We start from the raw sequence: 57,671 nt of genomic DNA, 5'->3' as shown, positions 1-57,671 counted from the left end.
AGGCGGCGGTGCGCACCCCTTCGAGCGCCCGCGCATAGTCGGCCGGTCGCGAGATCACGAAGGGCACCCAGCCGTCGGCATAGCGTCCGGTGGCCCGCAGCATCCTGGGCCCGTGGGCGGCGACCCAGATCTCGGGCCACTTGCCCTTGTACGGCGGAAGATCGAACACCGCGTGCCGCATCGGGAAGTACGCCGACTCGCGTGTCACCGGTTCGCCACCGGACTCCCACAGCGCCCGGATGGTCGCGAGCGCTTCGACGAACCTCGCCACCGGTTTGGACCATTCCACCCCGTAAGGCTCGTTGCCCTCCCTCTCCCCGACGCCGATGCCGAGGATCGCCCGGCCACGGGTGAGCAGGTGCAGCGTCGCTGCGGCCTGCGCGGTCACCACGGGATGGCGGCGGCTGGCGTCGGTCACACAGACCCCGAAGCGCAACCGGCGCAGGCGGTTGCGTGCGGCGAGATGGCCCAACATGGTCCACGGTTCCAGGATGGCGTCGACCTTGGGGACCAACCGGGAGGCGGGGCCGAGGTGCTCAGGGGTGGCGATGGAGCGTGGCACCAGTGAGTTGATGTGGTCGCCCACCCAGAACGAATCGGCGCCGGTGGCTCTGGCGGTCAGCATCGCCGCGGACGGCAACAGCGTCGGTGAGACCCGGGTGTTCACGATCCCGTCGAGCAGTCCGAAACGGAATCTGGGCGCAGCAGACCGCGCACGGAAAGTCATGGTACGGACGGTACTACCGCCGGGCATCGGCAACTCGGATGGTAGGTTTGACCGGCTCGTTCCCCGCTCGGGGACCCTCCATCGAAAAGGCGCCGAACCTGTCATGTCACCTGCTGCGCTCGAGGTGATCGACAAGGGCTCGACCAGCCCGGCACATCCGGTCCCGCTGCTGTTCGTCCACGGGGCGTGGCACGCCGCGTGGTGCTGGGACGAACATTTCCTGGACTTCTTCGCCGACAGAGGCTACCGCGCGGTGGCGCCCAGCCTGCAGGGCCACGGCAACAGCGCCGCCACCAAGCCGTTGCGCGCGCTGTCGATCGCCGATTACGTCAGCGACGTCTGCGCGGTGGCTGAGAGTCTGCCCACGCCTCCGGTGGTGATCGGTCACTCGATGGGCGGGTTCGTCGTCCAGAAGTTCCTGGAATCCCGCGACATCCCCGCCGGGGTGCTGATGGCGTCGGCACCCCCGAAGGGCTACCTCGGTTCCGGTCTGCGTTGGTTGCGCCGCCACCCCTGGCACTTTCTGAAGCTCTCCGCATCCGGACGGTCGTTGGCCTACGTCAGCACGTCCTCGCTGGCGCGGGAGCGGTTCTTCTCCCCGCACACCCCCGACGATTTGGTGACGTCCTACGCTGCGCGATTGCAGGAGGAGAGCGCACGGTCCGGCGTCGACGGTCTCATTGCGCTGCCACGTCCCAAACGGGTGCGTGCCCCGCTTCTCGTCCTGGGGGCTGGTCACGACGGTGCGGTGACCGCCGCGGAGGTGCGTGCGACCGCCCGCGCCTACGGCACGGAACCGGAATTCTTCCCTGACCTGGGCCACAACATGATGCTCGAACCCGGCTGGCAGGTTGTGGCCGAACGCATCCATGCGTGGCTCGGCGACCGCGGCTTCTGATTCCACCGTGATTCCACCGTCGACCGGTGTGGTGCCGCTGCGACGGGTGTTAACACTGGTGACCGCTCCGCCGATAGGTAATTGACGCCGCCAGCAAAAGCATCTGCGGAGCGGAAGGGGTTGCGGAGCATGTTGCTGGCGCCGGCTGGGGCGCGGTGCTGCCCACGGCCCCGTCGCGGGCTCGAGCGCGTTCGTCACCGGTGCGTCACCTGCCGTTGGCCTTGATTAGCTGTGACGCACCCAGGTGCAAGATTGTCCTGCAAAACACTCGTGAAATCGCATGTCACGTGAATTGCCTGCGATGCGGCAGACCCCCCGCGGCAACGCCGGGGCCACTGATGTCTCGGCGCGCGACGGCACGGGAATTCTGGCAGGCTGGACAGTAATTGTGGTTTTCTCTGAGAGTTAGCGGCAGTCGTGGAGTTTTCCCACAGCAATTCCTTGCGTTCGTCAGGAATGTGATAATCTCCGCACACTCATTGCCGTGACCGGATCGTCATCACATTGCAACCAGCTGGAAGGCTTGCACATGCACTCAGCGCTTCGTCCGTACGTGACTACGGGCATCGCACTTGTCGGGACGGGTGCCATCGCCCTCGCCCCCCTCGCGCCGCCGACGCAGGTCCAGGGCACGCCCACAATGAGCAAGCAGGTCACCCAGCCGGTCACGCTGTCGGCCAAGGTGATCACCATCAACCCGTCGCCAGACGCGGTGAACATGGAAGATCAACTGGGCGGCAGCTACTGCCCCGACGCGACCACCTGCGTCGAGCTCGAATACCTGCCGATCTGGAGCTCACCCGGACAGTTCCAGTTCGGCGTTGACGCGCTCAAGGAGGCGCTGGCCAGCTACCCCGGTGAGGACATCACCATCTTCGGTTTCAGCGAGGGTGCGGTTGTCGCCTCACAGTGGCTCGCAGCCCACTTGGAGGACCCAGTTGCCTATCCGGCACCGGAGAACCTGACCTTCGTCGTCATCGGCAATCCGACCCGGAAATACGGGGGCTCCGGCGTGCCGTGGGGCCAGCAGTGGCCGGAGGACAGCGGCTTCAACGTCATCGACGTGATGAACCAGTACGACCCGACGGGCGACATGCCGACCAACCCCTTCAATGTGCTGGCCGTGCTCAACGCCACCATGGGGTTCTTCACCAACCACCTCGGCAACGGCTACACCGACGTCGACATCAACGATCCCGCCAACAGCACCTGGGAAGAGGGCGGCATCGAGTATGTCTTCGCCCCGAGCCCGAAGCTGCCGCTGCTCGACCCGCTGTACCGGCTCGGTCTGGATGATCTCGCCGACGAGCTCGACGCGCCGTTGCGCTATATCATCGAGCAGGGCTACAACCGTGACCCCCGGATCACGCTTCCGGACTACGACCCCGGACCGTCGCCCTTCAATATCCCGATCAACCTCGTCGAGATGTTCGCCAACGTTCCCGCGAACATGGTCGCTGGGACCAACCGCTTCGCCAACGCGATGCGGGTCAGCGAAAGTTGGTGGGTCTACTCACCGGTCAACGTGCTGGGCTGGGATCCGCCCAACAGGGAGATGACCCGGGCGTTCGTCGATTTCCTGCTGCCCATCCCGTCGCTGTCCACCCCGATCGGCATCGCCGCCGACTACTGGGCGCGGGCGAACCTGCCGATGAACGAGGGGTGCACGGGCACCGGCCGCGGCCAGTGTGACGACCCCAGCGCACTCACCAATCAGATGTTCAAGGTGATGCTCTGGGACCTGTACAGCCCGGACGGCTTCACCTTCGAAGGCCCCATCACCCCGGAGTTCAACCCGGTCAGCGAGAACGAATGGTATTGGGGCCAGGAACTGGGCGAGGACGGCGAACCTGTGCCGTGGTACGGGGAGACCGTCTACCTCGAGCCGTTCGCGGAGCTCACCTCGTTCTGGGAGTACCTGAACGCGCCACCGGAGGGCATCGAGACCCCGTCGCTGAGCGATCACCTGAACGCGGCCGTGAACCTGTTCGAGGCATTGATGGTCACCTGGTACCCGTTCGTGCCGAAGAGTCAGATCTGGAACCCGAACGAGACGTTCTTCGCCTACCTGGTCCGGCCGTTCGCCAAGGTCCTGTGCCCGGACTGCAACGAGGTCGATCCGTTCATGCCGGCCGACTGGAAGGTCGGCGACGACATCCCGAAGGGTGCCTACATCCCGCCGTCGGTCAAGGATCAGTACGACGCGGACGGCAACTACATCGGCGAGCCCATCGAGGGCGCCGAGGATGCGCCCGAGTCGCAGTCGATCCTGGCGTCGCTGTTCACCTCTGACGAGGCCGAGGCCACGGAGGAGACCACCGAGGAAACCACCGAAACCGAGACCGACGAGGCAACCGATGTCGTCTCGACCGCGGTGCAGAACCTGCGCGAGAAGTTCGAGCAGGCTCCGGCCGCAGAAGAGGAGACGCCGGCTTCCGAGGACGTGACCGAGGACGTGACCGAGGATGTCACTGACGAGGCTCCGGCCGACGAGGACGTCACCGACGAGGCCCCGGCCGACGAGGACGTGACCGACGAGGACGTCACCGACGAGGACGCCGACGCCGACGCCGACGCCGAGGAGCAGAGCGACGGCAAGACCGACAGCGGTGCGTCCGCCGAGGACAAGGACGCCAACGACGAAGCGTCCGAGGCCAAGGACGATGCGAAGGACTCCGGTGAGACCGGCGGCAAGCATCGCAAGAGCGACGACAGCGACTCCAAGAAGTCCGAGAGCAAATCGGAGAGCAAGTCCGAGAGCAAATCCGACAGCGGGTCCGGCAGCGACAAGAAGAGCTCGGCGAGCAGCAATTCGGGCGGCGGATCCGATGACTGAGAAGGCCCGTAGTATCGCCCCGTGACTACGGAGCAGTATGACGCCGTCATCGTCGGCGCAGGATTCGGTGGGATGGGTGCGGCCATCCAGCTCAACCGGCTGGGCTACCAGAACATCGCCATCCTCGACCGCGAGGACGACCTCGGTGGAACGTGGCACGTCAACCGTTACCCAGGCCTGACGGTTGACGTCCCGTCCACGACGTACTCCTACCGGTTCGAACCCAACCCGTACTGGTCTCGGCTGTACGCACCGGGCGCCGAACTGAAGACCTACGCCGAGCACGTCGCCGACAAGTACGACCTGCGGCGTTACATGCGTTTCAACACCGTCGTCGATGGCGCGCGGTGGGATGAGGAAGCCCAGGTGTGGGTGGTGACGCTCTCCGGCGGCCATACGCTGCGCACCCAGTTCCTGATTCTGGCCACCGGCTACCTGTGCCAGCCCAAAAAGCCCGACATCGACGGGATCGACAGCTTCGCCGGCACCGTGCTGCACGCCCAGGAGTGGGACGATTCGTATTCGTTGAAGGGCAAGAGGGCGGCGATCATCGGCACCGGTTCGACCGGTGTGCAGCTCATTCCGAAGCTGGCCGACGAGGTGGCGGAGCTGACCGTCTACCAGCGCACGCCGATCTGGGTGATGCCCAAACTCGACTTCGGGTTCGGCCCCACAGCGCAGCGTCTGTTCGCGAAATTCCCTGCGACGCAACGGGTTCTGCGAGTGTCCAGCGACCTGTTCATGGACATCATGGTGACGCTGGCGATGTGGCGATTCCGTCAGTTCCGCCCGGTGAACCGGATCGCAGCCACCATCGGCCGGCTGCACCGCTTCCTGGCGATCCGCGACAAGGGATTGCGCCGCAAGCTGACGCCGGGATACGACTTCGGGTGCAAGCGCCCGACCCTGTCGAACGTGTACTACCGCACGTTCAACAAGTCGCACGTGCATCTGGAGACCGCAGGCATCGAACGCATCGAGCCGGACGGCATCGTGGGCAAGGACGGCTCCAAACGTCCCATCGACACCTTGGTGTTGGCGACGGGATTCGACGTCTGGGAATCCAATCTGCCTGCCATCGAGGTGGTCGGCAGAGAGGGCCGCAATCTCGGAAAGTGGTGGCGGGAGAACAAGTTCCAGGCCTATGAAGGTCTGACGGTGCCACTGTTCCCGAACCTGCTCACCCAGGCCAGCCCATACGCATGGGTGGGCATGTCCTGGTTCGACACCGTCGAGTACCAGATGCGCCACATGGACCGGTTGTTCAGTGAACTGCAGCGCACCGGCGCCCGCACCTTCGAGGTCACCGATGAAGCGAACGCACGATTCCTGGAGCGGATGCTGACCCTGCTCGACGACTCGGTGTTCGTCCTGGGCAACTGCGCGAACTCACGGTCGTACTGGTTCAACGGCACCGGGGAAGCGCCGCTGTTCCGGCCGACCACGGTGCGCCAGGCGGTCAAGGAGCAGGAGCGCTTCCCGCTGAGCGACTACGCGATAGCCTGATCTGACGCGAGATCGCGGGCACGCGCATCCACATTTCACTCGAGCACCAGCATGAAGGGGTGACGACATGGCAACGGCCACCACGGAGCCAGTGCGGCTGCCGCCGGGCCCGCGGGTCCCGAAGCTGATCCAGGGCGCCGCGGTGCTGGCGCTGCGCTACGGTTCGATCGCCGCGCTCGGCCGCCGCTACGGTTCCACGTTCACCCTGCAACTGCCCGTCTTCGGGGAGACCGTGGTGATCAGCGATCCGGTGCTGGTGAAGGATCTTTTCAGCACCAGCCGGGAGTTGGTCGGCCGGCCGCAGAACAACCTGGGCGGTGATGTCCTCGGCCCGGGCTCGATCTTCAACCTCGAAGGGGACGAGCTGCTCGCTCGGCGCAAGCTGCTGCTGCCACCGTTCAATGGCAAAAGCATGCGTGGCTACGAGACGATCACCGAGCAGGAAGTGCTCGGGGAGATGCAGTCGTGGCCCGAAGGGGTCGAGTTCGAGACGCTCGAACCGATGATGCGGATCACGCTGAACACCATCTTGCGTGCCGTGTTCGGCGCCAAGGGTGACGAACTCGACGAGCTGCGGGTGCTCATCCCGGCCGCCGTCGAGTTCGGCTCCAAGATCGCGCTGTTGCCCTCCCTCGTGCGGCGCGACTTCGGGCCGTGGAGCCCCGGCGGGAAGTTCGCGCAGTACCGCAGCCGGATGGACGAGGTGTGCAGATCGTTGATCGCCGATGCCCGGTCGGATCCGAATTTCACCGAGCGCGGCGACGTGTTGTCGCTGCTGTTGCAGGCCCGGTACGACGACGGCTCCTCGATCCCGGATCCCTACGTCGTCGACGAGTTGCTCACGATGCTGGTGGCCGGGCACGAGACGACCTCGACCCAGCTGGCCTGGACCATCGAGCGCATTCGCAGGCACCCCGATCTGCTCCGCAGGCTGACCGAGGAGGTCGACGGGGGCGGATCCGAACTGATGCAGGCGACGATTGCCGAATCACAACGGACCCGGCCCGTGCTGACCGCTGCCCTTCGTCGGGCGAGAACACGAATCCGCCTGGGGGAGTGGGTGATTCCCGAAGGGGATACCATCATGGCCAGCACCCAGCTGGCGATGGCCGCCGCGGAGAGCTTCCCCGACCCGGAAGTGTTCGATCCCGACCGATTTGTCGGCAAACCGCCGAACCCGTTCGCCTGGATACCGTTCGGCGGCGGCATGATGCGGTGCATCGGCGCCTCGTTCGCCACGATGGAGATGGACATCACGCTGCGCACGATGCTGCGTGAGTTCCGGCTCGAACCCACTGACGAGCCCGACGAGAAGCCGCACAGCCGGGGCGTCACGGTGACCCCGGGGCGCGGCGGACGCGCGGTGGTGCACCGGCGCAAGCATGGCGGCCCGCAGCAGAACGACTCGGTGTCAGTGGCCGAGAGCAACGGCTAGAACCGGTACTGCAGGATCCTGGCCTTGCGGGCGATCGCCGGGATCCGGTGCGCCAGTCGGCTGGCCAACCGTAGGCCCGAGGGGAACAGTGCGGCCTCCGGCCGCTGCATGGCGCTCGCCTCCTCGGCGAGCGTGAGGTCCCGGTTCCACAGTTCGGGTCGGCGGGCGTCCTTGAACCCCGGGAAGTTCCACTGCCGGTGCGGCGAATTCGCCTTGCTCGAGGTGGTGAGCCTGCCCATCAGCTGGTTGATCCTGCCTACCGGCCCGTAGTCGTTGAACGCGATCACCCCCGTCCCGAAGTGTTCGGTGGCCCGCCGCAACAGGCTGATCACCTGCGGTTCCTCCAGGAACGCGAACAGTCCGTCGGCGAACAGCATCGTCGGTCGATCCGCCGGGATACCGTCGACCCAGCCGGGTTCGAGCAACGACACCGCGACGGACCGAGCACGGTCACGGGACGGCAGGAGTGACTCGCGCAAGGTGACCATGCGGGGAAGATCAACACTGAACCAATCGACGCCCGGCGGTGGGTCGACGCGGTAAACCGCACTGCTCAACCCGGCACCGAGATCGACCACCACCGCTCCGGGGTTCTCGGCGACAAATGCGCGGATGCGCTCGTCGAGCATCTTCGCCCGCAGCGCCACCAGGGCTACCACACTGGCTGTGGCGCCCAGGCCGGCGAAGTCGAACTCGATCTTGTCGACTGTGGCAGCGGCAAGCGCGTCACCGAGGATGGGGTGTGCCGCGCGGCTGTCGAGCGCACGCGCGTACTCGGTGAGCAGCGCGGTCTGTTCGATGGGTTCGAGGCCACTGACATCCATTCCGCCAGCAAAGCACATGGCTCACGGCACCGCTCACCGGGGTTTGATTCGCCGTCGACGGAGGCAAACTCGCTGTCGCCGAGTGCTATTCGTCAGAGTTTCCCGAGTCCTTGGAGGCTGAGTCGGTCGACTCGCTGCCGCTGGAGGACTGCGAGTCCTGACTCGACGACTTGGACGGTGAATCATCCGACGAGGCCTTCGACCTCGACACCTTCCTCGACGGCTCGTCGTCTTCGCTGGATTCGGGCTCCGAATCGGCTTCGGTCGACGGCTCCACGTCCACGTCAGCGTTCTCGTCCACGGCCTCGTCGACGCTTTGCTCGGAGTCGGTATCCGCGGCCGGCTCCTCCACGACGTCGTCGATCTCAACAGCTGCGTCCACGTCGATCACATCCGAGGACTCTTCCTCGTCGGTGGGCAGGGACTCGTCAGCGACGCCGGCCTCCGCGGTGAGCGCACTGCGCTGCGTGCTGGTAGCCATCAGCGCTGCCTCCGGCTCCGGCTCCGGTTCGGGTTCCGGGGCGGGGAGCCCGGGCGCGTCGGGCAGGTAATACCGGTCGTATGCGCGGTCGACGATCTCCTTGAGTGGACCGTTGAGTGCGTCGGCCAACGCGGTGAGCCCGAGCAGGCGCAGCGGCCTCAGCAGCGGGAGATGCTCGGTCGGCACGAAGACGTAGGTGGTGTTTCCCTCTGTCCACACGTAGTTCGCCGGACTGTAGATGTCGACTTCCTCGTAGTCCTGGTGGGTGAACATGAAGCCCGCGCTGGTGTTCAGCATCGCCAACAGATTGAAAGGATTGTCAGGAAAATCCGAAGCTGCGTCGTACTCCCTGGAGACGTCGAGCACCTTGTAGTCCGTCTCGGGCATGGTGTCGTAGTTCCGATCGGCCCCACCGTATTTGCGCGTCGGATTGCCCATCAGCACGAAGCTCAACTGCTCGGGCGACGGAGCGCCCTCCTGTCCCGCGTTCTCCTCGAGCCAGAGCGAGGCCGCCCGCGCGCCCTCACTGTATGCGAAGACAATCTGCCGGCCGGTCGTGCCGTCGCCGAGGGCGTTGTTGATATTGGTGACACCGACTGACCTGCGCAGGTACGAGTAGACCACCTGCTGGCAGGTCCGCGGTGCCTCACACATCACTCCCTGGAGGTCGTCGTCATTTCCGCGCGGGATCAGGCTCAGCGTCAGCACGCGCGCCGGCCCCGGCGGCAACAGCTCGAACTCCGCCGCGTAGGCGGAGGGCACCGTGGCGCCCACCGCCACCCCCGCGAGTGGCACGCTCGCCACGGCTGCAGCGGCCAACCACTTCGCCAGGCTCTTCTTACCCTTGGCGCCCTCAGCTGCTGTGTTCATGCACACCCCCATGATTCTGCTCCCCGCTAGTTTGCTGCTGTTGTGAATCCTACGCCCGCATGAGGGTGTTGCAGTGCAAATGTATGGCCGGTGTTCCGCGTTTCTCGGAACCGAAGTCCACATCGAGGGCCGGTTGGGCATGCGGCATCGATACGGGAACCAAACGGACCGGCCGGTTTGCTAGCGGGGTATTGCGGCCTGGGCTACCGAATCCGGTCTGCCACGAACGACGTTGCCTGGTCGACCATTCCGTTCTTGATGTAGGAGAAATGTGCTGCGAAGTTCAACCCAGTGGAGCAGAACGGGTCATCGAGCCCACACAGGTCGATCGTTTTCGGACCGTAGGCGCTGCTCATTTCCGGCAGCGGGCCACCGCCGCGGATGTCGCGCAATGGGTTTCCGAAGACCGCGACCGCAGCCACGTGGTCGGCCAGATGTGGGGGCATCGGGGTCGGGGTGAACCGCCCGAGCGGGCGCGGGTCCACGGTGATCAGGTCGATGACCCCCGCCCCCTGGGAATTGCCCCCGAGAACGAGCTTCGTGTCCGGGCAGTTGTCCGCCATGTACTGCACCCGACCAGCTGCGTCCGCGGCGCCGGCAGGCGCCGAGGTGTCGAAATCGAAGCTTGCGGGATAGTTCACGCCGTAGGCGCCCACCGACGTGTTGGGGGCCTTGCCCCGCAGGGATTCGACGAACGCGTCCCCGAGCCACCCCAAGCCCGCCGGCGCGCCCGTACCGCGAGCCCAGATCACCTCGACCTCGGGGCAGGGGTCGGCCGACGCCGAGGGCAGCACGCTCACTGTGGGCAGTATCGCTGTCGCGGCCAGTAGGGCGCCGGCGATCACACCGGGAGTTCGTCGCACACGCATGTGTCCATGCTGACACACCTATCGATATTCGCCGGTCAGGATATGCGGCAGTGGAGTTCAGGCGATCGTGTAGTCGCTGAGCGGAAAGGTGTCGTTTTCCCGGTTCGTCTGGTTGGTCGATGCCGGACGCACCAGCGTCTCACCGGTCGGACTGAAGTAGTAGGACCGAGACCCCGCGCAATCACCGCGCCGGAACACCGTCTTCTCCAACAGGTGAGACATGCGGTCGCGGAAGCGCGCGTTGGCTTCCTCGGTCACCTCGAACGTCGTCGCGTTGCGGCGTTGCACTTCGCCGAACAATCGATCCATGTGGCGCATCTGATATTCCACCGTGTTGAAGAACGACAGCCCACTGGATGCGTATGGACCCGCGAGGCTCAGGAAGTTCGGGAATGAGGGGATCGACAGGCCCTGGTAGGCCTGGAACCCGTTGTCGCGCCACCACTTCCCGAGGTTTCGGGCATCACGACCGATGATCTCGATCGCCGGGATGTTGGCTTCCCACAGGTCGAAACCGGTGCACAGCACCAAGGTGTCGATCTGGGTCTTGGTCCCGTCGCACGCGACGATGCCGTCGGCCTCGACCCGTTCGATGCCCGAAGCCTGAAGGTGCACGTTCGGTTTGGTGAACGTCCGATAGTAGGAATTCGAGTACGTCGGCCGCTTGCACCCGAATTCGTACTCCGGAGTCAGCTTGGCGCGCAGCTCCTTGTCCCGGATCGACACGAAGCGAAGTGCCTGCGACACATAGGAGGCACCGGTGTTCAGCGACCGAAAGTACTTGAAGTTCAACACCGACAGGATCATCATCACTTCGAGGTTGATGTCGGAGGTGAACCGGAACGCGCGCTGGAGCAGAGGTAACCGGGCAAACAGCTTGCGCAACAGTGCCGGGATCGGGAAGTCGATCTTGGGCACGACGTGGATCGGCGTCCGCTGGTACACCGTCAGCTCCGCGGCGTCCTTGGTCAGCTGGGGGATCAGCTGCACCGCCGTGGCGCCCGTGCCGATCAGCCCGACCCGCTCTCCGGCGGCCGAGTAGCTATCGTCCCAGTCCATGCTGTGGACGATCCGGCCGGCGAACTCCTCGATACCCGGGATGTCGGGCTTGCGGGGCTGCGAGAGATATCCCGTGGCGGTGATCAGGAACCGAGAGGTCAGCGTTTCACCGTCGGACAACGCCACCAGCCACTGCTGAGCGTCGTCGTCCCAGCGTGCCCCGTCAACCGGGCTGTTGAAGCGCATGTGCCGTCGGAGGTCGTATTTGTCGGCGACGTGCTCGGCGTACGCCTTGAGCTCAGACCCGGGCGCGTAGAGCCGCGACCAGTACGGGTTCGCTTCGAACCAGTACGAGTAGGTGGGCGACGGGATGTCCACGGCAAGGCCGGGGTAGTGGTTCACGTGCCACGTTCCCCCCAGGTCGTCCTCGCGATCCAGGATCAGGATGTTCTGGTAGCCCATCTTCTTGAGCTGGATCGACGCACCCATTCCGCCGAAACCGGCGCCCACGACGATCACGTCGAACTGCGGTACACCCATGGGATAAACGCTACCTCACAGCAAATCGAGCAACATTGCCTGGATCTTAGGACGACGCGGCCGCCACCGCTCGGCGACGCCCGGTGACCTGACGCCGCGAAGCCCCGGCGCGGGGAGCCGGGGCTTCGTGGGTCTGTCGTGCAGAAATGCTACTCCGTGCTGTCCGAATCAGTCGATCCCGAGTCATCGGAGTCCGAATCATCGGAGTCCGAATCATCAGAGGACCCGGAACGCTTGACGTCCGTGTCGTCTTTGGCGTCGGTGGCCTCGGCCTCAGCAGCCTCAGCAGCCTCAGCGGCCTCAGCGGCATCCGCCTCAGCAGCGTCAGCCTCAGCCGCATCAGCTTCAGCAGCCTCAGCGTCGGCAGCCTCAGCGGCCTCCGCCTCAGCAGCGTCGGAATCGGCGGCGTCGGAATCGTCGACCTCGTCCACCTCGACCGCGGCTTCCTCCTTCACCGAAACCGCCTCGACGGTTGCCTCGACCGGCTCGCTGACTGCCGTCTCGGTCGACCCCTCAGCGACCGGGACAGAGGCTTCTTCGGATTCTTGGGCCTCCTCGACCTCTTCGACGGCCTCCGGAGCTGCGAGGGTCCGCAGCGCGGTGGTCTGAACGTCGTTACGGATGTAGGCCTTGTCGATCTTGGCCTTCAATTCGGCTTCCCGGGACGCGAGGAAGGGCAGCAGCTGCACCAGCGGCAGCTTGGCGGTGGGCACCAGGTAATGCGTGGTGACACCACCGAGCGAGTTCGTCGTCACCGTGATGTTCTCCTCCGGAACGGTGTCCAGATCGGTGAACATCATCGGCACGTGGACGAAGATCCCACCGGCGATCGCATTGAGCACGGCGGTGAAATTCCACCAGCGGTCCGGGAAGTCGGCCATTCCGTCGTACTCGCCGGTCACCACCGAGATGGCGTATGCCGTCTCCGGCGCCGGCTGGTAGGTGTAGTCGTAACGCGGGTTGTAGTTCGCGTCCTTGATCAGTTCCTGGCGGCTGGAGTCAGCGACCAGAATGAACCTGATCTCGTCCGCGCCCGGCGCCTCGGGATCAGCGGCCATCAGTCGCAGTACCTCGTTGACGACGAGCGAGCCGGCGGACAACCCGACGACGGTGACCTGCTCGCCTGGTGCCGCCAGTCTGTCGAGTGCGGCATCGATCTCGGTATTGAGGTTGGTGATGCCCACGTTGATCGACTGCCCCAGGGTCAGATCGCCACGCCCCGTGTAAGGCCCCGCCTCGGCAGGCCAATTGACGCTGACCCGCTCCTGGCCGTGCAGCTCGTCGCCGAGCAGTTGAGCCATGATCAGATCGTGCAAGGACGGTGTCGACAACCCGCCGACGACGAGCGCGGAGCTACTTGCCCACCCTCCGGTCGCGGTTGAAACAGCCAAGGCAGCAGAGGCGACGAGGGTGCCGCAGGCAACGCCCGCCCGGCGAATAGTAGTACGCATAGGAACTCCCCGATAGATACAAACGAAGTGGTTAGCCGTCATCGGCTGAACTGAGCATATTGCGTCCGAGAAGCCGGCGAGCAGCAAAACATCGACAATTCCAATTGACGCGAATTTGGCAAACTACCTTTATATTGCTGTAATTCATTCTTTATAACAACTCTACAATGGTAGAGTCGGGATAGCGCCTGGCTACGATTGAGTAACCTACGTCAGCGTAGGAATTCGAAACATTCGATGTCAGAGTGAATATAATCCTGAACTGACTTTTTGGTAAGAAACGCAGAGGCCTGGAATTACAATTATGTTATTCAGGTTTGGCAAGGGATTGCGCCGAAGATAACCGTTCGTTGCTGGCCGCCACCACGCAAAAAATAATTTATGGTACGTACCACGGGTAGCAGCACACCTTTACCAGCAGGCAACCACGGCCTGAACAAAGCGATCACAATGTGGACACTTGTCCGGAAAGAGATTCGCCCGATACCCGTGCGTAACTGACTCCGCGGTAAGAATCGGCGACGGCCCGGCAAACAACCTGCTGGGATGGTTCCGGTGCAGGTCACCGCCCGCGGTGTTTTCGCCCCGCCGGACTCGCCGACGCTTCGGCCCGATGGAACGGATTGTCGCGTCTCGCTGGATGGAACTTATTGGCGCCCAAAGTAATTCGACGCCGCTGCGGCAGAGGCCAGCACGGAAACAGGTAGGTAATCGACACTGCCTGCGAACGTGCAGTGAATCGATCTTGATAGCCACGGCGAGCCATCAGGCTCAAGCGGCGAGGATTTCGGTCATTAGGTGTTTGCTGTTCCGACACGCCGCTCGAGCAAACCTGAGGTAATGTGCCTCGGGTCGGGGAACCTGCAGTACTCGGACCACTCCGAGCAACGCTGCGTACGAGCGCGCGCCACACTTGGCAGCCGAGCGGCCGGCCTGTCCGCAGGGCCGGTCCGCCGAAGAAGGCGCGACAGCTCGCGACGAGGCGTGTCTCGAAGTGGTGACGGAACCGCCTCGCCGACAGTACGTATCGATCCGCGGATTCCCGCGTGACATGAGGAGAGCGCACGTGAAGCAGGTACTGAAGGGGGCTCTGGCCGCGGCGGCGTTGCCATTCGCCGCGTTGCCGCTCGCGCTCGGCGGCGGTGCACCGGCCGGGGCCGCCGTCCTGACACCCGAAGGTCCTGCGACCGTCCTGACACATGGACCGGCCCCGTGGGACATGCCTCAGTACCTCCAGGGGGCCGGCTGCGAGGCCCCGAGGAACTGTCAGGAAGTGCTGTACTGGTGGATCATCAGCACCACGACCTACGAGATCGGCGTCAACGAGAACCTCACGAATCTCGACTACGCCATCAATCGAGCCGACGGCCCGAAGATCGTGTACGCCTTCAGCGGTGGCGCCCGAATCGCGACGGCCTGGCTGACCGAACGGGCAGAAGACAGCGATGTCGCCGCAGACGACCTGTCATTCCTGCTCATCGGCAACGGGACTCGCAAATACGGCGGGGCCAGTACCTGGACCCTCGGGGACGCGATCACCGCGCCGCCGACCCGCTACGCCGTCATCGACGTAGCACGTGAATACGACCCGGTCGCCGATTTCCCGACCAACCCGTTCAACCTGCTGGCGACGGCCAACGCATTGGCCGCGTTCAACATCGTCCACATGAACTACCGTGACGTGGACCTCGACGACCCCGACAACTATGTCTGGACCGAGGGCAACACCACGTATGTATTTGTGCCCACCGACTACCTGCCGCTGCTGCAGCCGCTGCGCAACCTCGGTCTCCACGAACTGGCCGACCAGTGGGAGGCACCGTTGCGCGCGATCATCGACAGCGCCTACTCCCGGCCCTACCTGCCCGCGGAGCCACAGGGTGAAGAGGGCACGGATGCGGTGAAGTCGCTCTCCGACGAATCGTCGAGCACTGCCGTCACCACGTTGGAAATCGGCTCCGACGCCGCGGCTTCCAAGGTTTCCGACGAGTCCGATCAGGCGGGCGGCACGGTCGAGACGGGTGAGGCACCCGTCTCCGAGGAGCCGACACCCGAACCCACGGGGGGCGTTCCCGACGCCGAGTCCACTGACTCCGAGACCAGCGACGACGCCGAGTCCACTGACGCCGAGACCAGCGACGCCGAGTCCACTGACACCGAGACCAGCGACGCCGAGTCCACTGACACCGAGACCAGCGACGCCGACTCCGAGGCCAGCGACGCCGACTCCGCCGACACCGAGCAGGCAGGCGACACCGACGAGGCCTCGGACGACGCCCTCGAAGGGGGCGGCGAGGATTCCGCCGAATCCGACAAGCCCGCGGGTCCCAAGCACCGCGCGCCACTCAACGGCACCAAGAAGACGGCCGCAGGCAGCCGCACCGATTCCACCGGCGCCGACTCGAGCAGCGATGCCGGTGACAGCGATGCCGGCGCCTCGGATGACAAGTCCGACAAGGCCTCAGACAACGACACTTCCTCCTGAGGCAAACCCGCGCCCGGTGGCCCGACCGCTATCCTTCCCGGGTGGCAACCAACGACAAGTCCGCCCTGTCCGGGAAGGTCGCGTTCATCACCGGTGGCGCGTCGGGGATCGGCGCTGCTCTGACAGCCAAACTGGTCGAGGCGGGGGTAGAGGTGTGGATCGCCGACCGTCAGTTCGAGGTCGCCTCCCAACTCGCCCAGCGACTCGGCGGCAGCGCGGCGAGGGTGCACGCCGTCGAGCTGGATGTGCGGGACCCTGCCGCGTTCGAGGAGGCCGTCAAAGCGACCGTGCAGACCTCCGGGCGCATCGACTACCTGTTCAACAACGCCGGTATCGGCATCGGCGGTGAGGTCGACACCCTGACGCTCGATGACTGGAACGACATCATCGACGTGAATCTGCGGGGGGTCGTCCACGGCGTCTCGGCCGCGTACCCGATCATGATCGCGCAGGGCAGCGGTCACATCGTCAACACCGCGTCGATGGCGGGCCTGATCACTACGTCGGCGCAAGGCGGTTACTCCGCGACCAAGCACGCCGTCGTCGCCCTGTCCAAAACCATGCGTGTGGAGGCGGCCACCCACGGCGTGAAGGTCTCGGTGTTATGCCCCGGGGTGGTCCGCACTCCGATCCTGTCCGGCGGCGCATACGGCCGCAACAAGTCGGTCAGCCGCGAGGACCAGCTCAAACTGGGAGAGGCACTGCGGCCCATGGACCCGGGCGACTTCGCCGACCGGGCGCTGCGCGCGATTCGGCGCAATCAGGCGATCATCGTCGTGCCCCGGTGGTGGAAGGCACTGTGGTATCTGGAGCGGCTGTCGCCGGCGCTGTCGATGCGCACCGCAGGGGCCGCGCTGCGCCGCACCCGTCAGGTGCAGTCAGGCGTACCGCTTCGCTAACCGCCGCGCCTTCCGCGGGCTCAACGCCGTCCGTCGGAGGTCGCCGTCGTAATGGGCGAGCACCCGCCGGTCCATCACCCGCCGCCACAACGGCGGGATCAGCGCCACCACCACCATCGTCGCGTAGCCTGCGGGAAGTTGCGGGGCCTCCTCGGCGTGGCACAGCGCCTGGTACCGGCGCCGTGGGTTGGCATGGTGGTCGGAGTGCCGCTGCAGGTGGAACAGAAACACGTTGGAGATGATCGAGTTGCTGTTCCAGCTGTGCGAGGGACGCACGTGCTCGTAGCTGCCGTCCGACCGCTGCTCCCGCCGCAGCCCGTAGTGCTCGAGATAGTTGATCGTCTCCAGCAGGAAGATGCCGATCGCCGCCTGTCCGAGCAGCCAGGGCAGCACCTCGATGCCGAACCCCAGCACCAGCGCGGCGAACAGCGCGATCGTCATCAGCCAGGCATTGAGCGCGTCGTTGCGCAGCGTCCATGCGGATTTTCCGCCGCGCGCCAACCTGCGGTGTTCGAGCGCCAGCGCGGAGCGCAGGCTCCCCAGGATCGACCGATAGTGGAAGAAGTAGATGTTCTCACCCATCCGCGCGCTTGCCGGATCCTCGGGCGTGGCGACCCGGGCGTGGTGGCCCCGGTTGTGTTCGACGAAGAAGTGCCCGTAACCGGTCTGCGCGAGCGCCACCTTGCTGAGCCATCGCTCCGACTCCGCCCGTTGGTGGCCCATCTCGTGGGCGGCGTTGATCGCCACACCGCCGATGCCCCCGACGGTCAGCATCAGTCCGACCTTGTCGAGGCCGCTCAGGGCGACTCCGCCGCCACCGCTCCAGAACCAGCACGCGAGCAGCAGCGACAGGTACTGGGCAGGCAGGTAGAGGTAGATCGCCCACCGATAAAAACGGTCGTGTTCCAGCCAGGTCAACGCGCTGTCAGGCGGGTTCTCCGCATCGGGGCCGACGAGATAGTCCAGCGCCGGGATCACCAACAGCATCAGCGTGGGCCCGGACCACCAGAAGACTCCCCATCCGGTCACCGTGACCGCCAGCCACGACATCGGGACGAGGGTGGGGATGATCAGACCGAGCAGCCATACGTAGCGTTTCCGGTCACGCCAGCCGCGAGAAGCCACCACCGGCTGCCGCCCGGTACGGGTCTTGAACTGGTGTCGAGTCGGCATCGTTTTCTGCGCTACCCCTCTTAGCTGCCGCCACCTGGTCATCCCGGCCCCCACGCGACGAAATCGTATCGCTGTCATACCATCGGTGCACGTGACGGACAATACGGGCAGCGAAATCTGATCATATCGTGACGTTACACGTGGACTTGGAGCGGCCTGCAGCGGCTTGCTGGACGGCTGCTCAGCCCTCGGGCGGCCGGACCTTTTCGGGCAGCGGCCGCCATCGCCACCCGCCGAAACGGCGGGCTGCGCCACCGTCACGGGTCGAGGGCCAGCGTGCCCTGAGTGTAGATCGCCCGGCCGATCGCCGAGGGATGCGACACGTCAGGACACCATGCTCGCGATCGCCGACGCCAGTTCGGGCCCCGCCGAGGTCTCCAGGTTCTGATAGCTGCCCCCGGTGATCTGTGCGACCGACTCCCAGGTGGCCCGGTCCGCGTCGTCGCCGAAATCGATGACGTTGACCGCCACCGGACGCTCGGGGTCGAACGCACCCCTGATGTACTGCTGAAGGCCCTCGGCGCCCAGCGATTGATCCGTGTGTGGTCCGGCGGTGATCACGAGGACCGAATTCTGCTGGCCTTCTCGGTATGCCGCCGATGCGTCGGTGTAAACCAGTCGCAGCGTGGTGAACGAGACCGCACCACCGCTCGAGGCGCTCTGCCCGTTCAGCGCCGCGGTCAGAGCCTCTGATCGGGGCTGCCCGTCGAGCGGTTCGGACAGCGCCCCGAGGCCGACCACAGACCGCCCTGCGACGCCGTCGAACGTCCACAGCCCCACGCCGGAATCCCCGGGGAGCACCTGCACCCGTGCCCTGAGCGCGTCGGCGACGTTGGCCAGTCGCGACCTGCCACCTTCGTCTGACGGCATCGACTGGTCGAGCATGATCGTCACGGTCGGACTGGCGACCGGAGTGGTCAGCGTGTCGGCGATCGTCGCCCGCAGAGCTTTGTCGCCGACGTTCAAGGGCGCCGCGACCGGCGCGAAGTCGACGACCTCACTGGATGGTGGCGCGACCCCGTCGGCGCGGAACCCCGCTGCGGCGAGGTCGCCGAGTTGCTCGGGTTTGCGGAGGAACCGGGCGAACTCGCTGGCAGCGGTGATCTGTTCCTGGGTCAGCCAGTCACCGGCGAGCAATACGGTGGGAAAGTCGGCCATTGCTGTCGGACCTGGTGGCAGCCAGGTTGCCAGCTTTGCGGCCGCGTCGGACACCGACGACGCGCGCACGAAGACCTGCTGCTCGGTGGTGACGACGGCGTGGACCGGCGAGGTCGCCGGATCGGATGCGTCCACGAGGGCGTCCAGGGCGGTTCCCGCGCTGGTGTCGGCGAGTTCGGGTGCGCCGCCGATCAGCGTGCTGACCGCGCCCAAACCCGCGCTCGCCGGAGCACCGGACGGCGCGGCGGCGGCCGCCACAGCCTCGGCCGCCAGATAGGTGGCGTCACCGTCCTGGGTCAGCGGCATCGCCAGGCGAAGCCCGCCCCACCCCGGGAGTCCGAGCCCGTCGAGCGATGCGGGATCTGCCTGCAGCCCCGGCAGCGTTCCCCAGGTCTGTTCGTCCAGGGCACCTCGCAACTGCGGGGACACCGCGAGCACCACCGGCGACGTCACCAGGGACCGGCTGTCGCTGATGGTCTGGGCGCCGGCCGCGACCTCCAGCCGAGCCTCCGACACCGAGCTGGCCGGAATCCACAGTGCGGGGCGCTCGCCGAGGTCGGCCGGCCACTCGCCGGTGAAACCATTGACGACCTGGTCGGAATCGGCGGACTCGACCGCCACTTTGACACAGCGGTCGCCCACGGGAGCCGCGGTCTCGTTGTAACGCTCGGCCAGCGCGGCGATCGGCTCGGTGATCGCCGGGTCCGCGACGACAGCGACATCGACTTCACCGTCGACACACCGCGCCGCGGCGACGTCGGACCGGTTGGACAGCGCATCCCCGAAGAAGCGCCACAGGATAACGACACCGACGAGCACGACCACGCTCACCAGGGCGACAATGACACCGATGCTGACGCCCCGCCGAGTCGGCGTCACCGAGCGGTGGCTACCGGTCCACTCTCCGCCGTCCCAGTCGCCGCCGTGCTGCGGGCCTGCAGACCGCGCCGGAGGCGGGCTGTGCGGGTAGGCGTCAGCCTCGAAACCCCGCTCGTCGGGCTCGACACCGTCATCGACCCCGAACCGCTCGGTCTGCTCATCCGCGGGTTCCTGGCCGGCGGAGTCCTCGGGATCGGGAAGGCTGTGTCTTCCCATGTCAGCCGGTCCCGCCTGCGCAGATGTGCGGTCGACCAGTCAGTACCGATTTCACCACATCAACCAACGTTGTTAGCCGCCTTGAACTCTCGGCGCCTGCGGTGCAGGATCGGCTCGGTGTAGCCGTTGGGCTGCTCACCGCCGGACAGGATCAGTTCCTGTGCCGCCTGGAACGCGATGTTGTTGTCGGGGTCGGGAGTCATCGGCCGGAACTCCGGGTCCCGGGCATTCTGCTCGTCGACCACCGCCGCCATCCGCCGCAGGCTCGCCTTGACGTCCTCTTCGGTGATCACCCCGTGGCGCAACCAGTTCGCCAGCAGCTGGCTGGAGATGCGCAGCGTCGCACGATCCTCCATCAGCGCCACATCATGGATGTCGGGCACCTTCGAACAACCGACGCCGGCGTCGATCCAGCGCACCACGTAGCCGAGGATCGACTGACAGTTGTTGTCGACCTCCTCGCGGATCTCCTCCGGGGCCCACGCGAGTTCCTTGGACAACGGGATCGTCAACAGTTCCTCCAGCGAGGACCGCTTCTCGCCCTCGAGGTCTTTGTGCACCGCGTACACGTCGACCTCGTGGTAGTGCATGGCGTGCAACGTCGCCGCCGTCGGCGACGGCACCCAGGCGGTGGTGGCACCGGCCTTGGGCTGGCCGATCTTCTGCTCGACCATGTCGCCCATCAGCTCGGTCATCGCCCACATGCCCTTGCCGATCTGCGCCCTGCCGGAGAAACCGGTGGCCAGCCCGATGTCGACGTTCTGGTTCTCGTAGGCCTGGATCCACGGCTGCGACTTCATCGCACCCTTGCGGATCATCGGACCCGCCTGCATCGAGGTGTGGATCTCGTCGCCGGTGCGGTCCAGGAAACCGGTGTTGATGAACACCACCCGGTCGGCGGCAGCCTTGATGCAGGCTTTGAGGTTCACCGTGGTGCGGCGCTCCTCGTCCATGATCCCCACCTTGATGGTGTTCTGCGGCAGGCCGAGCACGTCCTCGACCCGGCTGAACAGCTCGCAGGTGAACGCCACCTCTTCCGGGCCGTGCATCTTGGGCTTGACGATGTAGATCGAACCGGCGCGGCTGTTGGCCAGCGGTCCGTTCGCGCCGTCGTTGTCGGAGGCCTCCCGCAGTCCGTGGATTGCGATCAGGCTGGTGAACAGCGCATCCTGGATGCCCTCGGGAACCTCTGCGCCGTCCGCTCCGTCCGCGTCGAACACGATCGCGTCGTTGGTCATCAGATGGCCGACGTTGCGGACGAACATCAGGCTGCGGCCGGCCAGCGTGAGTTCGCCGCCGTCGGGGGACTGGTAGGTGCGGTCCTCGTTGAGGACGCGGGTGAACGTCTCATTGCCACCCGAGGAGGACTTCGTGACTTCCTCGTTGAGATCGCCGCGGTTGAGACCGAGCCAGTTGCGGTAGCCGAGGACCTTGTCATCGGCATCGACGGCGGCCACGGAATCCTCGAAGTCCATGATCGTGGTGACGGCCGATTCCAGCACGACATCTTTGATGCCTGCCGCGTCGGTGGAGCCGATCGGGGAGTCCGGATCGATCAGGATCTCGACGTGCAGACCGTTGTTGACCAGCAGCACCGCTTCGGGGTTCGCCGGGTCGCCGAGGTAACCGACGAACTGCTCGGGGGTGGCCAGGTGTGACCTGCCGTCACCCAGGGTCACCGCGACCTGACCGTCGTCGAGCGCGAGTGAGGTGATGTCGGCCCATGAGCCCGACGCCAACGGCACAGCCTGGTCGAGGAAGCGACGGGCGTAGGCGATGACCTTGTCACCGCGCACCGGGTTGTATCCAGAGCCCTTTTCCGCGCCGTCCTCCTCACCGATGACGTCGGTGCCGTAGAGCGCGTCGTAGAGCGATCCCCAGCGGGCGTTCGCCGCGTTCAGCGCGAACCGCGCGTTGAGGATCGGCACCACCAACTGCGGACCGGCGGTGGTGGCGATCTCGGCGTCGACGCCCGCGGTGGTGATCGTGAAGTCCGCCGGTTCGGGCTGCAGGTATCCGATGTCGGTGAGGAACCGCTGGTACTCGTCGGCGTCGAAAGGCCCGATCACCCTGGCGCGATGCCACTTGTCGATCTGCGCCTGCAGGTCGTCCCGGCGGGCGAGCAGATCCTGGTTCTTGGGTGTCAGGTCGGCCACGACCTTGTCGACACCGGACCAGAACGTGTCGGGGTCGAGGTCTGTGCCCGGCAGCGCCTCGCTGTTGATGAAGTCGTACAACACGGGGGCGACGCGCAGGTTGCCCACCTTCACGCGTTCGGTCATGGTTCCTCCCTCGCCTGCACGTGCGCCTCGAGGCGCACCTGCCTTGTGCAATCGGTATGCAGCAATGTCGATCCAGCTTACCCAGCGGTAGCAGGGCTAATACCCCGTGGCGTCGTCCAACAGCGCTGTGCAACGGCTCAACAGCGTGGCCCGCAGTGGTGCGGCCCGTTCACTGATCGCTTCCTGCGCCCGAGCGTATTCCCGACGACCGTCGGTGGTTTCGACGGCAATCGGCTCGAACCCGAACTCCCGCAGATCGTAGGGGCTCGCCCGCATGTCGAGAACCCGGGCGTCGGTGGCGAGCTCCAGGCAATCCAGCACCAGCCCGGATTCGATGAGCGGCCCGAGCTTGAACGCCCACTTGTACAGATCCATCCCGGCATGCACACATCCCGGCTGCTCCGCGTCCATCTGGGATTCCCGGGTCAGGTGCGCGGCGTTGCGTCCTGCCGCCGGCTCGGTGAAGAACCGGTATGCGTCAAAATGACTGCAGCGCAGCGGCATCGAATCGACCACCGCATCCGTGCAGGCGGCGCCGAGGCGCAGCGGCACGCCAGCATGGCGCACCGAAGGAGCGCGGTACACCATCGCCCACTCGTGCAGACCGAAACAGTTGAGCCGCGCCGGCCGGGAGGCCACCGCACCCAGCAGTTCCGCGATGAACCTCACAGTGCCTGCCCGCGCATGAAGGTAGTCACGGCTCACCGTGACGCCGTGGGCGTGCCGGGTGTACCCGGTGCGATCGAGGTAGCGATCCGCGGCCGCGCCGGCGAGGACGGTGCCGTAGCCGGGATGCCACAGCCGCAACTGGCGGGGCCGGAGGCTGTAGTAGGTGAACAGGAAATCGAACACGGGATGTGCGAGTCCCGCACGCCTGCGCGCCAGGTGCGGCGCCAGCAGGTCGTCGGTTCGCCGGCGGTGGGCCGCGGCGCGTTCCAGCCAGAGCTCAGATACCGCGGCGAGCCGCGAATCAGATACCGCGGCGAGCCGCGAATCAGATACCGCGGCGAGCCGCGAATCAGACACGATGGGTGCCGTCGCGGACGGTTCCCACCAGGTCCTCGACCAGATCTTCGAGCGCCACCATCGCGGTGACAGCACCGTCGGCCGCGGTGACGAGCGCCAGATGACTGTTGGTGCGACGCAGCCGGGACAGCGCGTCGGGCAGCGGGAGCGAGGCAGGCACCCGGGGTAGCGGTCGCACCATCGACGAATCCACGATCGTGGCGTCGTCATACGGGTCGTTGACCAGCGGCAGCACGTCTTTGATGTGCAGATAGCCGATGAACGCGCCATGGGGGTCGGCGACGGGGAATCGGGAGTATCCGGTCTCCGTCAGGGCCTCTTCGAGGGCGCCGACCGTCGGGCCGGCCCCCTCCCCGGAAACGGGGACCGCTCGGATGCGGTCTAGCGGTATCGCGACGTCGTCGACCACTCGGTTGCGGATCTGCAGGGCGCGGGTCAGCCGGGTGTGCTCCTCGGGATCGAGCAAACCTTCGGACAGCGACTCGGCGATCATCTCCGACAGTTCGACGGTTGACACCGTCACGTCGAGTTCGTCCTTCGGTTCCACACCGAATCCGCGGAGCGTGACGTTGGCGCACCAGTTGTAGAACGCGATGAACGGCCGGGCGGCACGGATGTAGACCAGGTAGACCGGAATCAGCAGCATGGCGGTGGACTCGGGCCCGGCGATCGCGATGTTCTTGGGCACCATCTCGCCGAGCAGCACGTGCAGCGTCACCACGATGGACAGCGCCACCAGGAACGACACCGTGTGCAGCAACGCGGCCGGGATGCCGAGGAGGCCGAACGGCTTCTCCAGCAGGTGCGCGACCGCCGGCTCGGCCACCCGGCCCAGCAGGATCGAGCACACAGTGATGCCCAACTGCGCGCCGGCGAGCATCAGCGACAGATTCTCACCGGCCCTGATGACGGTGACCGCGCTTTTCTTGCCCTGTTCGGCCAGCGCCTCGAGACGGTCGCGGCGGGCCGAGATCAGCGCGAACTCCGAGCCGACGAAGAACGCGTTGGCGCCCAACAGCAGCACCGTGAGCAGGACGCCGAAGATGTCTCCCATCAGCTGGCCCCATCCACGTCGCCGCGGTGGCCCAGCTCGGCGAGCTCGAGCAGGTCGATCCGGCGGCCGTCCATCCGCAGCACCGTCGCCCGCCAGCGCACCGGATCCTCGATGGAACCATCCGGGTTGAAGGCGGTCAGCTCCACCGATTCGCCCTCTTCCGGGATGTGGCCCAAGGTCTCGAGCACCAAACCGCCGATGGTTTCGTAGTCGCCTTCCGACGCGCGGAACGCGGTGCTCTCGGCCACCTCGTCGATGCGCAGCAGCCCGGACACCTGCCAGCCTCGCCCGGCGGCCACCACGTCCGGCGGTTCGTCGTCGTGTTCGTCGCGGACGTCTCCGACGATCTCCTCGATCAGATCCTCGACCGTGACCATGCCCGCCGAGCCGCCGTACTCGTCGACCACCAGCGCCGTCTGCAGGCCGTTGGCGCGCACCTCCGACATCACCGCGTCGCCGTCGAGGGTCGACGGCACCTTGGCGACCGGCTGCACGATATCGGCCAGCCGGGTGGAGGACCGTTCCCCGTACGGCACCGCGAACACCTGTTTGACGTGGACCACACCGATGGTTTCGTCGAGGTCGCCCCGGATCACCGGGAAGCGGGAATGCCCGGTCCGCACCGCCGCCTCGCTGAGGTCGGCCACCGTGTCCTCGGCCTCCAGCGTGTCGATCTTGGACCGCGGTGTCATCAGCTCCTCGGCGGTGCGCTCCCCGAACTGCAACGAGCGGTTCACCAGGACGGCGGTCACCGGGTCGAGCGACCCGCTGCGCGCCGACGTGCGCACCAGCGACACCAACTCCTGCGGTGACCGCGCAGAGCGCAGTTCTTCGGCGGGCTCGATACCCATTCGTCGGAGAATCCGATTCGCGGTTCCGTTGGTGAACCGGATCAGCGGCGTGAACGTGAACGAGAAGAACAGCTGGGGACCCGCCGACCACCGCGCGGTCGGAACGGGCCGGGCGACGGCGAGGTTCTTGGGTACCAGCTCGCCGAACACCATGGAGATGGAGGTGGCGAGCAGGATCGCCAAAGCCAGGGCCAGGCCGCTGACGAACTGCTCCGGCACCCGGACGGCACTCAGCCCCGGCGCGATCAGCCGCGCGACGACGGGTTCAGCGAGGAACCCGGTGGCCAGCGTCGTGATCGAGATGCCCACCTGAGCGCCGGACAGCTGGGTGGACAGCGTGCGGTGGGCCTTCTGGACGAGCTGGTCGCGGCGGTCACCGGTGCGGACGTTGGCCTCGACGGTGCTGCGCTCGAGCGCGGTCAGACTGAACTCCGCGGCGACGAACACCGCAGTTCCCGCGGTGAGCATCATGAACGCCAGCAGCGCCAGCATGGACATCAGCGGGCTCACGGCAGTGCTCCCGCGGTCGGGGCGGCGCGGAGCAGGTCGATCGGGCGACCGGAGACGCCGGGCAGGGTGCCCGGCCGACTAGGGGACGGCTCGGCCTCGGCGGGCTCATCGCCGGGCTGCTCGGCGTGTACGGCCGGCTCGGATGGGCCTCCGTCCAGTGCCTGCGGCACCTGGTCCCTTTCGTTTTCGCGCGGACGATTCGCGGCAGCGCTGAGCCGCCGGATTCGACTGATGGTCAACACATGCTAGCTGAGCCACCGGGCATTTCTCGCCCGGCCACCGTTCAGTTAGCCTAACCTCACCCAATGGTAGGTTCGGTCCCAGATCGCAGGTGTGCCGCAGCCAGCACGCCGTTCACCAACAGATGGAGCTCACTTGATGTCGATGTCGATCTCCCGCGCCGTCGGCGCGTTCGGAATCGTGGCGGCGATGCTGGCTTTCACAGCCTGCGGGTCGCAATCACAGTCTGAGGACAGCGACAAGATCGTCGTGTACTCCGGCCGCAGCGAAGAACTGGTCGCACCGTTGATCGAGCAGTTCACCACCGACACCGGCATCGAGGTCGAGACACGTTATGCCGGCTCCGGTGAGATGGCGGCACAGCTGCTCACCGAGGGGGACCGGTCGCCCGCCGACGTGTTCTTGTCGCAGGACGCGGGCGCGCTGGGCGCAGTGTCCAAGGCAGGGTTGCTGGCACCCATCGACGCCGCGACGCTGGAGGCGGTTCCCGCGCAGTATTCGGCAGCGGACGGCACCTGGGTCGGTGTCTCCGGCCGGGCGCGCGTGATCGTGTACAACCCGACCCTGGCGCCCAATCCACCCGACACCATCGACGGTCTGCTGGCGCCGGAGTGGAAGGGCAACATCGGGTTCGCCCCCAGCAACGCCTCCTGGCAGGCGTTCGTGACCGGGCTGCGGGTGCTCCGCGGGGAGGACGGCGCCGAGGAATGGTTGCGGGCGTTCGAGGCCCAGGATCCGCAGGCATACGAGAACAACGTCGCGGTGCGAGATGCCGTGGATTCCGGCGAGGTCGCACTCGGCCCGGTGAATCACTACTACCTGTACGAGCTGATCAACTCCAAAGGTGCTGACGCCGTCACCGCGGAGAATCAGTTCATGGCGCCGGGGGATCCCGGCGGCCTGGTCAACGTCGCCGGTGTCGGGGTGCTGAAGTCGGCGCCGAATCCCGAGGGGGCACAGGCATTTGCCGCATATCTGGTAGGCGAGTCCGCCCAGCAGTACTTCGCCGAGGAGACGGCGGAGTTCCCACTCGTGGCCGGCGTCGCATCATCGGCCGCGATTCCGCCGCTGAGCGACCTGCAGCCGCCCGCAGTGGACCTCTCACAGCTCGACGACATCGAGGCCACGCAGGAATTGCTGGTCGAGACCGGCTTGCTGACCAACTGACCGGGTTGAGGTGACCGTGGGGCGCAGCCGGCCGCCCGCGCTGCTGCTGATACCGGCGGCCCTCGTTGCGGCCGGCACGCTGATCCCGCTGGTCTATCTGGCAGCGCGGGCGTTGGAGCGCGGCTGGCCGTTTGTCATCGAGGAATTGGTCCAGCCACGCACCGCAGCGTTGGTCGGCCGGTCGCTGCTGCTCGTGGTCGTGGTCACCGCGGCGTGCGTGGTCCTCGGGGTGGGGTTGGCGGTGCTGGTCACCCGCACCGACATCCGGGCCAGGCGCGCCCTCGCGGTCACCCTGACCCTGCCCCTGGCCATGCCGAGCTATCTGCTGGCCTACCTGTGGGTCTCCGCCTTTCCCGGCATTGCCGGTTTCTGGGGCGCCTGTCTTGTCCTGACGCTTGTCAGCTATCCGCTGGTGCTGCTGACCACGATGGCCGCTCTGGCGCGCGTCGACCCGGCCCAGGAGGAGGTGGCGCGGTCGCTGGGCCTCGGGGGATTCGCGGTGCTCTTCCGGGTGACCTTGCGCCAGGCCCGCGCCGCGATCGCCGCCGGCGCGCTGCTGGTCGGCCTGTATGTGCTCAGCGATTTCGGTGCGGTCGCCGCGATGCGTTTCGAGGCGTTCACATGGGTGATCTACGGCGCGTACCGCTCCGGGTTCAACCCCGCCCGGGCGGCGGTGCTCTCGCTGGTGCTGATGGCGTTCGCGGTGGCGCTGGTGCTCGCCGAAAGCCGCGCCCGGGGGCGGGCCGCCTCGTCCCGGATCGGCGGCGGTGCGCCCCGGCCTGCGCCGTTGAATCGGCTCGGGGCCTGGAACTGGGTCGCACTGTTGGTGCCGGTGGCCGTTCTCACCGCCGCGATCGTCGTTCCCAGTGTGACGCTGGCAGATTGGCTTCTGACGGCGGGTCCGCGGTGGGATGTCGCGGAATGGTTCTCGGCACTCGGATCGACGGTCTGGCTCTCGGTTGCTGCCGCGGTGGCGTCGACCGCCGCGGCGCTGCCGCTCGGCGTCCTCGCCGCCCGGCACCGCGATCGGGCCACCCGGACGTTGGAAGGGGTCAGCTATGTGGCGCACGGGTTGCCGGCGATCGTGATCGCGATCTCGATGGTGTCGCTCGGCGTGCTGCTGCTGCGTCCGATCTACCAGCGCGAACCGCTGCTGATCCTTGCCTATACGGTTCTGTTCGTGCCTCTGGCGATCGGATCGGTCCGTACGGCAGTGGAAGCCGTCCCCGCTCGCCTGGAGGAGGTGGCCCGTTCGCTGGGCCGCACACCTCAGCGCGCCTTCGGCGCGGTGACCGCCAGAATCGCGCTGCCCGGCATCGCAGCCGGTGCGGCGCTGGTGTTGTTGACCTGCATGAAAGAATTACCGGTCACGCTTCTGCTGCACCCGACCGGCACCGACACCCTGGCGACTCGGCTGTGGAACTACAGCACGGTCAGCGACTACGCCGCCGCAGCGCCCTACGCGGCGGCTCTGCTGGTGTTCGCCGCCGTCCCGACAGCGATATTGGGCTTGTGGAGCACCGGCGCAGGCGGTGTGCGCAGTGACTGAGGTGAACACGCCGGCCGTTGCGGCCCAAGGCATCTCCAAATCCTTCGGCGATCGCCAGGTGTTGTCCGACGTCGACCTCGTGCTGCCCGAAGGTACCATCACCGCGGTGCTGGGTCCCTCGGGCTGCGGCAAGACCACGCTGCTGCGGATTCTCGCAGGCTTCGAGAATCCCGATACCGGAACGGTGCGCATCGCGGGGGAGACGGTGGCGGGCGGCCCGACGACCGTACCGGTGCACCGGCGGCGGGTGGGCCTCATGCCGCAGGAAGGTGCCCTGTTCCCGCATCTGAGCGTCGGGCAGAACGTCGCGTTTGGGATGGATCGGGCGTTTGGGATGGATCGGGCTTTTGGCATGGCTCGGGCCTCGCGCAGGGACATCCATGACCGCGTCGCGCACTGGCTGTCGGTGGTCGGGTTGGACGGGCTCGCCGATGCCCGGCCGCACGAGATCTCCGGCGGGCAGCAACAGCGGGTGGCGCTGGCGCGTGCGCTGGCCGCCCAGCCTCGCGTGCTGCTGCTCGACGAACCGTTCGCCGCGTTGGATGCCGGACTGCGCGTGCGGGTCCGCGAAGAAATCGCCGCGATCCTGCGCGCCGCCGGAACCACCGCGCTGCTGGTCACCCATGACCAGTCCGAGGCGCTGTCGCTGCCCGATTCGGTGGCGCTGCTGATCGACGGGTCGATCGCCCAGCACGGCACGCCCGCCGATCTGTATGCCCGGCCCACCAGCCTGGCCAATGCCCGGTTCGTCGGCGCCACGATCGAGCTGGCCGGCTCGGCCAGTTCGGGTGTGGTGCGCACCGCGCTGGGCGCGCTGCCCGTCCGCCTGCCCGTGCCCGACGGGTCGGCCGTGGTGGTGCTACGACCCGAACAGCTGCGGTTCGGCACGGCGACCTCCGGAGAACCCGCCCGCGTCACGGCGTGCCGGTTCTATGGCGCGGACACCGTCGTCCACGTCGAGCTGACCGACGGCAGCGCGGTCTCGCTGCGCAGCCCGGGGGAGTGCGCGCTGGCGGTCGGTTCGGCTGTCACCGTGGAGGTCGCAGGCGATGTGCTCGCCTATCCGTCACCAACCAGTCGGCAGCGGGTGGCCCTCGGCGAACCCGGCCGCTGACTGCACCCCGACCACGGCCTTGGCGTGTAGTTCGGCCAGCGTGGCCGCGCCGACATAGGTGCAGGTGCTGCGCACTCCCGAGGTGATGTGGTCGAGCAGGTCCTCGACACCGCCCCGGGTGGGGTCCAGGCTCATTCTCGACGTCGAGATGCCTTCTTCGAACAGCGCTTTGCGCGCCCGGTCGAAGGCGCTGTCGGCCGCCGTACGGGCGGCCACCGCGCGCTTGGAGGCCATCCCGTAGCTCTCCTTGTACGGCTGGCCCGCGCGGTCTCGCATCAGGTCGCCGGGCGACTCGTAGGTACCGGCGAACCAGGAGCCGATCATCACGTTGGATGCGCCGGCGGCCAACGCCAAGGCCACGTCGCGTGGATGCCGGACGCCCCCGTCGGCCCACACGTGACCACCGAGTTGTGCTGCTGCCGTTGCGCATTCGAGTACCGCGGAGAACTGCGGGCGGCCGACGCCGGTCATCATCCGGGTGGTGCACATGGCGCCGGGGCCGACGCCGACCTTGACGATGGACGCGCCGGCGTCGAGCAGGTCGCGGGTGCCCTCGGCGGAGACGACATTGCCCGCCGCGAGCGGCAGACCGAGGCCCAGCGACGCCACCGCCTTGATCGCGTCGATCATCTTGGCCTGATGGCCGTGCGCGGTGTCGACGACGAGCACGTCCACACCGGCCTCGGCGAGCGCGGTGGCCTTGGCCGCGACATCACCGTTGATGCCGACCGCAGCGGCGATCCGCAGCCGCCCTGCCGCGTCGACCGCGGGGGAGTAGAGGCCCGCGCGGACGGCTCCGGTGCGGGTCAGGACACCGGCCAGGGTGCCGTCGGGCTCGGTCATCACCGCCACCTCGACCGGGGCGTGTTCGAGCAGATCGAAGACCTTGCGCGGGTCGGTTCCGACCGGGGCGGTGACAAGCTCAGTGGTGGCGACGTCCCGCACCCGGGCGAAGCGGTCGACGCCGGTGCACACCGACTCGGTGACCAGGCCGATGGGTCGGTTCTCGAACACCACCACAGCCGCACCGTGTGCTCGCTTGTTGATCAGCGCGCAGGCGTCGGAGACCGACGCGTCGGGGGCCAGCGTGACCGGGGTGTCCATCACCAGATCGCGACTCTTGACGAAGTCGACGGTCTGCCTGACCGCCTGGATCGGCAGGTCCTGCGGCAGCACCACGAGCCCGCCCCGACGGGCGACGGTCTCGGCCATCCGCCGTCCGGCGACGGCTGTCATGTTGGCGACGACCACCGGGATCGTGGTCCCGGTGCCGTCGGACGTCGACAGGTCGACGTCGAATCTCGAGGCGACGTCGCTGGGCCCGGGGACGACGAAGACGTCGTTGTAGGTCAGGTCGTACGGCGGCTGGTGGCCTTGAAGGAACTGCACGCACTCCAGCCTAGGGCCGACGCCGCTACGCCTCGACCTCGCTGCGATCGCCGCTCCACAGGGTGTGGAAGCGCTTGGCCCGGTCGGTGTCGATGCGGCCGTAGGTGTGCGCCCCGAAAAAGTCGCGCAGCCCCTGCGTCAGGGCCGCGGGCAGGCGTTCGGTGCGCAGCCCGTCGTAGTAGGACAGCGCCGAGCTGAAGCCCGGGATCGGGATGCCCAACTCGGTCGCCTTCACCACGACGCGGCGCCAGCTGTCGATCGCGTTCTCGATCGCGGCACGGAAGTACGGATCGACGATCAGCGTGGGCAGTTCGGGATCGTTGTCGAACGCGTCCTTGATTCGGTTGAGGAACTTGGCGCGGATGATGCAGCCACCCCGCCAGATGGTGGCCATGTCGCCGGGGGTGATGTCCCAGTCGTATTCGGCCGAGCCTGCCTGGATCTGGTTGAAGCCCTGGGCATAGGCGATGATCTTCGACGCGTACAGCGCCTGACGGATGTCCTCGGTGAATTGCGCGGCCTCCGCAGGGCGGTCGCCGAGATCGCCCGATGCCAGGCCGGTGGTGGCCTTGCGCTGCGCCACCGAACCCGACAGCGCACGGGCGAACACCGCCTCGGCGATGCCGGTGACGGGCACCCCCAGGTCGAGCGCGGACTTGACCGTCCACCGGCCGGTGCCCTTCTGCTCGGCCTCGTCGAGGATCAGGTCGACCAGCGGCGTGCCGGTCTTGGCGTCGGTCTGGCGCAGAACCTGCGCGGTGATCTCCACCAGAAAGCTGTCCAGCTCACCACGATTCCACTCGTCGAACACGTCGGCGATCTCACCGGCCGATTTGCCGAGCCCGTCGCGCAGCAGCTGATAGGCCTCGCCGATCAACTGCATGTCGGAGTACTCGATGCCGTTGTGCACCATCTTGACGAAGTGTCCTGCGCCGTCGGGCCCGATGTGGGTGCAGCACGGCACGCCGTCGACGTGGGCGGAGATCTCCTCGAGCAGGGGGCCGAGGCTTTTGTAGGACTCGGCGGGTCCGCCCGGCATGATCGAGGGGCCGTTGAGCGCGCCCTCCTCGCCTCCGGAGATGCCGGCGCCGACGAAGTGCAGGCCCCGGTCGGCCATCGCCTTCTCCCGGCGGATGGTGTCGGTGTAGAGCGCGTTGCCCCCGTCGATGATGATGTCGCCGGGTTCCATCGCGTCGGCGAGCTCGTCGATCACCGCGTCGGTCGGGTCCCCGGCTTTGACCATGATCAGCACCCGCCGCGGCTTCTCCAGCGCGGAAAGGAATTCCGGGATGGTCTCACTGCGCACGAAGTCGCCGTCGGAGCCGTGTTCGGCCAGCAGTGCGTCGGTCTTGGCGACCGAGCGGTTGTGCAGCGCCACCGTGTAGCCGTGCCGGGCGAAGTTGCGTGCGATGTTCGACCCCATCACGGCGAGACCGGTGACACCGATCTGCGCCGTACCCGCGGACCCTGTCGGTTCTGGGGACTGCGACGAGCTCATAGACGAAACCCTTCTCTCGTGACGGCACAGCTACTGGTCATCCAACACCCAGCGTGGGTGGGACGCTCACGCAAGAAACAGTCGATGCAGCTCGTTGAGCCACGGCACCGCCAGGGCGACGGTCGGTACGACCAGAACCGCCGCCGCTGCGAAGTACGCGCCTGCTGCGACGATCCGGCTGTTCGGCTCACCGCAGAGGCGTCGTACCCGCACCACCGTCGTCGGCCCGCCGGCGGCCAGAGCGCCTCGCGGGGTCGGGCCGGCCGCACACGCGACCAGCGCCCGGGCCAGCGGGGTCGGACCGGTGGTGCGCACCGCCGCGTCGTCGGCGAGCATCTCGATCAGCAACCGCACCGCGGTCAGCGCGTTGGCGCTGCGGACGAACCTGGGAAACGCGGCGTGGACCGCGGTGAACATCTCGAGCACGAGGTCGTGACGGGCCCGCAGATGGGCACGCTCATGGGTGAGGATCGCGGTGACTTCGCTGTCCGACAGCGTGCTCAGCGCGCCCTCACTGACCACGACGCGGCTGCGGACACCCGGCAGGCAGTACGCCAGTGGCTCGGCCACGTCCAGGATGCGGAGTCCCACGCCGGCCAGGGGGCGCGGATAGTGGCTGCACAGATGGGGGGCGCTCAGGTGCGACGCACCGACGAGGTCGACGACCATCCGGTGGTGGGCACGCCGACGCCGGGTGGCGATCGCGACGTTGAGCACGGACATGACCAGCCGGGCGCCGATCACCAGGGTGAGAGCGAAAACGGTGACGTACACGGTCCACAGTGGCCACCCCAGGACGGTGATCTCACTGGTGAGGGTGGCCGTGGGGCGCCCGTCCTCACCGGGCACGAACAGTCGGCTGGCGATGGCGATTCCCGCGGAGAACGCCGAGAGCACCGCGGCCAGGGCGATCGCCTGCCACAACACAATTGCCGCGCGTGGCGCACGCAGCGGCCAGCCGGCTCGCGCCAGCATCGCCGGCACCGGCCCCGACAGGAGCAGAGCGACGATGGTGAAGGCCAGCGCGGACACGCTGTAAGTGTCTCTCAGCCGGTACCCGAACCGCCAGCGGGTGGGTTGTGACGTTCTTTGTCCTCGAGTTCAGCCAGCGCCCGGCGTAGCGCCGCCGCCTCGCCGGCACCGACCCGCTCGACAAAATGCACCAACGCGGCCTCCCGGCTGCCGGAGTCGGCGGCCTGGTCGAGCGCGTCCACCATCAGCCCGGCGACCAGTTCGTCGCGACCGTGGGTGGGGGCATAGCGGTGTGCGCGATCATCGCGGTGCTGGACGACCAGATTCTTCTTCGCCAGCCGCTGCAGCACGGTCATGATGGTCGTGTACGCAAGGTCGCGGTGCGCTGCCAGGGCCTCGTGCACCTGGCGCACCGTCTGGGGCTCATCTGCGAACCACAGGTGGTCCATCACGGACCGCTCCAGCTCCCCGAGCCGTGTCACCTTGGCCATCTCAGTTCATCTCCTACCAGCAGTAGCCCAAAGCGTACTACGGGATTACTACCGCGTGTCGTATCCGTTCCGAGCCCAGGTCGCGGGTCCGGGAAGTCGGGCGGCGCAGGCCGGTGGAGCCTCGTTCACCCCTCCATTATCGCCCTTTGTGAGTCCAATCACAGGGGGTAGCCCGCGACAGGCTCGGCACTATAGTAAGGCTAACCTAACCCAGAGCTAACTCAGATTGGAGGTGCCATGACGGTCGCGATCGAGGATCCGCTCATCGCAGGAATGTCGATCGGCAGAACGCTGCCGATCCACGAATCCAGCCGGCGGCTCCGCGAGCTGTACCGCGAATGCCCCCGGGTCTACGGCGTGGCGGTGATGGGCGATCTGTCCCGCCGCCGATGGTGGCCGCTGGCCGAGGTCCTGACCACCGACCGGCTCCAGACGATGTTCGACGCCGGGGTCGCCGAGACCGAGAGCCGGTCATCCGTCGCACAGCAGCTCGCCGCGACCTTCGCCCACGTGGTCGTCGGCCGGGTGATCCCGCTTCTCGTCCTCGAGGGACGCGCCTGGGACACCGGACTGGAGAACCTCTGGGTGCACGTCGACTCCGAGGGCGCCATCGATTGGGTCGGCGTCGCGGATCCGACGGTGCGCGGACTGCCCGACGATCCGTTCTTCGGCGACCGCACGAAGATCGGCGTCGGCCGGTCCGCCCAGGACGGGATCGTCGCGCTTCCCAGCGAAGCAGCCCTGACGACGTGGATCGCCCATCGCAGCCACCGCGCCCTGGCGCCTGTGTTCCTCAAGCTGGCCGACGTCAGCGGCGGGGCGATGACGGTGGCGTCGATGTGGCACCTCGTCGGCGGGTCCGTCGTCGGCGCCGCGACCCAGATACCGCTGCTGGCGGGCTCGAGCGAGGTGGTCAGCATGCGTCGCGGGCAGGCGGTGCTGGACGCCTTCGTCGGCTTCGGGTTGCCCGTGCGCGGAACATCGCGGATGACTTCGGCGAAAGCCTTGATTAATTAGGGCAGCCTTGCCTATGCTCTAAAGCAGTTCACGATCCGAACCACCGGACCGCGCCGGAGTCCTGAGGGCTGCAGAGACCCCCGGTCCACACGAAGGACGGGCCCCACGCACTGCGTGGGGCCCGTCCGCATTTCTGCAAAGGGCGATCCCGGCCGGCGGCGATCTCTGGTGCCCCGCGTGCACGTGCGCGCGGAGCACGTGTAAACACGAGCCGTGACGACTGACTTTCCCGGCCTCGGCGACGGATTCGACCGCCTGCTCGGACTGACGTATCTCGACATGACCCCCGACGGCGGGCGCGCACAGCTTCAGATCAGCGACGAGCTGCTCCAGCCGCACGGCATCGTGCACGGCGGCGTGTACTGCTCGATCGTCGAGAGCCTGGCCAGCGTGTCCGCCTCGGTCTGGCTGGCCGCCAACGGCGGTGGCCGCGTCGTCGGCGTCAACAACAACACCGACTTCCTGCGCGCCGTCGGCTCCGGCACCGTGACCGCTTCGTCCACGCCGATTCACCGCGGCCGTCGCCAGCAGCTGTGGCTGATCGCCATCACCGACGCCGACGACCGGCTGCTCGCGCGCGGTCAGGTGCGACTGCAGAATCTGCCTGACGAATAGCCGCGCTGCCGACTGCCGCCCGCCGTGGCAGGATCGCGAACTATGCGTTTGACCCCGCATGAGCAGGAGCGGCTGCTCATCTCCTATGCCGCCGAGCTTGCCCGCCGTCGCCAGGGGCGCGGCCTCAAGCTGAACCATCCCGAAGCCGTCGCGTTGATCACCGACCACATCCTCGAGGGGGCCCGCGACGGCCGCACGGTGGCAGAGTTGATGGCCAGCGGACAATCGGTGCTGGGCCGCGACGACGTGATGCCGGGGGTGCCCGAGATGCTCGACGACGTCCAGGTCGAGGCCACCTTCCCCGACGGCACCAAGCTGGTCACCGTCCACCACCCGATCTCGTGAGGCAGGAGTGACGTGATCCCAGGCGAAGTCGTGTACGGCGAAGGGACCATCGAGATCAATCCGGGAGCCCCCCGGCTGGAGTTGGAGATCCTCAACACCGGCGACCGCCCCGTTCAGGTAGGCAGCCATGTGCACGTGCCGCAGGCCAACGGCGCCCTGCAGTTCGACCGGGCCGCCGCACACGGACACCGGTTCGACATCCCGGCTGGAACGGCTATCAGATTCGAACCCGGTGTCGCACAACGCGTTTCGCTGATCCCGCTGACCGGCAACCGTGAAGTCCACGGCCTGAGCCTGAACCCGCCCGGCAGATTGGACGCGACCGATGAGTGACTTGTCCCGCTCCCGCTACGCGGCCCTGTTCGGCCCGACCACCGGCGACCGGATCCGGCTGGCCGACACCGACCTGTTCATCGAGATCACCGAGGACCGCAGCGGCGGACCCGGCCTCGCGGGCGACGAGGCCGTCTTCGGCGGCGGCAAGGTCCTGCGCGAATCCATGGGCCAGTCGCGTGCGACCCGCGCCGACGGAGCACCCGATACCGTCATCACCGGCGCCGTGATCCTGGACCACTGGGGAATCATCAAGGCCGACATCGGTATTCGTGACGGGCGCATCACCGCGATCGGCAAGGCCGGCAATCCCGACATCATGTCGGGCGTCCACCCCGACCTGGTGGTGGGCCCTTCGACCGAGGTCATCGCAGGCAACGGCCGAATCGTCACCGCCGGCGCCATCGACTGCCACGTCCACCTGATCTGTCCCCAGCTCATGGAGGAAGCCCTCGGCGGTGGCATCACGTCGATCGTCGCGGGCGGCACCGGCCCCGCGGAGGGCAGCAAGGCCACCACCGTGACGCCCGGCGCATGGCACCTGGCCCGGATGCTCGAGGCACTGGACACGTGGCCGATGAACATCGCGCTGCTCGGTAAGGGCAACACCGTCAGCGCCGAGGCGATGTGGGAGCAATTGCGCGGCGGTGCGGCAGGTTTCAAGCTCCACGAGGACTGGGGCACGACGCCCGCCGCGATCGACGCGTGCCTGACCGTCAGCGAGGCCGCCGGCGTGCAGGCCAACATCCACACCGACACCCTCAACGAAGCCGGGTTCGTCGAGGACACCCTGGCCGCGGTCAAAGGGCGCTCGATCCACGCGTATCACACCGAAGGCGCCGGGGGAGGGCACGCGCCGGACATCATCACGGTCGCAGGCCAACCGAACGTCCTTCCGAGCTCGACCAACCCGACCCGGCCGCACACCGTCAACACCCTCGACGAGCACCTCGACATGCTGATGGTGTGCCATCACCTCAACCCCGGTGTGCCAGAGGATCTCGCGTTCGCCGAGAGCAGGATCCGGCCGTCGACGATCGCCGCCGAAGACCTGCTGCACGACATCGGGGCGATCTCGATGATCGGCAGCGACGCCCAGGCGATGGGACGCATCGGCGAGGTCGTCATGCGGACCTGGCAGACCGCCCATGTGATGAAACAGCGTCGCGGCGCGCTGGAGGGCGACGGGGCCGCCGACAATCACCGGGCCCGCCGTTACGTGGCGAAGTACACGATCTGCCCGGCCGTCGCGCACGGTCTCGACCACGAGATCGGGTCGGTCGAGGTCGGCAAGCTGGCCGACCTGGTCCTCTGGGAGCCGGCGTTCTTCGGCGTGCGACCGCACGCCGTGCTCAAGGGGGGAATGATCGCCTGGGCGGCGATGGGGGACGCCAATGCCTCCATTCCGACCCCGCAGCCGGTGCTGCCTCGCCCCATGTTCGGTGCGGCACCCGCGGCGGCGGCCGCTACGTCGGTCCATTTCGTCGCGCCGCAGGCGATCGAAGACGGCCTCGCCGACCGGCTCGCCGTCAACCGCCGACTCGCCGCCGTGGGCAACGTGCGGAAAGTGGGCAAGGCCCAGATGCCGCTCAACGACGCGACGCCTCACATCGAGGTGGATCCCGACACGTTCACCGTGCGCATCGACGGGGAGGTCTGGCAGGAACAACCCGCGACCGAGCTGCCGATGGCACAGCGGTACTTCCTGTTCTGATGTCGAACCTGACCACCTTGCTGGCCTTGTCCGACTCACGGCTGCCGACCGGGGGGCATGTGCACTCCGGCGGCATCGAGGAGGCGGTCGCCAGCGGGCTGGTCGTCGATCTCCCCACGCTGCGCGCGTACCTGCGTCGCCGGATACGCACCACGGGACTGGTCACGGCGTCGGTGGCAGCAGCGGTGCACAGCGGGACGCTCGGCGCTGCGGCCGGCGGGCGCGGCGACACCGAGACCGACGCTCGCACACCGGCTCCCGCCGCCCGCAAGGCATCTCGTGCCCAGGGGCGCGGGCTGATCCGGCTGGCACGGCGGGTCTGGCCCGACAACGACTGGGCGGCGCTGGGCGCGACCCCGCACCTCGCGGTGGCTGCGGGCGCGGTGGGGGCGGCGAGCGGTCTGGCCCCCGAGCACACCGCGCTGTCGCTGGTCTACACGACGATGACGGGGTCGGCGACCGCGGCGCAGCGGCTGTTGGCGCTGGACCCTGGCGACGTCGCCGCGGTGACGTTCGAACTCTCGGCGCTGTGCGAGCAGACCGCCGCGGAGGCCGCCAAAGGGCTCTCCGATCTTTCAGACCCATTGCTGGACGTTCTCGCCCAGCGCCACACCGAACGCGAACGTCCACTTTTCGCGTCCTGAGAAGCAAGGTACCTCCGATGCCACCGCATTTTCTGTCCTCGGATTCTGTCGGCCAGCCGCACGTGCACACCGACCGTCCGCGTCGTGAACGCCGGCCGGGGGAGCCGTTGCGAATCGGCGTCGGCGGCCCGGTCGGGTCCGGCAAGACGGCTCTGGTGGCCGCGCTGTGCCGCCAGCTCCGCGACGAGTTGTCGTTGGCGGTGCTGACCAACGACATCTACACCACCGAGGACGCCGACTTCCTGCGCCGCCACGCAGTGCTGCCCGATGACCGGATCGCCGCCGTGCAGACCGGCGGCTGTCCGCACACCGCGATCCGCGACGACATCACCGCCAACCTGGACGCCATCGACGACCTCGTCGCCGCCCACGACGATCTGGATCTGATCCTCGTCGAGTCCGGCGGCGACAACCTCACCGCGACGTTCTCCTCGGGGCTGGTGGACGTGCAGATCTTCGTCATCGACGTCGCCGGCGGAGACAAGGTGCCCCGCAAGGGTGGACCGGGGGTCACGTACTCGGATCTGCTGGTGGTCAACAAGACCGACCTCGCACCGCTGGTCGGCGCCGATCTGGACGTGATGCGCCGCGACGCGGCCACGGTCCGCGATGAACGCCCCACGGTGCTGATCTCGCTGACCGCCGATCCGGCGGCCACAGCGGTGTTGGGCTGGGTGCGTGAGCAACTCGACCTCGCGCAGGCGGTCTAGGTGCATTCGGAGGTCGTGATCATCGCCCGGGCGAACCGCTCCCCGCACATCGAATCCGCCGGCGGCATCGCCGCGCGACGCACCGAGCGCGACACCGTGCACCTGGTGTCGTCGGCCGCGACGCCGCTGGGGGGCGACTCGATCCACATTCGGCTCGTGGTGGAAGCCGGTGCCCGCCTGAGGCTGCGCACTGCGGCGGCCACGATGACCCTGCCGGGGGCGGCCACCACCGAATCACATGCCGGCTGGACGCTCGAGGTCGCCGGCGAGCTCGACCTGGATCCGCTGCCGACGATCGTGGCGGCCACCTCTGCGCACTTCGTGACCACTCGCGTGACCCTTGCCGACAGCGGCCGTCTCCGGCTGGTCGAGAAGGTGCAGATCGGCAGAGCCGGTGAACGCCAGGGCTTCTGGTCGGGCGCACTGAGCGCCGACATCGACGGAAAACCGCTGCTGCGGCACCGCGTCGAGCTCGGCAACGGATCCCTGGCCGACGACGAGATCGCCGCTCCGAAAGCGAGCATCAGCGAACTGCACTACCCACGCAGCGACGTCGAAACCGCGGGGTTGACGCTGGCGCTGGCCGGGGGAGGGTGCCTGTCGACCTGGCAGGGCGCCCGGCTGTGACTAGCTGGCAGCCTTCTCCGTGTCCTGGACCGAGGCCGCGATCTCCTCGAGTTCCTCGATCCGGGTGCGGGCGTAGGCCTGCTGCTCGGTGATCGTCAGCTGGCCGCGATTGCGGCCGAGGAACGTCACCGTCCACGACAGCATGGTGACGATCTTGGTCTTGAAACCCACGAGGTAGATCAGGTGCAGGAACAGCCAGGCCAGCCACGCGATGAAGCCGCCGAACTCCAGCGGACCGATCTTGGCCACCGCACTGAACTTCGACACCGTGGCCATCGAACCCTTGTCGAAATAGCTGAAGGGTTCCCGCTGGGACGGGTCGGCGCCCTTGAGTCCGGCCGCGATGGCCTTGGCCGCGTATTTTCCGCCCTGGATGGCTCCCTGGGCCATCCCCGGCACGCCCTCGACCGCAGCCATGTCACCGACGACGAACACGTTGGGATTGCCCGGGACCGACAGATCAGGCAGCACTTTGACCCGTCCCGCCCGGTCGAGTTCCACTCCGGACTGGTTGGCCAGATCACGGCCCAGCGGACTGGCTGACACACCGGCCGACCACACCTTGCACGCGGACTCGATACGTCGCAGCGTGCCGTCGGGATCCTTGACGGTGATCCCGTTGCGGTCGACGTCGGTCACCATCGCGTTGAGCTGGATGTCGACGCCCATCTTCTCCAGCCGGGCTTGTGCCTTCCTGCCGAGTTTCTCACCCATCGGAGGCAGCACTGCAGGAGCGGCATCGAGCAGGATCACCCGCGCCTTGGTCGAATCGATGTGCCGGAACGTGCCTTTGAGGGTGTGGTCGGCCAATTCGGCGATCTGCCCGGCCATCTCGACACCGGTCGGGCCCGCGCCCACGACCACGAACGTCAGCAGCTTCTCCCGGCGGGCGGGGTCGCTGGACCGTTCGGCCTGCTCGAACGCACCGAGAATGCGCCCACGCAGTTCCAGTGCGTCGTCGATGGACTTCATGCCGGGAGCGAATTCGGCGAAGTGGTCGTTGCCGAAGTAAGACTGGCCCGCGCCGGCCGCGATGATCAGGCTGTCGTACGGCGTCACATAGGTGTGGCCGAGCAGCTCGGAGCGGACGGTCTTGGTCTTCAGGTCGATGTGGGTCACGTCGCCGAGCAGCACCTGTGCGTTCTTCTGTTTGCGCAGGATCACCCGGCTCGCCGGGGCGATCTCGCCCTCGGAGATGATCCCGGTCGCGACCTGATACAGCAGCGGCTGGAACAGGTGATGGGTGGTGCGGGCGATCATCTTGATGTCGACGTCGGCCCGCTTGAGGTGCTTGGCGGCGGTCAGTCCACCGAATCCCGATCCGATGATGACCACTTTGTGCCTGTCGGATGCAGTAGCTCCGGGATGGCTCATCACTTCTCCTTGGCGGGATTACCTGTTCACTTCAACGAATACGTTAGCCGCCGGGCTTCCGGCGGGCGCGGTGAGATGCCCCACCGGACCGTGGTCAGCCGGCCACCAGCGGCTTGAGCGCTTCACCCAGCGCGGTGATGTGGCCGGGCTGGTAACCCTGCAGGCTGGTGGGCAGGTTCATGATCACCGCGTCGATGCCGGCGTCGAAAACCTTGGTCTTGAGTTGCTCGGCGATCGACTCGGCGCTACCGGCGACCATCCGCTGGCTCATCTCTGCCGGGATGACGTCGGCGGTGACGTTCTCGTCGACCATCGTCGTGACCAGCATGCTGGTCTCCAGCGTGGCCGGGTCCCGTCCGATGTCCTCACACCTGGCTTTGACGACATCGAGCTTGGTGGCCAGTTCGTCGAAACCGGCGATGACGTTGAGATGGTCGAAGTGTCGAACCGCAAGCGGAATCGTCTTCTTCTCGCCGCTGCCACCGATCATCAGCGGGATGTGTTCACGAAAGCGAGGATTGGCCATGGCTTCCTCGACTCGGTAGTACTTGCCGGTGAACGTGGGGCGCTCGCCCTTGATCATCGGCAAGATGATCTGCAACGCCTCGTCGAGCTTGTTGAAACGATCGGTGAACGTGCCGAACTCGTAACCGAGCTGATCGTGTTCGAGCTCGAACCAGCCCGTCCCGATACCCAGGATCGCCCGTCCCTGGCTGATCACATCGAGTGTGGTGATGGCTTTGGCAAGCAGCGTCGGGTTCCGGTAGGTGTTGCCGGTGACCAGGGTGCCCAGCTGGACGCGCTCGGTGGCGGTAGCCAGGGCACCGAGTGCGGTGTAGGCCTCCAGCATCGGCTCCTCAGGGCTGCCGAGCATCGGCAACTGGTAGAAGTGGTCCATCACGAAGACCGAGTCGAATCCTGCCGCCTCGGCTTCCTGCGCCTGGGCGATCACGGTGGGGAACATCTCGGCGACGCCGGTGCCGTAGGAGAAGTTGGGGATCTGAAGTCCGAGTCGAATCGTCACTCCGTCGAGCCTAGCCAGCCGACGCCGATTGTCGACCCCTCGTACCGCGGCTCCGCGCTACGAGCCGAAGTTCGCCAGTGCGCCGTGGCTGACATGCAGCGTCTGGCCGGTGATGTGGCGGGCGGCGGGGGTGGCCAGGAACAACGACAGCCGCGCGATCTCGGCGCTGACCGATGGCGGCGTGGTGCCCAGCCCGTCGTATCCGGGCTCGATCCCGCGCCCGGCAGCGACCGCGTTCACCGTGATTCCTCTGGTACCGAAGTGGTGAGCCTGTCCCGCGGTCCACTCGGAGACCGCGGCCTTGATGGCGGCGTCGGCACTGCCTTCTCGTACCGGGTCCGGGATCACCGTGACAACGGAGCCGCCCGAGCGCAGATGATCACCGAGGACCTGCACCGTCAGCACCGCCGACACCACGGTGTTGTCGAAGATGCTGCGCCATTCGTTGAAGTGATCGGCCAGCGTGTAGGTGCGCGGGTCACCGGCGGTGCGTTTCGGGACCGGCACGTTGACGATGGCGTCCAGGTGCGCGGGGAACTGGCCCTGCACTGCGGCGACCGACGCCGGATCGGTGTTGTCGAACACGATCGCTCGGGCGTCGCTGGCATCGAGTTCCTTCACCGCGACGTCGAGTTCGTCACGGCGACTCCCCGCGAGCACCACGCTATGACCGGCTTCGCTGAAACTCGCTGCGATCGTGCGGCCAAGATCGGTATCGCATCCTGTGACCAGTACGTCCATCGTCGGCCCTCCTGTCGTGTTCAACGCTGAACCCCAGCGAGTGACGCCAATGTTACTGGACAGTAGCTAGCGCGTGAAACTCGGCGCGCCGCGAGTCGCACGGTGGTGCCGACGCGGCCGGTAACAGCGGGGCGCGAAGTCACGATCTACGGAGCAGACCCACACCAGACCTCAGACCCGAGACCACAAGGCCACCCCGCGCCACGCGCGGGGGCCTTCGGCTGTCAGCAACTGCCCAACTAATTCCCTTGCAGGGAGTTCAATGTATGCAGCAATGTCTCAGTTTGGCATTCAATGAGCAATTCGCACTTGCGTCACGGCTGTAACACGGTAGTTTCTTCCCCATGGTTCAGCCGGACGCGAATGCTCACCGCCGTAGCGGGCTCCCCAAGTCTCTCGGGCGCGCGGCGCTGACGAGTGCCACCACAGCGGCAATGATGGCAGCGTTGACCCTGCCGGTGGCACACGCCCAGCCCGCGCCGCCGCCACCGCCTCCGCCCCCGACGGTCGCGGAGGGCGCACCGCCGCCTGCCGCGCCGCCGCCACCGCCGGCCGACCCCAACGCCCCGCCGCCGCCGCCGGCGGATCCGAACGCACCGCCACCACCTCCGGCGGACCCCAACGCACCACCGCCACCGCCACCGCCACCGGCGGATCCCAACGCACCACCACCACCACCGGCGGCGGATCCGAACGCGCCGCCACCCGCCGATCCCGATGCGCCTGCGCCCGACCCGGGACGCGTCGACAATGCCGCGGGCGGTTTCAGCTACGTCGTGCCCGCAGGCTGGAAGGTCGCCGATGCCACCCAGCTGTCGTACGGGCAAGCGCTGCTGACGAAGCTGCCACCGGAAGGTTCGCCTCCGGACGCGCAGCCGCCCAATGACACCAGCGTGCTGCTCGGCAGGCTCGATCTGAAGCTGTTCGCAGGCGCCGAGACCGACAACACGAAGGCCGCCCAGCGCCTCGCCTCGGACATGGGCGAGTTCTTCATGCCCTTCCCAGGCACGCGGGTCAACCAGAAGACGGTGCCGCTGGATGCTGCAGGGATGAGCGGCGTCGCCTCCTACTACGAGGTGGAGTTCACCGACACCGCCAAGCCCAACGGCCAGATCTGGGCCGGAGTGGTGGGCGCCCCGACCCCCGCAGGAACCCCCCGCGGTCAGCGGGCACCCGAGCGGTGGTTCGTGGTGTGGTTGGGCACCGACGCCACCCCGATTCCCCAGGATGAAGCCGTGACCCTGGCCAACTCGGTCCGGCCGTGGACACCTCCGCCGCCTCCGCCGCCGGCGGATCCGAACGCACCGCCACCTCCGCCGGATCCCAACGCGCCGCCGCCGGATCCCAACGCGCCGCCGCCGCGGCCCGAGGTCGGGGTGCCGGTTCCGGTCGACCCGAACACGGCCCCGGGAATGCTGCCGCCCGCATAGCGGACCGGGCCTGACCTGACCCGCCGTTCGTTCACGTTTCCGGTGCATTCCGAAAGCCGAACCGTTACCCGTGACGGGTATACCTGGGTCTAGCCCGCCCGCGTCCGCGCCGGGCTGACCGGCAAGTGGCAGGAGATCCTCATGGAAATCGTTGCAGCCACCGAGTTGCTCGCGCGCTCGTCGACTCTGACGAGCGTCGGGTGGATCGGATACATCATCATCGGGGCGATCGCCGGTTGGATCGCCGGGAAGATCATGAAGGGCGGCGGGTCCGGGATCCTGATGAACATCGTCATCGGTGTGGTCGGAGCCCTGCTCGGCGGGTTCTTGCTGAGTTTCTTCCTCGACACCGCCAGCGGCGGTTGGTGGTTCACCCTGTTCACCGCGATCCTCGGCTCGGTGATCCTGTTGTGGATCGTCGGCATGGTGCGGGGCAGAAGCAAGGTCTGACCACAACGTGACATGGCGGGGGCGGTGAGCCGGTCGGCGATGCAGGCCTGGCAGGTGCACCGGCCCGGGCCGATGTCGTCCCGGCCACTGGTGCGTGCCACCGTCGACATCCCGCGACCCGGCGCCGACGAATTGTTGGTGGCCGTACTCGCCTGCGGGGTCTGCCGGACCGACCTGCACGTGGCCGAAGGCGATCTCCCGGTTCGCCGCCATCAGGTGATCCCCGGCCATGAAGTGGTCGGAGAAGTCGTCGAGATCGGGGCCGACGTGCCGCCGGGGTTCGCGGTGGGGGACCGCGTCGGGATCGCCTGGCTGCGCCACACCTGCGGGGTCTGCAGGTACTGCACGCGCAGCCAGGAGAACCTGTGCCCGCAGTCTCGCTACACCGGCTGGGACGCCGACGGCGGATACGCCGAGTTCACCACGGTCCCCGCGGCTTTCGCGCTCCGGCTGCCCCCCGGCTACGCAAATGCCGAGCTCGCACCGCTGCTGTGTGCGGGCATCATCGGCTATCGCTCGCTGGTTCGCGCCCAGCTACCCCCGGGAGGCAGGCTGGGTATCTACGGGTTCGGGGGGAGCGCCCACCTCACCGCCCAGGTGGCGCTGGCGGGAGGCGCCGAGGTGCACGTCATGACCCGCGGTGAACAGGCGCGCGAGCTGGCCCTGACGTTGGGCGCCGCCTCGGCGCAGGGCGCGGACGACCCGCCACCTGTGGCACTGGACGCCGCGATCCTGTTCGCCCCCGTGGGCGAGCTGGTGTTGCCCGCCCTGGAGGCGCTGGACCGCGGCGGCACCCTCGCGATCGCGGGCATCCACCTCAGTGACATCCCGCCGTTGAACTATCAACGCCACCTGTTTCAGGAACGACAGGTCCGTTCGGTGACGTCCAATACCCGCGACGACGCTGCGGCGTTCCTGGACTTCGCGGCACACCACCGTCTCCAGGTCACCAGCCCGCACTATCCCCTGGACCGGGCCGACGACGCGCTCAGCGATCTGGGAAGCGGGCGGATCTCCGGGGCTGCAGTGCTGATCGTCTGACCGGTCAGGTCAGATGCCACACCAGGGCGGCGGCCAGCGCACCCAGCCCGTTGAGCGACCAGTGCAGGGCGATGGGCGCGATCAGGCTGCCGCTGCGCCGTCGCAGCCAGGTGAAGACGAAGCCTGCCACGGCAGTGGCCAGGACGGCCCCGACCACACCCACCACGGTGCCGAACACGCCGCCACCGAGAATTCTGGTGAAGCCGACGTTGCTCGCCGTCAGACCCATCGACGTGGCGATGTGCCACAGCCCGAACAGCAGTGATCCGGCGGCGGCAACACCTCGCCAGCCCCACGCGCGGTCGAGCGCACCGTGTAGCACTCCCCGGAAGGCCAGTTCCTCGGGGATCACGGTCTGCAGCGGGATGATGATCATGGAAGCGATCAGCGCACCCGACAGCGTGGCGTAGTTGTTGTTGAGGAACATCGGACGTGTCCACGGCAGCAGCGCACCGACCGCGATCACCGTCGCGACGAGCGCGACAGCTGCCAGCGCGTAACCGGCGCCGGCCCTCCAGTGCTCTCTGGCGAGCCCGAGTTCAGCCCAACCCAGCCCCCGCGCGCGGACCAGCAGCAGCAACGCGACGGCGGCCGCGGGGACCACAGCAATGCTTGCCCACGGAGTGGTGAAGTGCGCCAGCAGGTTGGTCAGCGCGAGCACCACGACCACGACGGCGACGTCGGCGTAGATCCGAAAGTGGTGCAGCGCCGACAGCTGAGCCACCAAAGGGTGGGGCTCCGCTGGCGCGGCGACCGTGCTGGCGTCAGTCATAACTGCTCCAGAGTACCGACCCGGAGCAACTGTGCTGGTCAGCTGTGACCGAGCAGACTGCCGCGGCTACTCGTTGTCACCGCCGGTGTCCGCGGCCGCGGCGACGGCGTTCGTGTCCACGCCCGCTTCCTTGGCTGCCGGCCACACCCACTCCTTGACCTCAGGGATGTCATCGCCGTGGGCGCGGGTGTACTCCCGGGCGGCGATCCGCTTGTCGGCCATCTGCTGGCGCAACGTGGCACACGTCGATCCCAGGGCGGGCACGCGGTCGATCACGTCCATCACCAGGTGATAGCGATCCAGATCGTTGAGCATCACCATGTCGAAGGGTGTGGTCGTGGTGCCCTCCTCCTTGTACCCGCGGACATGCAGGTTGGCGTGGCCAGTGCGCCGGTAGGTGAGGCGGTGGATCAGCCACGGGTAGCCGTGGTAGGCGAAGATGATCGGCTTGTCGGTGGTGAACAGCATGTCGAACTCCCGGCTGGACAGGCCGTGTGGGTGCTCGGTGCTGTCCTGCAGGCGCATCAGGTCGACGACGTTGATGAAGCGGACCCTGAGGTCGGGCAGATGGGTGCGCAGCAGGTCGACCGCGGCAAGCGCCTCCAGCGTCGGGACGTCGCCGGCGGCCGCGAGGACGACGTCGGGGTCGGCGCCGAGGACTTCGTTGCCTGCCCACTCCCAGATGCCCAGCCCGCGGGTGCAGTGGGCGACGGCTTGTTCCATGGTCAGGAAGTTCGGTGCGGGCTGCTTACCGGAGACCACGACGTTGACGTACTGGCGCGACCTCAGGCAGTGGTCGTAGGTCGACAGCAGCGTGTTGGCGTCCGGCGGGAGGTAGACGCGCACCACGTTCGCGCTCTTGTTGACGACGTGATCGATGAAGCCGGGATCCTGATGGGAGAAACCATTGTGATCCTGACGCCAGACATGGCTGGACAGTAGATAGTTCAGGCTCGCGATGGGCCGCCGCCACGGGATGTGGTCGGTGACCTTCAGCCACTTGGCGTGCTGGTTGAACATCGAGTCGATGATGTGGATGAAGGCTTCGTAGCAGTTGAACAGGCCATGCCGGCCGGTCAGCAGATATCCCTCGAGCCAGCCCTGGCATTGATGCTCGGACAGCACTTCCATCACCCGGCCCGCCCGAGCGAGGTGCTCGTCGACCTCGGGTCCGAAGAACTCGGCGTTCCACTGCTTGTCGGTGGCGTCGTAGACGGCCTGCAGCCGGTTCGACGCCGTCTCGTCGGGTCCGAAGATGCGGAAGTTGTCAGGGTTGAGCCTGATCACCTCGGTGAGCCACTGGCCCAACACCCTGGTGGCCTCGGCGAGGGTCGCGCCCGGCTCGGGCACGTCGACGGCGAAATCGCGGAAGTCCGGTAGCCGGAGATCCTTGAGAAGAAGTCCACCGTTGGCGTGGGGATTGTCGCTCATTCGCAGCTGTCCCTGCGGTGCCAGCTCGGCGATGTCGGGCTGCAACCGCCCGTCGGCGTCGAACAGTTCGTCGGCCCGGTAGCAGGCGAGCCAGTCGGCGAGCACCCGCAGGTGCTCCTCGGTGTCGCGGGCGTTGCCCAGCGGCACCTGGTGAGCACGCCAGGATCCCGTCGTCTTCTTGCCGTCGATGTAGTCGGGCCCCGTCCAGCCTTTCGGAGTCCGGAAGACGATCATGGGCCAGGACGGTGGGGAGTCATCGCCCGCGGCCGCCCTGGCTTTTATAGCGGCGATCTCGTCGAGGACGTCATCCAGCAGAGCGGCGAACCGGCGGTGGGCGTCGGCATGGTCCGCGCCGGCCTGCGCGTCGTCCGCATCGTCGGGAACCTCGAAGAAGTACGGGCGGTGTCCGTACCCGACCATCAGGCTGCGCAGCTCGTCCGCCGGGATGCGGGCCAGCACCGTCGGGTTGGCGATCTTGTAGCCGTTGAGGTGCAGGATCGGCAGCACCACCCCGTCCTTGTTCGGGTTCGTGAACTTGTTGGAGTGCCAGCTGGTGGCCAGCGCGCCGGTTTCTGCCTCACCGTCACCGACCACCGCCGCAACCAGCAGATCCGGGTTGTCGAACGCAGCGCCGTACGCATGCGACAGTGCGTAGCCCAGTTCGCCGCCTTCGTGGATCGAGCCGGGCGTCTCCGGTGCCACATGCGAGGGGATGCCGCCCGGGAAGGAGAACTGCCGGAACAGCCGGCGCATCCCTTCGGCGTCCTGGCTGATGTCGGGGTAGATCTCGCTGTAGGTGCCCTCGAGGTAGGTGTTGGCCACCAGGCCGGGTCCGCCGTGGCCGGGGCCGGTGACGTAGATCGTCGACTGCTCGCGCTCCTTGATCGCGCGATTGAGGTGGGCGTAGAGGAAGTTCAGGCCGGGGGTGGTGCCCCAGTGGCCCAGCAGGCGCGGCTTGACATCCTCACGGGCCAGCGGAGTCCGCAGCAGCGGGTTGTCCAGCAGGTAGATCTGGCCGACTGACAAGTAATTGGCGGCGCGCCACCACCGGTCGATTCGGCCCACCATCTCATCGCTCAGCGGGCTCCGGTCGACGGTCTTCGGTTCGGTCGAGGCAGTCATCTCTCCATCCAACTCCGCATCGGGGTGTGGTCCAACCAGTACCCGATGGCGCGGGCGTTAATCTTTCGCGCACCGTTATCGTGAGCAGTCATCCACGGCGGCAGAAGGGCAGGGCGGCGATGGTCGACGAACCGCCGTTGCTGGCGTCGCTGCGGGTGCTCGACCTGTCCTCGGGCGAAGGGGATGCGGTCAGCCGGATCCTCGCCGATCTCGGCGCCGACGTGCTCAAGATCGAGCCGCCCGGCGGCAGCGCGACGCGGCGCGACCGACCGACGGTGGCGGGTGCCGGTATCGGTTTCGCGCTGGACAACGCGAACAAGCGCTGCGCCGTGCTGGATCCGGGCGCACCGGATGATCGGCGACGGCTGATCGAGCTCGCCGGCACGGCCGATGTCGTGATCGATTCGCAGAAGCCTGGCACCGCAGCGACATTCGGGACGTCCTGCGCGGCGTTGTCGCAGCGGTTCGACAATCTGGTGACGATGTCGGTGACCGATTTCGGCGCGTCGGGGCCCCGCGCATCGTGGCGAGCCACCGACGCGGTGTGTTACGCGATGTCATCGGCGTTGTCGCGCACCGGGCCGACCTCGGGCACGCCGGTGTTGCCGCCGAACGGCGTGGCTTCCGCCACCGCGGCGGTGCAGGCCGCATGGGCGATTCTGGCCGCCTACTTCGACCGGTTACGGTGCGGCAAAGGCGAGTTCATCGACTTCTCACGTTTCGAGGCGGTGGTCCAGGCGCTCGATCCGCCGTTCGGTTCCGAGGGTCAGGCCGCGGTCGGGCTCAAGGCCCCCACCGAGCTGTGGCGCGGCCGCCCGCGCAACCAGCAGATCTACCCGATCTTCGAATGCCGGGACGGGCATGTGCGGATCTGCCTGTTGTCGGCGCGCCAGTGGCACGGTATGCGGGCCTGGCTGGGCGAACCGGAACAGTTCTCGGACCCGAAGTTCGAGACCATCGCCGCCCGCTACGCCGCCTCCCGGGAGCTCAACGCGGCCATCGCCGATCTGTTCGCTCCGCAGACGATGGCTTCGCTGGTCACGCAGGGACAGACCCGTGGGGTGCCGATCGCCGCAGTGCTCACCCCGGCAGAAGCGCTGGCGGCAAAGCACTTTCGAAGCGTAGGCGCGCTGACCGAGGTCGCCCTGGCGCCGCGGACGTCGGTGACGATCCCGGTCGGCCCGCTGGTGATCGACGGCGTCCACCACGGGTACCGGCGCAGCGCACGCGCCGACGAACCCGAATGGCGGGGCCCGCGGCCCGCTGAGCGCTCGACCGCCCACCCGGCCGGCGGGCCCTCACGGCCCTTCGACGGCCTCCGGATCCTGGACCTCGGTGTCATCGTCGCCGGCGGCGAGTTGGGCCGGCTGTTCGCCGATCTCGGCGCAGAGGTCATCAAGATCGAGAGCGCGGCCTACCCCGACGGCCTCCGGCAGTCACCGCCGGGCAAGCCGATGAGCCGGTCGTGGGCGCTGACGCATCGCAACGAATACGGCTTGGGGCTGGATCTGCGGCAGCAGCCGGGGGCCGAACTGTTCAGCCGTTTGGTGGCGGCCTCCGACGCGGTGTTCGCCAACTTCAAACCGGGCACCCTGGCTTCGCTCGGATTCTCCTACGACCGGTTGCGCGAGCTTAACCCCGGCATTGTGCTGACCGAGAGCAGCGCGTTCGGGGATCGAGGGCCCTGGAGTTCGCAGATGGGCTACGGCCCACTCGTGCGCGCGGCCACCGGCGTCACCCGGTTGTGGACGTCCTGCGACGCCGAACCGGACACGTTCTACGACGTGACGACGATCTTCCCCGACCACGTGGTCGGGCGGCTCACCGCGATCGCGACCGCCGCCGTGCTGATCCGGCGCCGACGGACCGGTATCGGCGGGCACGTGCACATCTCGCAGGCCGAAGCGGCGATCAACCAGCTCGCCCAGGCCTACGTCGCCGAATCCTGCAGGGCCGCCGGGTTGGATGTGGCCGAGGGTGACGGCGTCGACGCGGTGTTCCCGTGTGCCGGTGACGACGAATGGTGCGTGATCTCGATGTGCGATCCGGCGCAGCGCGCAGTGGTCGCCGACGTGGTCGGACGCTCGGGACTTCCCGAGGACCGCACCGAGCTGATCGCTGCGGTGTCACAGTGGACCGCCACCCAGGACAAGAACGAGGTCGTCGCGCGACTGCAAGACCTCGGCGTCCCGGCCGGGCCGATGAACCGTGCGGCCGACGTCGCCGCAGACCCCCAGCTCGTGTTCAGGAAGCTGTTCAGCGACATGAACCACCCGCTGCTCGACGCAGCGGTGCTCGCCGAGACCTCGCCGGCGCCGTTCACCCGCATCCCGCGCGCAGAGCTGCGGCCGGCACCCATGCCCGGCGAGCACACCCGGATGATCTGTCAGAAGGTGCTCGGGCTCAGTCCCGAGCAGATCGACGGGCTGATCGCCGATGGTGTGCTGTTCACCCATGAGAAGACGACCTAGGAAGGCCATCTCCATGTCTCTCGACCCCAGGACACCGGTGCTCGTCGGCTACGGCCAGGTCAACCAGCACACCGAGAACCCCGATGTCGAACCCGTCGATCTGATGGTGGCGGCTGCGCGCGCCGCCGCCGACCCGCGGGTGCTCGAATCGGTCGACGCGGTGCGCATCGTCAACCTGCTGTCGTGGCGCTACCGGGATCCGGGATTGCTTCTTGCCCAACGCATTCGGGCCGACAAGGCGGGCACCCGGTACACCGGGGTCGGCGGCAACGTGCCGCAGACGCTGGTGAACCTGGCTTGCTTGGACATCCAGCAGGGCAAAGCCGACGTGGTGCTGATCGCCGGCGCCGAGACCTGGCGTACCCGAAGCCGGCTGCGCGCCGCCGGTCAGAAGCCGGACTGGACGCGCCAGGACGATTCGGTACCGGTTGCCCCCGGTTCCGATGACGGGGTGCCGATGGCCGGGCCTGCCGAGATCCGGATCAACCTGGACCGTCCGGCCTACGTCTATCCGATGTTCGAGCAGGCGGTGCGCATTGCCGCGGGGGAGAAGCCCGATGAACACCGTCGCCGCATCGGTGAGCTGTGGTCCCAGTTCAGTGCCGTCGCCGCGACGAATCCCCACGCTTGGAGCAGGGACGCCCTCAGCGCAGAGCGGATCTGGCAGCCGGCGCCGGACAACCGGATGATCAGTTGGCCCTACACCAAGCTGATGAACTCCAACAACATGGTCGATCAGGGAGCAGTGCTGATCGTGGCGTCGGCTGAGAAGGCCGACTACCTCCAGATATCCAGGGAACGCTGGGTTTTCCCCTACGCCGGGGCCGACGCGCACGATACCTACGCGATCGGCGAGCGGGCGGAGTTCTGTACTTCACCGGCGATCAGGATCGCCGGAAACCGGGCGCTGGAACTCGCAGATGCCCGGATCGACGAGATCGAACTGGTCGACGTCTACTCCTGCTTTCCATCGGCGGTTCAGGTCGCCGCCGGGGAACTCGGGCTTCCGATCGGGGACCCCGGCCGACCCCTGACGGTCACCGGCGGCCTCACCTTCGCCGGGGGCCCGTGGAACAACTACGTCACCCACTCGATCGCCACGATGGCCGAGCAGCTGGTGGCTCGACCGGGTACTCGCGGCCTGATCACCGCCAACGGCGGCTATCTGACCAAACACAGCTTCGGCGTGTACGGCACCGAGCCGCCGGACCACGAATTCCGTTGGGAGGACGTCCAAGCCGAGGTCGATGCCGAACCCACCCGCACTGCGCTGGTCGACTGGAGCGGGGTGGGGACCGTCGAGGCGTGGACCACCCCGGTGGATCGCGACGGCAAGCCCGAAAAGGCGTTCCTGGCGGTGCGGACACCCGAGGACGCCCGGGTCCTCGCGGTGATCACCGATTCGGCCGACGCCCAGGCGACCGTGCGTGACGACATCGCAGGTGCGTCGGTACGCGTCCACGAGGATGGCACCGCGGCGCTGGCGTGACTACAGCAGTCAGGGGGCGTCGGCAGGCACATCGGTGTAGGTCATCGTGTAGCCGTCAGCCGAGAAGGTGAACCCCTTGCCGCTGAGCTCGGACAGGCACGAGATGCCGGAGCTCTCCTGGACATTGCATCGGAAGCCGGCGACCGCCAGAATCCGGTTGAACGGCAACACCACCGCAGGGCCCGGATCGAGTCCGAACTGCGGCGCCGACACCGCAGAGAACTGCGGGTCGTCGGTCCGGTCCACCACGAGGATGTTCGGCGCCGCCGGATCGCCGTCCGGGCCGGGGACCTCATCGGGTGCGCCGCTGATCGGCAGTGCGGATGTCGGCGCCTGGGCGCTCTGGCAACCCGCCCTGGTGCGCGGCAGGACCGCGCACTCCCAACGCCCGCTGGGACTGGTGAAGTAATACCCGGTGGACCCGTCAACCTCGGACGCGTAGTCGAACGCGTTGACCAGGTGCGCGTTGCTCGGCCGCGTGGTGGTCGCCGCCGGTGGCGGAGCCGAGCTCGCGGTGGGTGCGCCGTCGTCGGTGTTGACCACCACGGACCCTGGGGCGCACGAGCAGATCAGCGTCGTCATCAGCGCGCCGAGGGCGGCGAATCTCATCGCATGCATGGTGTCGAGTGTGCCGGGTGCTGAAAAGCTCATCGGTCACCCGTGGATCTTCTCGCGCAGTTCGCGGCCGTCGAAGCCGCGGCGACGGCGGAGAGCAGGACTGAGCGTCCTCGGCGAGCAGACACAAACTCGCACGAAAACCCGGGGGATTGTGCGAGTTTGCGTCTGCTCGCGGTTGTCAGGCAGCGACCTTCGCGGTCTCGGCGGCCGGATCCAGGGCCAGCGCCACGATGTCGGCCACGTCGGTCATCGGCTTCACCTCGAGTGCGTCGAACACCTCGGCCGGCACGTCGTCGAGATCGGGTTCGTTGCGCTGCGGGATGAAAACGGTTGACAGTCCGGCACGTTGGGCAGCGAGTAACTTCTGCTTCACCCCGCCGATCGGCAGCACCCGGCCGTTGAGCGTCACCTCGCCGGTCATCCCGACATCGGCGCGCACCTGACGCCCGGTGGCCATCGACACCAGAGCGGTCACCATCGTGACACCCGCCGAGGGCCCGTCCTTGGGGACGGCGCCGGCAGGGACGTGCACGTGGATCTTGCGATCCAGGGCCCTGGGGTCCACACCGAGTTGTTCGGCATGAGCGCGGACGTAGGAGAGCGCGATCTGCGCCGACTCCTTCATCACGTCGCCCAGCTGGCCGGTGAGCACAAGACCGGCCTCACCGTCGGTGGCCCCTGCCTCGATGTACAGCACATCACCGCCCAGACCCGTCACCGCCAGACCGGTCGCCACTCCTGGCACCGCGGTTCGCTCCTCGGAATCCGGGGTGAACCGCGGACGACCCAGGTAGCCCACGAGATCCGGCTCGTCGATGGTCAACGGCGCGGGGTCGGCAGCCAGTTTTGTGGTGGCCTTCCGCAGCGCCTTGGCGAGCAGTCGCTCGAATTGTCGGACACCCGGTTCGCGGGTGTAGTCCGCAGCGATCTTGCGCAGAGCAGCATCGGTGACCGCGACCTCATCGGTTGTCAGCGCCGCGCGTTCGGCCTGCCGGGGGAGCAGGTAGTCGCGGGCGATGGCGACCTTGTCGTCTTCGGTGTAGCCGTCGATCTGCACCAGCTCCATGCGGTCCAGCAGCGCCGACGGAATGTTCTCGATCACGTTGGCCGTCGCAAGGAACACCACATCGGACAGATCCAGGTCGAGATCGAGGTAGTGGTCCCGGAAGGTGTGGTTCTGCGCCGGGTCGAGCACCTCGAGCAGCGCCGCGCTGGGATCGCCGCGGTAGTCGGAGCCCACTTTGTCGATCTCGTCCAGCAGCACAACCGGGTTCATCGATCCCGCTTCGCCGATGGCGCGCACGATCCGGCCCGGAAGAGCGCCGACGTAGGTACGCCGGTGGCCCCGGATCTCGGCCTCGTCACGCACCCCACCGAGGGCGACGCGGACGAACTTGCGGCCCAAGGCCCGGGCCACGGATTCACCCAGCGAGGTCTTGCCGACACCGGGGGGACCCGCCAGCACCATGACGGCGCCGGATCCCCGACCGCCGACGACGGACATGCCCCGCTGAGCTCGGCGGGCGCGCACGGCGAGGTACTCGACGATGCGGTCCTTGACGTCCTCGAGCCCGTGATGATCGGCGTCCAGGACCTCCCGGGCCGACTTCAGGTCCGTCGAGTCCTCCGTCGTCGTGTTCCACGGCAAGTCCAGGACCGTGTCCAGCCAGGTGCGGATCCAGCCGCCCTCGGGGCTCTGCTCACTCGAACGCTCCAGCTTGCCCACCTCGCGCAGGGCCGCTTCGCGGACCTTCTCCGGCAGGTCGGCCGCCTCGATTCTGGACCGATAATCGTCAGTGCCCTCTTCGCCGTCCGGTCCCAGCTCGCCGAGTTCCTTGCGGATCGCCGTCAGCTGCTGGCGCATCAGGAACTCCTTCTGCTGCTTGTCCATCCCGGATCGGACGTCCTCGGCGATCTTGTCGTTGACCTCGACCTCGGCCAGATGCTCGCCGGTCCATCGGATGAGCGAGCTCAGTCGCTCCGCGACGTCTTCGGTCTCCAGCAGTTGCCGCCGCTGGACATTGCTCAGGTATGACGCGTAGCCGGCGGTGTCGGCGAGCGCTGACGGATCGGTAATCTTGTTGACCACGTCGACGATCTGCCAGGCCTCGCGGCGCTGCAGCATCGCCAGCAGCAGCTTCTTGTACTCGGCAGCCAGCGCTGTGGTCTCGTCGGTGACTTCCGGATCGGCAACCTCTTCGACCGACACCCACAATGCTGCACCGGGGCCGGTGGCGCCGGACCCGATGTGGGCGCGGTTCTCACCGCGCACGACCGCCGCCGCCCCGCCCCCGGGCACGCGGCCGACCTGCACGATCGAGGCGATCACACCGTAGGTGGGGTAGCGGTCGTCCAGGCGGGGCGCGATCAGCAGCTTGCCGCTCTCACTCGCCTGAGCAGTGTCGACGGCGACGCGGGCGGCCTCGTCCAGTTCGATCGGCACCACCATTCCGGGCAGCACGATCGGTTCGCTGACGAACAGGACCGGCACTTGCAGAGCTTCAGGCATCAATCTCCTCCAAAGTTGAACCTATTGCGCTCAACCCTGTCGTTGGTTGCTTTGTTCCCGCCACGAATATCGCCCGCAGCGGAACTGTGGGAATCCGCGCAAGGTGTCGGATTGTCTTTGAGCTGCCGGAAGCGCCCCGGAAAGTCATCAACGTGTCGGCATCAGCCACCGTGAGGTTGTGACATCTGTCGAGGGTGCAGCAACCGAAGTCAGCTAGATCGCCGACGACGGTGACCCGGTCGCGGCGGACTTCGTCGAACCGGTGCTGGAGATACTGGCGGAAGGGATCATCGAACCCGACCTGGCCGCGTAGCTTCCGCGCCGACGCGCCGCCACACATGCAGCGAAAGGGTGATTGGTTGTGGACACGCCGACGTTGATGTTCGGAAAGATCCTCGCCCTGTACATGCTGACGGCCGGCATCGCCTTCATCGTGGCGACACCGTTCTATGCAGACCTCACCCGGAAAGCCGACAAGTCGGACGCGGTGGCGGTGAACATCTCGGGCATGGTCCACCTGTTCATCGGCTTCGGCATCCTTGTCAACCACTTCGTTTGGGACAGCCCGCTCGCGGTACTCGTCACGCTGCTGGGCATCTTCTTCGTCATCCGGGGGGCGGCGTACTACTGGGTCCCCCAATTGGTGCTGCGGCCGTCCGAAGGGCGCGCATCAGGCCTTCGCGGCATGGGTGCGGCATTCATCGGGATCGGCATGCTGATGGGGTACCTCAGCTTCTTCGCGTAGAGCACCGAGACGCCCAACCACGCGTGACCATCCCCCGCCCAACCACGCGTGGCCATCCCC

At 67.3% G+C, this 57,671-nt stretch carries 47 protein-coding genes (1 of these 47 running past the window's edge); 23 read left to right on the top strand and 24 right to left on the bottom strand.

Annotated elements, in window-relative coordinates:
• On the bottom strand, window positions 1-625 hold the 5' portion of the coding sequence (locus BEMPMBAN_RS08555; RefSeq protein ID WP_425294951.1) for an LLM class flavin-dependent oxidoreductase. The gene continues 446 nt to the left of window position 1, outside the view; the window shows 625 of its 1,071 coding nt (coding positions 1-625); the start codon lies at window positions 623-625; its stop codon lies beyond the left edge, outside the window.
• A gap of 205 nt (window positions 626-830) precedes the next feature.
• On the opposite strand from BEMPMBAN_RS08555, the gene BEMPMBAN_RS08550 reads away from it, so the two are divergent.
• From BEMPMBAN_RS08550 to BEMPMBAN_RS08535, 4 genes are all read left to right on the top strand, one after another.
• Window positions 831-1,625 (top strand): alpha/beta hydrolase, encoded by a 795-nt coding sequence (locus BEMPMBAN_RS08550; protein WP_159229936.1) that lies wholly within the window; start codon window positions 831-833, stop codon window positions 1,623-1,625.
• 553 nt (window positions 1,626-2,178) lie between these two features.
• Entirely contained in the window at window positions 2,179-4,461 is a 2,283-nt protein-coding gene (locus BEMPMBAN_RS08545) for a PE-PPE domain-containing protein (RefSeq protein WP_234897374.1), read from the top strand.
• A 21-nt stretch (window positions 4,462-4,482) separates the two neighbouring features.
• Complete coding sequence (locus tag BEMPMBAN_RS08540) at window positions 4,483-5,967, top strand: flavin-containing monooxygenase (RefSeq protein ID WP_159229934.1); 1,485 nt, start codon at window positions 4,483-4,485, stop codon at window positions 5,965-5,967.
• Between the two features lie 67 nt (window positions 5,968-6,034).
• Window positions 6,035-7,402 carry a cytochrome P450 gene (locus BEMPMBAN_RS08535; RefSeq protein ID WP_159229933.1) on the top strand — a complete coding sequence of 456 codons (1,368 nt, stop codon included), beginning with the start codon at window positions 6,035-6,037 and terminating at the stop codon, window positions 7,400-7,402.
• On the opposite strand, the gene BEMPMBAN_RS08530 is transcribed toward BEMPMBAN_RS08535, so the two are convergent.
• From BEMPMBAN_RS08530 to BEMPMBAN_RS08510, 5 genes are all read right to left on the bottom strand, one after another.
• Entirely contained in the window at window positions 7,399-8,226 is an 828-nt protein-coding gene (locus BEMPMBAN_RS08530) for a class I SAM-dependent methyltransferase (protein ID WP_234897373.1), read from the bottom strand. The genes BEMPMBAN_RS08535 and BEMPMBAN_RS08530 overlap by 4 nt on opposite strands.
• An 85-nt stretch (window positions 8,227-8,311) precedes the next feature.
• On the bottom strand, window positions 8,312-9,577 hold the full coding sequence (locus BEMPMBAN_RS08525; RefSeq protein WP_159229931.1) for a PE-PPE domain-containing protein: 1,266 nt from the start codon (window positions 9,575-9,577) through the stop codon (window positions 8,312-8,314).
• A 203-nt stretch (window positions 9,578-9,780) separates the two neighbouring features.
• Window positions 9,781-10,446, bottom strand: coding sequence for a cutinase family protein (locus tag BEMPMBAN_RS08520; RefSeq protein WP_159229930.1), 666 nt, complete (start codon window positions 10,444-10,446; stop codon window positions 9,781-9,783).
• A 57-nt stretch (window positions 10,447-10,503) separates the two neighbouring features.
• Window positions 10,504-11,985: a flavin-containing monooxygenase gene (locus tag BEMPMBAN_RS08515; protein ID WP_159229929.1), complete on the bottom strand. Its 1,482-nt coding sequence runs from the start codon at window positions 11,983-11,985 to the stop codon at window positions 10,504-10,506.
• A 149-nt stretch (window positions 11,986-12,134) separates the two neighbouring features.
• Window positions 12,135-13,286, bottom strand: a complete 1,152-nt coding sequence (locus BEMPMBAN_RS08510) for a PE-PPE domain-containing protein (RefSeq protein ID WP_337761738.1) — start codon at window positions 13,284-13,286, stop codon at window positions 12,135-12,137.
• Between the two features lie 1,216 nt (window positions 13,287-14,502).
• On the opposite strand from BEMPMBAN_RS08510, the gene BEMPMBAN_RS08505 reads away from it, so the two are divergent.
• Both BEMPMBAN_RS08505 and BEMPMBAN_RS08500 read left to right on the top strand, forming a co-directional pair.
• Complete coding sequence (locus BEMPMBAN_RS08505; RefSeq protein WP_234897372.1) at window positions 14,503-15,921, top strand: PE-PPE domain-containing protein; 1,419 nt, start codon at window positions 14,503-14,505, stop codon at window positions 15,919-15,921.
• Between the two features lie 41 nt (window positions 15,922-15,962).
• Window positions 15,963-16,820: an SDR family NAD(P)-dependent oxidoreductase gene (locus tag BEMPMBAN_RS08500; RefSeq protein ID WP_159229927.1), complete on the top strand. Its 858-nt coding sequence runs from the start codon at window positions 15,963-15,965 to the stop codon at window positions 16,818-16,820.
• On the opposite strand, the gene BEMPMBAN_RS08495 is transcribed toward BEMPMBAN_RS08500, so the two are convergent.
• From BEMPMBAN_RS08495 to BEMPMBAN_RS08465, 7 genes are all read right to left on the bottom strand, one after another.
• Complete coding sequence (locus tag BEMPMBAN_RS08495) at window positions 16,800-17,993, bottom strand: alkane 1-monooxygenase (RefSeq protein ID WP_159229926.1); 1,194 nt, start codon at window positions 17,991-17,993, stop codon at window positions 16,800-16,802. The genes BEMPMBAN_RS08500 and BEMPMBAN_RS08495 overlap by 21 nt on opposite strands.
• A 324-nt stretch (window positions 17,994-18,317) precedes the next feature.
• The gene (locus tag BEMPMBAN_RS08490; RefSeq protein ID WP_159229925.1) at window positions 18,318-20,246 is read right to left on the bottom strand and encodes a vWA domain-containing protein; all 1,929 of its coding nucleotides are present in this window, start codon (window positions 20,244-20,246) and stop codon (window positions 18,318-18,320) included.
• A 59-nt stretch (window positions 20,247-20,305) separates the two neighbouring features.
• The gene (locus BEMPMBAN_RS08485; RefSeq protein WP_159229924.1) at window positions 20,306-22,528 is read right to left on the bottom strand and encodes a malate synthase G; all 2,223 of its coding nucleotides are present in this window, start codon (window positions 22,526-22,528) and stop codon (window positions 20,306-20,308) included.
• Between the two features lie 96 nt (window positions 22,529-22,624).
• Complete coding sequence (locus BEMPMBAN_RS08480; RefSeq protein ID WP_425294949.1) at window positions 22,625-23,554, bottom strand: 3-methyladenine DNA glycosylase; 930 nt, start codon at window positions 23,552-23,554, stop codon at window positions 22,625-22,627.
• Window positions 23,547-24,608, bottom strand: coding sequence for a hemolysin family protein (locus BEMPMBAN_RS08475; protein WP_159229923.1), 1,062 nt, complete (start codon window positions 24,606-24,608; stop codon window positions 23,547-23,549). The genes BEMPMBAN_RS08480 and BEMPMBAN_RS08475 overlap by 8 nt, the downstream gene beginning before the upstream one ends.
• Entirely contained in the window at window positions 24,608-25,957 is a 1,350-nt protein-coding gene (locus BEMPMBAN_RS08470) for a hemolysin family protein (protein ID WP_425294950.1), read from the bottom strand. Before BEMPMBAN_RS08470 ends, BEMPMBAN_RS08475 begins: the two co-directional genes overlap by 1 nt.
• Window positions 25,958-25,965: 8 nt before the next feature.
• Entirely contained in the window at window positions 25,966-26,139 is a 174-nt protein-coding gene (locus BEMPMBAN_RS08465) for a hypothetical protein (RefSeq protein ID WP_159229921.1), read from the bottom strand.
• Between the two features lie 208 nt (window positions 26,140-26,347).
• Here BEMPMBAN_RS08465 and BEMPMBAN_RS08460 point away from each other — a divergent pair, with 208 nt between their 5' ends.
• Genes BEMPMBAN_RS08460 through BEMPMBAN_RS08450 form a run of 3 tightly spaced genes read left to right on the top strand, consistent with a single transcriptional unit; the run spans window position 26,348 to window position 30,039 of the window.
• Complete coding sequence (locus BEMPMBAN_RS08460; RefSeq protein WP_159229920.1) at window positions 26,348-27,376, top strand: iron ABC transporter substrate-binding protein; 1,029 nt, start codon at window positions 26,348-26,350, stop codon at window positions 27,374-27,376.
• A 10-nt stretch (window positions 27,377-27,386) separates the two neighbouring features.
• On the top strand, window positions 27,387-28,925 hold the full coding sequence (locus tag BEMPMBAN_RS08455; RefSeq protein WP_200845918.1) for an ABC transporter permease: 1,539 nt from the start codon (window positions 27,387-27,389) through the stop codon (window positions 28,923-28,925).
• Window position 28,926: 1 nt separating this feature from the next.
• Window positions 28,927-30,039 carry an ABC transporter ATP-binding protein gene (locus tag BEMPMBAN_RS08450; RefSeq protein WP_159229969.1) on the top strand — a complete coding sequence of 371 codons (1,113 nt, stop codon included), beginning with the start codon at window positions 28,927-28,929 and terminating at the stop codon, window positions 30,037-30,039.
• Here the strand turns inward: BEMPMBAN_RS08450 and BEMPMBAN_RS08445 are convergent.
• The 4 genes from BEMPMBAN_RS08445 to BEMPMBAN_RS08430 all read right to left on the bottom strand — a co-directional run bounded on the left by BEMPMBAN_RS08445 (window position 29,992) and on the right by BEMPMBAN_RS08430 (window position 34,389).
• Entirely contained in the window at window positions 29,992-31,428 is a 1,437-nt protein-coding gene (locus BEMPMBAN_RS08445; RefSeq protein ID WP_159229919.1) for a GuaB1 family IMP dehydrogenase-related protein, read from the bottom strand. The two genes, BEMPMBAN_RS08450 and BEMPMBAN_RS08445, sit on opposite strands and share 48 nt — an antisense overlap.
• Before the next feature lie 25 nt (window positions 31,429-31,453).
• Window positions 31,454-32,926, bottom strand: a complete 1,473-nt coding sequence (gene gndA, locus BEMPMBAN_RS08440) for an NADP-dependent phosphogluconate dehydrogenase (protein WP_159229918.1) — start codon at window positions 32,924-32,926, stop codon at window positions 31,454-31,456.
• A 66-nt stretch (window positions 32,927-32,992) separates the two neighbouring features.
• Window positions 32,993-33,958 (bottom strand): M56 family metallopeptidase, encoded by a 966-nt coding sequence (locus tag BEMPMBAN_RS08435; protein ID WP_159229917.1) that lies wholly within the window; start codon window positions 33,956-33,958, stop codon window positions 32,993-32,995.
• Between the two features lie 14 nt (window positions 33,959-33,972).
• A complete protein-coding gene (locus BEMPMBAN_RS08430) occupies window positions 33,973-34,389 on the bottom strand; it encodes a BlaI/MecI/CopY family transcriptional regulator (protein ID WP_159229916.1) in 417 nt (138 codons plus the stop codon).
• A 237-nt stretch (window positions 34,390-34,626) separates the two neighbouring features.
• Between BEMPMBAN_RS08430 and BEMPMBAN_RS08425 the strand changes: the two genes are divergently transcribed.
• From BEMPMBAN_RS08425 to BEMPMBAN_RS08390, 8 genes are all read left to right on the top strand, one after another.
• Window positions 34,627-35,406: an iron reductase gene (locus BEMPMBAN_RS08425; protein WP_159229915.1), complete on the top strand. Its 780-nt coding sequence runs from the start codon at window positions 34,627-34,629 to the stop codon at window positions 35,404-35,406.
• 213 nt (window positions 35,407-35,619) lie between these two features.
• Complete coding sequence (locus tag BEMPMBAN_RS08420) at window positions 35,620-36,021, top strand: PaaI family thioesterase (RefSeq protein WP_159229914.1); 402 nt, start codon at window positions 35,620-35,622, stop codon at window positions 36,019-36,021.
• 42 nt (window positions 36,022-36,063) lie between these two features.
• Window positions 36,064-36,366, top strand: coding sequence for an urease subunit gamma (locus BEMPMBAN_RS08415; RefSeq protein WP_159229913.1), 303 nt, complete (start codon window positions 36,064-36,066; stop codon window positions 36,364-36,366).
• 12 nt (window positions 36,367-36,378) lie between these two features.
• Window positions 36,379-36,699 carry an urease subunit beta gene (locus BEMPMBAN_RS08410; RefSeq protein WP_159229912.1) on the top strand — a complete coding sequence of 107 codons (321 nt, stop codon included), beginning with the start codon at window positions 36,379-36,381 and terminating at the stop codon, window positions 36,697-36,699.
• Window positions 36,692-38,413 (top strand): urease subunit alpha, encoded by a 1,722-nt coding sequence (locus tag BEMPMBAN_RS08405; protein WP_159229911.1) that lies wholly within the window; start codon window positions 36,692-36,694, stop codon window positions 38,411-38,413. The genes BEMPMBAN_RS08410 and BEMPMBAN_RS08405 overlap by 8 nt, the downstream gene beginning before the upstream one ends.
• A complete protein-coding gene (locus BEMPMBAN_RS08400; RefSeq protein ID WP_159229910.1) occupies window positions 38,413-39,057 on the top strand; it encodes an urease accessory protein UreF in 645 nt (214 codons plus the stop codon). Before BEMPMBAN_RS08405 ends, BEMPMBAN_RS08400 begins: the two co-directional genes overlap by 1 nt.
• 17 nt (window positions 39,058-39,074) lie before the next feature.
• Window positions 39,075-39,767: an urease accessory protein UreG gene (gene ureG / locus BEMPMBAN_RS08395; RefSeq protein WP_159229909.1), complete on the top strand. Its 693-nt coding sequence runs from the start codon at window positions 39,075-39,077 to the stop codon at window positions 39,765-39,767.
• Entirely contained in the window at window positions 39,768-40,394 is a 627-nt protein-coding gene (locus BEMPMBAN_RS08390) for an urease accessory protein UreD (RefSeq protein ID WP_159229908.1), read from the top strand.
• On the opposite strand, the gene BEMPMBAN_RS08385 is transcribed toward BEMPMBAN_RS08390, so the two are convergent.
• The 3 genes from BEMPMBAN_RS08385 to BEMPMBAN_RS08375 all read right to left on the bottom strand — a co-directional run bounded on the left by BEMPMBAN_RS08385 (window position 40,395) and on the right by BEMPMBAN_RS08375 (window position 43,533).
• Window positions 40,395-41,768 carry a type II NADH:quinone oxidoreductase Ndh gene (locus tag BEMPMBAN_RS08385; RefSeq protein WP_159229907.1) on the bottom strand — a complete coding sequence of 458 codons (1,374 nt, stop codon included), beginning with the start codon at window positions 41,766-41,768 and terminating at the stop codon, window positions 40,395-40,397.
• Between the two features lie 94 nt (window positions 41,769-41,862).
• Window positions 41,863-42,792, bottom strand: coding sequence for an LLM class F420-dependent oxidoreductase (locus BEMPMBAN_RS08380; RefSeq protein WP_159229906.1), 930 nt, complete (start codon window positions 42,790-42,792; stop codon window positions 41,863-41,865).
• Between the two features lie 57 nt (window positions 42,793-42,849).
• Window positions 42,850-43,533, bottom strand: coding sequence for an SDR family oxidoreductase (locus tag BEMPMBAN_RS08375; protein ID WP_159229905.1), 684 nt, complete (start codon window positions 43,531-43,533; stop codon window positions 42,850-42,852).
• A 344-nt stretch (window positions 43,534-43,877) separates the two neighbouring features.
• On the opposite strand from BEMPMBAN_RS08375, the gene BEMPMBAN_RS08370 reads away from it, so the two are divergent.
• The 3 genes from BEMPMBAN_RS08370 to BEMPMBAN_RS08360 all read left to right on the top strand — a co-directional run bounded on the left by BEMPMBAN_RS08370 (window position 43,878) and on the right by BEMPMBAN_RS08360 (window position 46,454).
• On the top strand, window positions 43,878-44,963 hold the full coding sequence (locus BEMPMBAN_RS08370; protein WP_159229904.1) for an APA family fibronectin-binding glycoprotein: 1,086 nt from the start codon (window positions 43,878-43,880) through the stop codon (window positions 44,961-44,963).
• 141 nt (window positions 44,964-45,104) lie between these two features.
• Complete coding sequence (locus BEMPMBAN_RS08365) at window positions 45,105-45,413, top strand: GlsB/YeaQ/YmgE family stress response membrane protein (protein ID WP_159229903.1); 309 nt, start codon at window positions 45,105-45,107, stop codon at window positions 45,411-45,413.
• A gap of 39 nt (window positions 45,414-45,452) precedes the next feature.
• Entirely contained in the window at window positions 45,453-46,454 is a 1,002-nt protein-coding gene (locus BEMPMBAN_RS08360) for a zinc-binding alcohol dehydrogenase family protein (RefSeq protein ID WP_159229967.1), read from the top strand.
• A gap of 4 nt (window positions 46,455-46,458) precedes the next feature.
• On the opposite strand, the gene BEMPMBAN_RS08355 is transcribed toward BEMPMBAN_RS08360, so the two are convergent.
• Window positions 46,459-47,226, bottom strand: coding sequence for a CPBP family intramembrane glutamic endopeptidase (locus BEMPMBAN_RS08355; RefSeq protein WP_159229902.1), 768 nt, complete (start codon window positions 47,224-47,226; stop codon window positions 46,459-46,461).
• A gap of 66 nt (window positions 47,227-47,292) precedes the next feature.
• Complete coding sequence (locus tag BEMPMBAN_RS08350; protein ID WP_159229901.1) at window positions 47,293-49,779, bottom strand: phosphoketolase family protein; 2,487 nt, start codon at window positions 49,777-49,779, stop codon at window positions 47,293-47,295.
• A 119-nt stretch (window positions 49,780-49,898) separates the two neighbouring features.
• Between BEMPMBAN_RS08350 and BEMPMBAN_RS08345 the strand changes: the two genes are divergently transcribed.
• Both BEMPMBAN_RS08345 and BEMPMBAN_RS08340 read left to right on the top strand, forming a co-directional pair.
• Window positions 49,899-52,250 carry a CaiB/BaiF CoA-transferase family protein gene (locus tag BEMPMBAN_RS08345; protein ID WP_159229966.1) on the top strand — a complete coding sequence of 784 codons (2,352 nt, stop codon included), beginning with the start codon at window positions 49,899-49,901 and terminating at the stop codon, window positions 52,248-52,250.
• A gap of 13 nt (window positions 52,251-52,263) precedes the next feature.
• On the top strand, window positions 52,264-53,739 hold the full coding sequence (locus tag BEMPMBAN_RS08340; RefSeq protein WP_159229900.1) for an acetyl-CoA acetyltransferase: 1,476 nt from the start codon (window positions 52,264-52,266) through the stop codon (window positions 53,737-53,739).
• A 9-nt stretch (window positions 53,740-53,748) separates the two neighbouring features.
• On the opposite strand, the gene BEMPMBAN_RS08335 is transcribed toward BEMPMBAN_RS08340, so the two are convergent.
• Window positions 53,749-54,390: a hypothetical protein gene (locus tag BEMPMBAN_RS08335; RefSeq protein ID WP_425294948.1), complete on the bottom strand. Its 642-nt coding sequence runs from the start codon at window positions 54,388-54,390 to the stop codon at window positions 53,749-53,751.
• A 145-nt stretch (window positions 54,391-54,535) separates the two neighbouring features.
• Window positions 54,536-56,866: an endopeptidase La gene (gene lon / locus BEMPMBAN_RS08330; protein WP_159229899.1), complete on the bottom strand. Its 2,331-nt coding sequence runs from the start codon at window positions 56,864-56,866 to the stop codon at window positions 54,536-54,538.
• A 361-nt stretch (window positions 56,867-57,227) separates the two neighbouring features.
• Between lon and BEMPMBAN_RS08325 the strand changes: the two genes are divergently transcribed.
• Window positions 57,228-57,611 (top strand): hypothetical protein, encoded by a 384-nt coding sequence (locus BEMPMBAN_RS08325; protein ID WP_200845917.1) that lies wholly within the window; start codon window positions 57,228-57,230, stop codon window positions 57,609-57,611.
• Window positions 57,612-57,671 lie beyond the last annotated feature (60 nt).

It is taken from the genome of Mycolicibacterium austroafricanum (assembly GCF_902705885.1).
GTDB lineage: Bacteria > Actinomycetota > Actinomycetes > Mycobacteriales > Mycobacteriaceae > Mycobacterium > Mycobacterium vanbaalenii_A.
The sequence above is the reverse complement of the archived record's forward strand: the minus strand, read 5'-3'. Positions and strand labels throughout refer to the sequence as shown.

Coding starts and splice junctions, on each gene's coding strand:
- BEMPMBAN_RS08475 (WP_159229923.1), bottom strand. CDS start 24,608: ATGGGAGACATCTTCGGCGTCCTGCTCACGGTGCTGCTGTTGGGCGCC.
- BEMPMBAN_RS08340 (WP_159229900.1), top strand. CDS start 52,264: ATGTCTCTCGACCCCAGGACACCGGTGCTCGTCGGCTACGGCCAGGTC.
- lon (WP_159229899.1), bottom strand. CDS start 56,866: ATGCCTGAAGCTCTGCAAGTGCCGGTCCTGTTCGTCAGCGAACCGATC.
- BEMPMBAN_RS08350 (WP_159229901.1), bottom strand. CDS start 49,779: ATGACTGCCTCGACCGAACCGAAGACCGTCGACCGGAGCCCGCTGAGC.
- BEMPMBAN_RS08355 (WP_159229902.1), bottom strand. CDS start 47,226: ATGACTGACGCCAGCACGGTCGCCGCGCCAGCGGAGCCCCACCCTTTG.
- BEMPMBAN_RS08530 (WP_234897373.1), bottom strand. CDS start 8,226: ATGGATGTCAGTGGCCTCGAACCCATCGAACAGACCGCGCTGCTCACC.
- BEMPMBAN_RS08345 (WP_159229966.1), top strand. CDS start 49,899: ATGGTCGACGAACCGCCGTTGCTGGCGTCGCTGCGGGTGCTCGACCTG.
- gndA (WP_159229918.1), bottom strand. CDS start 32,926: ATGAGCTCGTCGCAGTCCCCAGAACCGACAGGGTCCGCGGGTACGGCG.
- BEMPMBAN_RS08550 (WP_159229936.1), top strand. CDS start 831: ATGTCACCTGCTGCGCTCGAGGTGATCGACAAGGGCTCGACCAGCCCG.
- BEMPMBAN_RS08365 (WP_159229903.1), top strand. CDS start 45,105: ATGGAAATCGTTGCAGCCACCGAGTTGCTCGCGCGCTCGTCGACTCTG.
- BEMPMBAN_RS08490 (WP_159229925.1), bottom strand. CDS start 20,246: ATGGGAAGACACAGCCTTCCCGATCCCGAGGACTCCGCCGGCCAGGAA.
- BEMPMBAN_RS08430 (WP_159229916.1), bottom strand. CDS start 34,389: ATGGCCAAGGTGACACGGCTCGGGGAGCTGGAGCGGTCCGTGATGGAC.
- BEMPMBAN_RS08520 (WP_159229930.1), bottom strand. CDS start 10,446: ATGCGTGTGCGACGAACTCCCGGTGTGATCGCCGGCGCCCTACTGGCC.
- BEMPMBAN_RS08385 (WP_159229907.1), bottom strand. CDS start 41,768: ATGAGCCATCCCGGAGCTACTGCATCCGACAGGCACAAAGTGGTCATC.
- BEMPMBAN_RS08485 (WP_159229924.1), bottom strand. CDS start 22,528: ATGACCGAACGCGTGAAGGTGGGCAACCTGCGCGTCGCCCCCGTGTTG.
- BEMPMBAN_RS08470 (WP_425294950.1), bottom strand. CDS start 25,957: ATGTCCATGCTGGCGCTGCTGGCGTTCATGATGCTCACCGCGGGAACT.
- BEMPMBAN_RS08510 (WP_337761738.1), bottom strand. CDS start 13,286: ATGGCTCAACTGCTCGGCGACGAGCTGCACGGCCAGGAGCGGGTCAGC.
- BEMPMBAN_RS08375 (WP_159229905.1), bottom strand. CDS start 43,533: ATGGACGTACTGGTCACAGGATGCGATACCGATCTTGGCCGCACGATC.
- BEMPMBAN_RS08460 (WP_159229920.1), top strand. CDS start 26,348: ATGTCGATGTCGATCTCCCGCGCCGTCGGCGCGTTCGGAATCGTGGCG.
- BEMPMBAN_RS08415 (WP_159229913.1), top strand. CDS start 36,064: ATGCGTTTGACCCCGCATGAGCAGGAGCGGCTGCTCATCTCCTATGCC.
- BEMPMBAN_RS08335 (WP_425294948.1), bottom strand. CDS start 54,390: ATGAGCTTTTCAGCACCCGGCACACTCGACACCATGCATGCGATGAGA.
- BEMPMBAN_RS08495 (WP_159229926.1), bottom strand. CDS start 17,993: ATGCCGACTCGACACCAGTTCAAGACCCGTACCGGGCGGCAGCCGGTG.
- BEMPMBAN_RS08400 (WP_159229910.1), top strand. CDS start 38,413: ATGTCGAACCTGACCACCTTGCTGGCCTTGTCCGACTCACGGCTGCCG.
- BEMPMBAN_RS08535 (WP_159229933.1), top strand. CDS start 6,035: ATGGCAACGGCCACCACGGAGCCAGTGCGGCTGCCGCCGGGCCCGCGG.
- BEMPMBAN_RS08525 (WP_159229931.1), bottom strand. CDS start 9,577: ATGAACACAGCAGCTGAGGGCGCCAAGGGTAAGAAGAGCCTGGCGAAG.
- BEMPMBAN_RS08360 (WP_159229967.1), top strand. CDS start 45,453: ATGCAGGCCTGGCAGGTGCACCGGCCCGGGCCGATGTCGTCCCGGCCA.
- ureG (WP_159229909.1), top strand. CDS start 39,075: ATGCCACCGCATTTTCTGTCCTCGGATTCTGTCGGCCAGCCGCACGTG.
- BEMPMBAN_RS08405 (WP_159229911.1), top strand. CDS start 36,692: ATGAGTGACTTGTCCCGCTCCCGCTACGCGGCCCTGTTCGGCCCGACC.
- BEMPMBAN_RS08370 (WP_159229904.1), top strand. CDS start 43,878: ATGGTTCAGCCGGACGCGAATGCTCACCGCCGTAGCGGGCTCCCCAAG.
- BEMPMBAN_RS08425 (WP_159229915.1), top strand. CDS start 34,627: ATGACGGTCGCGATCGAGGATCCGCTCATCGCAGGAATGTCGATCGGC.
- BEMPMBAN_RS08515 (WP_159229929.1), bottom strand. CDS start 11,985: ATGGGTGTACCGCAGTTCGACGTGATCGTCGTGGGCGCCGGTTTCGGC.